Below are 57671 nucleotides of genomic sequence, written 5' to 3'. Positions count from 1 at the left end.
GGAAAAAAGAAATGGGAAACCTTTTAGGGAATCCCATTCTCCTTTATAATTATAAGGTGCCTCAGATTAGACGCCCATACATTCGCGATAGAAGTCGAGCATTTCAAAAATGGTATCTTTATCAGCGGTCTGGTTGATACAAATATCTCCGATCTCTTTCAGTAAAGTGAAATTGACCGTTCCTGAGGTGTTTTTCTTATCATGTTGCATAAATGCGTAAAGTTGTTCGTACTGTTTGCAGTCGAACGCGAATGAGCCATAATTCTCTTTAATGAATTGAATGGTCTGCCGCATTTTGTCTTTCGGGAAGCCTGCTTTAAGGTGCGACAGATAAAGTTCGCAAACGATTCCCCAAGCTACGGCATATCCGTGCAGTACGGGACGATTCTCAGCCAGTGCCAGACTTTCGAAGGCATGTCCTGCCGTATGTCCCAGATTCAGTGCCTTACGGATACCATGTTCAAAGGGGTCTTGCTCCACTATATCTTCTTTTACCTGTACCGAACGTCCTACCATATCTTTGAGGGCTGCATAATCGATGTTATCTGTATCAAAATCCAGCAATTCTACCCAGTGGGCGGTATTGCTGATTAATCCATGCTTTAACATTTCGGCGTAGCCGGAGAAGAAGTTGTGTGCATCGAGACTGCGTAAAAACTCGGTTTCAATCAATACACTGTCTGCCGGGGCAAATGCACCGATTTCGTTCTTCAGTCCGTTGAAGTTGATTCCTGTTTTACCGCCGACGGATGCGTCGACCATGGCCAACAGCGTAGTGGGAATATTAATATAAGCGATTCCACGTTTGAAGGTAGCAGCGGCAAAACCTCCTAAATCGGTTACCATCCCGCCACCAAGATTGATGAGCAATGAATGTCGTGTAGCCCCTTGCTGACTCAGTGCCATCCAGACGGATGCCAGAGTTTCCAGCGTCTTATGCACATCTTCGGCTCCGATATTGATTTCGACAGCATCTTTCAGAAATGATACTTCTTTCAATGAGGGCAGACAAAGACGCTGGGTATGTTCGTCTGTGAGGATGAATAACTTGTCATGCGGACATCTTTCAATGGCACGACCGAGGCTTGTTTCCAAGCTTTCGCAGAGAATGACTTCTTGTTTACTCATGATTCTTTTGCTTTTTCTTGGTGCAAATGTATATAAAATATCTTTTTTTCCTTACTTTTGTCTCATTAAAACGTTTAATTATGAAAGCATTGTTTCCTGTATTTTGTCGTCCTTTGGGATATGTGGTGTTGTTATTGGCTTTGTTTCTTCCTTTTATTTTGGTGATGCAAGGGTTGGTTACCGACCGTAACCTGCTGCTCTACAAGGAATGTACGAAGCTGTTGATGATGGCAGGATGCTTGTTGATAATCTTTGCTTTGAGCAAGAACGAAAGCCGCGAGACGGAGCAGATTCGTAATACGGCTGTTCGTAATGCTGTCTTTCTGACCTTCCTGTTTGTTTTTGGAGGTATGTTGTGGCGTGTCCTGCAAGGAGATGTGATTAATGTAGACACTTCCTCTTTTCTGACCTTTTTAATATTTAATGTGCTTTGTTTGGAGTTTGGTCTTAAAAAAGCGCTTGTTGGTCGATTCTTCAAAAGATAATTTTCTATTAAATTAAACCTTTTACGATTCTATTTGTCAAAAAGACATTGTTATTACTCTACTAATCGTAATTAAGGTAAATGAAAAGATTATCAGCTTGGTGGGTGCTTACATTATTATGCACCTTCTCTATTTTTGCACAGAATAAGGTGATTACTGTTTCGGGTCGTGTTATCGAGTCTGACTCTCAAGAGCCGGCAGCACAGGCTACTGTTCAATTGCTATCATTACCGGATAGCGCTTATGCAGCCGGTATAGCAAGTAGTAATAAAGGGTGGTTTACACTCCCTAAAGTGAAGGCGGGAAAGTATATATTGAAGGTCTCTTACATTGGTTTCCGCACGAAATTTGTTCCTGTACAATTATCCAATAACGTGACTGAAAAGAAAATGGGGAATATCTCCCTGGACCCCGATGCGGTAATGCTGGGTGAGGCTGTGATTACGGCGGAGGCTCCTCCTGTTACAGTAAAAGCCGATACAACGGAATATTCTGCAGCTGCTTACCCTGTACCGGAAGGATCGATGTTAGAAGATTTAGTAAAAAAAATACCGGGTGCTGAAGTTAGTGATGAGGGGAAGATTACTATAAATGGGAAAGAAATTAAAAAGATTATGGTTGATGGTAAAGAGTTTTTCTCGGATGACCCCAAAGTTTCCATGAAGAATTTGCCGGCTAACATGATTGAGAAGGTTAAAGCTTACGATAAGAAAAGTGATATGGCACGTATCACAGGAATTGATGACGGAGATGAAGAGCCCGTTTTAGACTTAACAGTCAAGAAAGGGATGAAGAAAGGATGGATTGGTAATTTGATTGCTGGTTATGGTAGTCAGGATCGATATGAAGGCGGAGTGATGATTAGCCGTTTTAAGGATGATGCCAGTCTTTCAATAATAGGTTCTGCTAATAATACTAATAATAAAGGTTTTTCTGAATTTGGTGATGCCGGACAAGGATTAGGTGGTGGCAATGCCGGTTCTGGTATTACAACAGCACAATCATTAGGTATTAACTTTGCTAAAGATACGAAGAAGCTGCAAGTCGGTGGAAATGTTCAATACGGGCATTCCAATAATGATGCCCGTCGCAAATCTTCTTCAGAAACATTCTTAGGTGAAACTTCGTCTTTTGCTCAAAGTGAGAACTTATCAAATCGTAATCGTCATGATTTCAGGGTTGATTTTCGCTTGGAATGGCGTCCTGATACATTAACTACAATAATTTTTCGTCCTAATGGTAGCTATTCACAAACAGAATCAAGTAATAGCTCTTGGTCAAAAACTGAAAATAACTCTCACAGCCCTGTTAATGAAAGGGAGGCTGCCTCTTCTTCTAAAAGTCATAATGCATCTTTTAATGGTAGTTTAATGGCTTTTCGGAGATTGAATAGTAAAGGACGAAATTTATCTTTAGGAGCACGTTTTGGTTATAGTGATAGCGAATCAGATTCTTATTCCGATTCAAGAACCGAGTTTTTCGAGAAAGACAGTATTTCTGATATTTCACGATATACGGACCGCAATAGCGACAGCCGCAACTGGAGTGTATCTGCTTCTTATACTGAACCTGTTTTTAAGAATCACTTTTTGCAGTTGCGTTATGAGTTTGCCCATCGGAAACAGTTGTCGCAATCATTGGTCTATGATAGTATAAATTATTATCCATATCCGGAGTATATAGAACGTGGATATGATAATGATTTGAGTACGCGTGTGGAAAATTTTTATGATACTCATACGGCAGATGTTTCTGTGCGTGGTATTCATCCTAAAATGATGTATAGTGTTGGAGTTGGATTGACACCTCAAACATCATTAAGTGAAACGACTATTGGGCCTAATTATAAAAAGAATTATCCGGAACAAAATGTATTGAATTGGGCTCCTTCGGTAATGTTTCGCTATATGTTTGATAAGCAGCATGTGTTAATGTTCCGTTACCGTGGGCGGAGTAGTACTCCTAATATCGAGGATTTACAGGAAGTTATTGATATTACTGATCCAATGAATCTGAGATATGGTAATCCAAATTTAAAACCATCATTTAACAACAATTTTACACTTGATTATAGAAAATTTGTACCAGAATCTATGCGTAGCTATACAGCCAATTTATTCTATACGAATACATTAAATTCTGTAGCTAATAGAATGTCATACGACCCTGAAACCGGTGCCCGGGTCTATAAGAAAGAGAATGTAAATGGTAATTGGCAGGCGAGAGGGTATTTTTCTTTCAATACTCCTTTGAAAAATAAGAAGTTTACAATTTCATCTAATACGAATGCAAGATATAGTGATGCAGTAAGTTATACGAGTGTTGGAAATAGTAAGAATGCAGATCAAGAGTTGAGTACAACACATAACTTAGGTTTAGGAGAACGATTTACTGGTAGTTATCGTAGTGAAGTATTTGATTTGTCTCTGAGTGGTTCTGTTAATTATAATTTGGTTCGAAATAGTAAGCAGGAAAATAGTAATCGTGAGACTTTTGATTATTATATTGGAGGTAATACTAATGTAAATCTTCCATGGCAAATCTCAATTTCTACAGATATAAACTGTCGATTTAAAGATGGATACACTGGTGGCTTGAATAATAATGAGGTGTTGTGGAATGCGCAGATCTCAAAGAATTTCTTAAAGAATAATTCAGGAACTATTCGTTTTAAAATTTATGATATCTTGAAACAGCAGAATAGTTTGTCCCGTTCTATAAGTGAAACAATGATGAGTGATACGGAATATAACACTTTGGGAAGCTATTTCATGGTACATTTTGTATATCGCTTTAATACATTGGGTGGAAAAGCACCGGGTAGACGTGGTCCTGGCGGTGGTCCTAGAGGTGGACATGGCTACGGCGGAGGTGGTGTTCGGCCTATGCGTTTCTAAGTTATGAATAACTTTAAATAAAAAAACGGGAAAGTCCTGATAGCAATGGATACAACTTGCTATCAGGACTTTTTTGTTTATCCGATAATTTGCTTTATATTTGTTGTTCAGTATCCATATAAAAAGGAGATTCCTATGATTGATTGGAACATAATAGTTAGCCAGATAGCTACGGTTGCTTTCGACATTGTTTATTTTGGAGCCATTATCAGTACGATTGTCGTTATCATTCTTGATAACCGGAATCCGGTGAAGACTATGGCATGGATACTCATATTACTGTTCCTTCCTATCGTAGGCCTTGTCTTCTATTTCTTTTTCGGACGGAGCCAACGTCGGGAACGTATTATCGGTCAAAAAAGTTATGACCGTCTGTTGAAGAAACCTATGGCGGAATATCTGGCTCAGGACTGTTCGGCTGTACCCGAAGAATATGCTCGTCTTATCCAACTTTTCCAGCATACCAATCAAGCTTTCCCATTCGAAGGAAACCGTATTGCCGTGTATACGGAAGGGTATACCAAACTACAGTCATTGTTGCGTGAACTCCAAAAGGCAAAGCAGCATATTCACATGGAGTACTACATCTTTGAAGATGATGCCATAGGGCGTCTGGTAAGGGATGTGTTAATTGAAAAGGCATCTCAGGGCGTTGAAGTAAGAGTGATTTATGATGATGTGGGATGCTGGCATGTACCTAACCGTTTTTTCGAAGAAATGCGTAATGCCGGTATTGAAGTCAGGAGTTTCTTGAAAGTACGTTTCCCTTTGTTTACAAGCAGGGTCAACTATCGTAACCACAGAAAAATAGTCGTAGTAGACGGGCGTATCGGTTTTGTCGGAGGAATGAACCTGGCAGAGCGTTATATGCGCGGCTTCTCATGGGGAATCTGGCGTGATACGCATATCCTGATAGAGGGAAAAGCTGTACATGGTCTGCAGACTGCTTTTCTGCTCGACTGGTATTTCGTTGACCGTACATTGATTACCGCTTCACGTTATTTCCCAAAGATAGAGTCTTGTGGAAACTCATTAGTACAAGTAGTCACCAGTGAACCTATCGGTCCCTGGAAAGAAATAATGCAGGGATTGACGATGGCGATCAATGGAGCCAAGAAATATTTCTATATGCAAACTCCTTACTTCCTGCCGACAGAGCAAGTGTTGGTTGCTATGCAAACAGCTGCATTGGCAGGGGTGGATATACGTTTGATGCTGCCCGAACGTGCTGACAATCGAATCACTCATCTGGGATCACATTCTTATCTGAGGGATGTGTTGCAGGCGGGTGTCAAAGTCTATTTTTATAAAAAGGGATTTCTACATTCCAAACTGATGGTTTCAGATGATATGCTATCGACAGTAGGGTCTACCAATGTCGATTTTCGCAGTTTTGAGCATAATTTTGAAGTAAATGCCTTTATGTATGATGTAGAAACGGCTCTGGAAATGAAAGAAATATTCCTTCAGGATCAGCGTGAAAGTACACAGATCTTTCTGAAAAACTGGGTAAGGCGTCCGTGGAGACAGAAGGCAGCAGAGTCTGTTGTTCGTTTGTTGGCTCCGCTGCTTTAGAAGAATGTGCTCTTATCTGAAAAGAGAGAAGTTCACACTTCCATATACTCTTCTTTCTATGAAGTGCGGATTTTCCTCAAAGTTGTTTTGCTTTCCATGTTCCAATACGAACAGGCCTCCCTCTTTGAGCAGATTGTTTTTGAATATCAGTTCCGGTATTGATTCCAGCTCCTTTAAAGCGTAAGGCGGATCGGCAAAAATAAAATCGAACTGCTCACGTCCGCTATTGATAAACTTAAATACATCACCACGAATAGGCAGACATTTGTCTGTTTGTACTTCTTTCATTATTTTGCAGATAAAAGAATGGTGAGCCGGGTCTTTTTCGACACTGATCACACGGTCACATCCCCGTGATACCAGTTCGATACTGATACTGCCGGTACCTGCAAACAGATCGAGTGCAGTGACTCCTTCTTCGAAATCGATATAGTTATTAAGTACATTGAACAGATTCTCTTTAGCAAAATCTGTTGTAGGACGTGCTTTGAATGTACGTGGTACATCAAATCTTCTTCGTTTATAAATACCGCTGATTACTCGCATGTTAATAAGGCTTGCATATCAATATTATTGGCAGGATTCATGATGAATACCTGCATGATGAATTTTTTCAATTCGTTCATCAATGTTTCTTTATCTGACAGTGTCCCGGTCAGATGCAGTTCATCCCGTTCCTGATTGAACTCGAGCAGTTTCCATACATACAATAAATAGTAAATACGGTCTTCAGTTTGCATGCATTCGAAGGAGTTGGCCAACAAGAGCTGTCCCCGTTCGAAACAGTAAATGTCAATAGCATCTTTGCGTACTGAAGCATACATTTTCTTACTATTTCCGAGTCTGCTTTTTATGGAAAAATACTCTATAAGTGGGGTAGACTGAGAATAGAAACGGGCTTCGGGATATTGTTCGTTCAGGAAAGCATAGGTGCTTTTGTCTATGCCGAAGATTACGACTACGTTATTCTTCTTCAGAATATTGTAAATCACTGTTTCGTTCTCCCGTTTCTGATGATTGTGATAAAATAAAAGCTCTGCCTGCTCTTCTTCAAACAGTTCCAGTGGTATCATGGTAAAACGCTTGTTTGCCATCATGATATTTACCCGTTTGTAAGAGTAGCTTAAAAAGTCCGATTCGTGGAAAACGTTTTTAAGATTGGCTGTCAGAGACAGAGAGGTGTCTACCTCTTTTTCGAACAGCGACTGTGAATTGTCGTGAATCGGATTGTAGATAGAAAAAGAAAATCCATCCGTACTAAGACGGATGGATAAAGTATATTGTTTTGATTTTGTAAAATCAATCATTATTCCCAGTTACCAGCACCGTTGTTAGGATTGTCAATAGAACCTACCATCAAACCGGAGTATCTGCCCAGTTTTTCGTTCAGGTCTTTCAGATTGATAATTTCTTGTTTGTCAAGTCCGCCCAAGTAAGTTTCATACGGAGCTTTTACTTCGAACAAGAACACAGGAGCACCTGATTTTGCAGTGTCATTTTTAACATTCATTTCAAAAATAGCACCATTTCCGTGAGGAATGTATTTCATTGAATCCGGATTGAAACCTTTTGGGTAAACGGTGTCCATTACGGCTACCCACATGGTGTCACGCTTAAAGTTTTCAAGTCCCCATTTCTTAACTTCATCATATCTGCCTGTCTTCTGAGCTTTGTTGATGATAGCCATTGCTTTCTTTTCAGTCAATCCGTCTTCCAGTTGTTTGTCTGTCAACTGTCCTACTTTCATGACGAAAGGTAATTTTTGATTTTTAACGAAATCGATCAGTGTGTCAAAATGTTCTGTGTACATTCCGTGATGCAACGAACGGTATTCCTGTTGTGCTTTACGGATGTCGATCAAACGGGCAATGACAGCCTGTTCTCTTTCCTTTTTTGCTTTTTCAAAATTGATAGGACCCATAATACTGCTATAGCAAATGTAGATTAATGCAGCAGCACAGAGTACTAATACAATATTAAATACTGTTTTCATGATAAATTATGTTTTTAGTTGTTATATTCGCATCGCAAAAATAGAATAAATAAATTTAAATACGATAGTTCCGGGAACTTTTTTCTCGTACAAAAATGATAAATAACTATTTAGAAAGGCAAATTAAGGAAAATTTTCCTTATCAACCAACTTTTGAGCAGGAAATAGCTGTAAAATCTCTTTCAAAGTTTCTGCTTTCTACACTAGCGGATGAAGTATTTATCCTCAGAGGCTATGCCGGTACCGGTAAAACTTCTTTGGTAGGGGCATTGGTGAAGACGATGGACCAGTTACAGCAAAAGGCTGTATTACTGGCTCCTACTGGTCGTGCTGCAAAAGTTTTCTCAACATATGCCGGTCACCCGGCTTTTACAATTCACAAAAAAATATACAGGCAGCAGTCGTTCTCTAATGAAACCAGTAATTTTTCGATAAATGACAATCTTGCTACAAATACCTTATTTATAGTGGATGAGGCTTCTATGATTTCCAATGAAGGATTGTCTGGCAGCATGTTTGGGACAGGAAGACTGTTGGATGACCTGATACAGTTTGTTTACTCTGGTCAGGGGTGTCGTCTTTTGCTGATGGGAGATACTGCACAGCTTCCTCCGGTAGGTGAAGAGTTGAGTCCGGCACTTTTTGCAGATGCTTTGAAAGGGTATGGACTGGAAGTGCGGGAAGTGGATTTGACACAGGTTGTTCGCCAGATACAGGAATCCGGTATTTTATGGAACGCAACGCAACTGCGTCAGTTGATAGCGGAGGATAATTGCTATTCTTTACCTAAAATAAAGGTTACAGGTTTTCCAGATATAAAAGTGGTGCCGGGTGCAGAATTGATTGATGCAATCACCAGTTGCTATGATCATGACGGTATGGATGAAACGATTGTTATCTGTCGTTCTAATAAACGCGCGAACCTATATAATAACGGAATACGTGCACAGATTCTTTGGCGAGAAGATGAACTGAATACGGGAGATATGCTCATGATAGCCAAAAACAACTATTATTGGACGGAGCAATACAAGGAAATGGACTTCATTGCCAACGGAGAAATAGCAGTGGTACGTCGTGTCCGCCGGACAAGGGAAATATATGGTTTTCGTTTTGCGGAAGTTACTCTCAGATTTCCGGATCAGAATGATTTTGAACTGGATGCTAATCTGTTGCTGGATACATTGCATTCGGATGCTCCCGCATTATCTAAAGAAGATAGTGACAGACTGTTTTATACCATACTTGAAGATTACGCAGATATATCTAATAAGCGGGACCGAATGAAAAAAATGAAAGCAGATCCGCATTATAATGCGTTACAAGTAAAATATGCCTATGCGGTAACTTGTCATAAGGCGCAAGGCGGACAGTGGCAGAATGTTTTTCTTGATCAGGGATATATGACGGATGAATATCTGACTCCGGATTACTTTCGTTGGTTGTATACGGCATTTACTCGTGCCACAAAAACATTATATCTGGTGAATTACCCGAAAGAACAAATTTTATAGACGATTTTTTTGTAAATGGTTGATTCCCAGCTTGAATGTGTGGGGTGTGCTTGTTGTGGAAAAATAAATATGAGATTATATTTATTTTTTTTCAAAAACCTCTAAGTGTTTTTCAAGGTATGGGTTGTTATATAAATGTGAATCGAAAATAATACATAAAATATCGATTCTAATTTTTATATAAAAACTAATGTTTAATCTTAAATTCAAATGTATGAGAATCAATGACTCGTGTAGAGGCTCGAAGATTTTTCGGGCATTGTTGATCTTGATGCTATTTGCCCTTCCGGCACAATCTGCAATAGCACAGTTAACAATTAGGATCTCCAATTCTTCTTTAGGAACTGTGATTAAGCAAATCCAGTCTCAATCTAAGTATCAGTTTTTTTATGATGACAATTTAGCTTCAATGCGTATAGAATCATTGAATGTTAAAGATGTTTCTCTGGTAGAAGTGCTGGATAAGGCTTTGAAGGGGAAAGACATCGTTTACAAAATTGATGACAATGTCGTTTATTTGTCGAAAGCAAACACATCACCTGCGACAAAATCGGCACAGCAACAACTGAAAGTAACAGGTAAGGTGGTGGATGCAAATAACGAACCGCTGATTGGTGTTTCTGTACTGGAAAAAGGAACAACTAATGGTACTATTACAGATTTTGATGGTAATTATACATTAGTCGTTACAGGTTCTAATGCTGTTTTGCAGTTTTCTTATGTCGGGTATCAAACTCAGGAAAAGGCTGTAGCAGGAAAGACTGCTATTAATATTACCTTAAAGGAAGATGCTCAGGTTTTGGAAGAAGTTGTGGTTACGGCTTTGGGTATTAAACGTTCGGAAAAAGCTCTGTCGTACAATGTACAACAGGTTAATGCCGATGCGGTAACTACCAATAAGGATCCTAACTTTATTAACTCATTGAGTGGTAAAGTAGCAGGTGTCAACATCAATGCTTCTTCGTCGGGAGTAGGTGGTGTGTCTAAGGTTGTAATGCGTGGTACAAAATCTATCATGCAGTCTTCCAATGCATTATATGTAGTAGATGGTGTTCCGATGTACTCCAATGCTAATAAAGTGAATGGAACGGAATTTTCTTCTAAAGGAAATACGGAGCCGATTGCCGACATCAACCCGGAAGATATTGAATCAATGTCAGTGTTGACTGGTGCGGCAGCTGCTGCGCTTTACGGTTCTGATGCAGCTAATGGTGCGATTATCATTACTACTAAGAAAGGAAAAGAAGGCCGTGTGAACATTACCGTGAACAGTAATGTTGAGTTTAATTCTCCTCTTGTGATGCCTCGTTTTCAGACTCGTTATGGTACAGGTATTGGTGGAGTAAAAGATGATAACTCCAGTCGTAGCTGGGGGCCTAAACTGACAGAAGCCAGATATTTCGGATATAGTCCTCGTGATGACTATTTTCAGACAGGTGTTATAGGTACGGAAAGTGTGTCTTTCTCTACCGGTTCGGAAAAGAACCAGACTTATGCTTCGGCTGCAGCTGTTAATTCAAAAGGTATTGTTCCTAATAACAAATACGACCGTTATAATTTCAACGTGCGTAATACTACTTCATTCCTCGATGATAAGATGACACTGGATGTAAATGCCAGCTACATTTTGCAGAAAGACCGCAACATGGTGAATCAGGGTACTTACAACAATCCGTTGGTAGGAGCTTACTTGTTCCCTCGCGGCAATGACTGGGAAGATATAAAGATGTACGAACGCTATGACGTTGCACGTAAAATTTATACTCAGTACTGGCCGACAGGCGATGGTAATATGACGATGCAAAATCCTTACTGGGTGAACTACCGTAACTTGCGCGAAAATAAGAAAGACCGTTATATGTTGGGTGCAAGCCTGAATTATCAGATTCTTGACTGGCTGAATGTTTCCGGACGCGTTCGACTGGATAATTCTAATAATGATTATACGGAAAAAGCGTATGCCAGTACAAATACTCAGTTGACAGAATTGTCTGATCGTGGTCTTTATGGTATTTCCAGAAGCTATGAAAAGCAGCTGTATGCAGACTTCCTGGTAAGTGTAAACAAGACTTTCGGTGAGAAATGGTCTTTGCAGGCTAATGTGGGTGGATCGTTTACTGATATGCGATATGATGAAATTGCTGTACGCGGACCTATTGCTGATGATTCAAAAACCTTTGCCGGTGAAAAAGCCGGATTGACAAACGGTTTCTATATTCAGAACCTGAGTACGACTAAAACAAGCAAAATGCAGTCGGGCTGGCGCGAACAGACTCAGTCTATCTATGCATCTGCTGAAGTTGGTTACCAAAGTACTTATTATTTGACTTTGACTGGTCGTAATGACTGGCCTTCACAGTTGGCAGGCCGTAACTCAGTCAATAAATCATTCTTTTATCCTTCAGTGGGTATGTCTGTCGTTCTGTCAGAATTGATGCCAAAATTGAATAAGGATTATTTGTCTTATTGGAAAATACGTGGTTCTTTTGCTTCTGTAGGTACAGCTTTTGAAAGATATATAGCTAATCCTCTTTTCGCATGGAATACCAGTATCGGTCAGTGGAGTAATTTGACTGACTTCCCGGTATACGATTTGAAACCGGAACGTACCAATTCTTTTGAAGTAGGTATGAATATGCGTTTCTTGAAGAACTTCGAACTGGATGTTACTTATTATAACGCAAAGACAATGAATCAGACATTCAATCCTGAGTTGCCGGTAGGTGAATATGCCCGTATCTACATTCAGACGGGTGCCGTTCGCAATCAAGGTCTTGAATTAGCGTTGAACTACAATAATACGTGGAAAGACTTTACATGGAATACAGGAGTTACTTATTCGATGAATAAGAACAAGATTCTGACTTTGGCCGATAATGCCATCAATCCTATCACTCATGAAAAATTCTCTATTTCTTCTTTGAATATGGGTGGTCTGGGTAGTACCCGTTTTATCCTGAAAGAAGGTGGAAGTATGGGTGACATTTATTCCTTGATGGATTTGAAGAGAGATGCCAATGGAGCTGTTTATATCGATGAGAATAACAGTGTTGTAACAGAAAGTCTGGAAGCTAATAATTACATCAAGTTAGGTAGTGTATTGCCGAAAGGAAACTTGGCATGGCGCAACAATTTCAGCTGGAAGAACATCAATGTGGCTTTCTTGGTTTCAGCTCGTCTGGGTGGAGTTGTATTCTCCCGTACACAAGCCGTTCTGGATAACTTCGGAGTATCGGAGGCATCTGCTGCAGCGCGTGACAAAGGCTATGTATCAGTAAACGGAAATGACCGTGTAAATCCGGAAGGCTGGTATTCTGTTGTAGCTGGTGGTACAGCGGTTCCTCAGTATTATATTTATTCGGCTACTAATATTCGTTTGCAAGAAGCCTCTATCGGTTATACTATTCCGAGAAAATGGTTGGGCAATGTGTGTGATATCAAAGTTTCATTGATCGGACGTAATCTTTGGATGATTTACAACAAAGCTCCTTTCGATCCTGAAAGTGTAGCGTCTACTGATAACTTCTATCAGGGAATTGACTACTTTATGATGCCTTCATTGCGTAATATTGGCTTTAATCTGAGCTTTAAATTCTAAATAAATCAAGATAGGTATGAAAAATATAATAAATAAAATAGTATTTGGATCTCTTACCCTTGCACTGTCTTCGTGTATCGGTAACTATGAGAATATCAATTCCAACCCATATGAAGCTCCTGATTTGTCAGCGGATGGATATGCTTTAGGATCGGCTATGAATAACCTGGCAGGTTGTGTGGTATCGCCGGACGTAAATACGGCCCAGTTTACAGACTGCTTGTTGGGTGGACCTTTAGGCGGATATTTTGCTGATTCTAATGCCGGTTTTACAGAAAGCATCTCAAACTTTAATCCGAAAGATGACTGGAGCCGTGTTTTTCTGAAAAGTGATAAGATTATTCCGACATTATACTCTAACCTGACACAAGTGAAGCTTGTATCACAGAATACAAACGACCCGGTGCCATACGCTATTGCACAAGTGATAAAGGTAGCAGCTATGCATCGCGTGACTGATGCTTTTGGTCCGATTCCTTATTCTCAGATAGGTGCGAATGGTGAGATTGCCACCCCTTATGATTCTCAGGAAGTGACTTATGATACATTTTTCGAAGAATTGAATGCGGCTATTGCTACGCTCAATGAGCATCCTAACGAACAGCTCGTTCCTACAGCTGACTATATATACAAGGGTGATGTCAAGAAATGGATCAAGTTTGCCAATTCATTGAAGCTGCGTCTGGCTATCCGTATAGCTTATGCCAACCCGGTGAAAGCTCAGCAGATGGCAGAAGAAGCTGTAAAACCGGCAAACGGAGGTGTCATCGAATCTAATGCAGACAATGCAACATGGAACTACTTCGAGACTTCACAAAATCCTATATATGTAGCTACCCGCTATAATCAGGTGCAGACTTCCGATCATGGTGGAGTTGCCTGTCTGACAGGTGGTGATACACATGCTGCAGCCGATATCATCTGCTATATGAACGGTTACAAGGATAACAGACGTGAAAAGTTCTTCACTAAATCCGAATGGGCAGGATACGACTATGTAGGAATGCGCCGAGGTATTGTGATTCCTGAGTTGAAGACAGTCGGACATAAATATTCCGGTGTGAATATAGCTCCTACATCTCCGCTGTACTGGATGAATGCAGCCGAAGTGGCTTTCTTACGTGCTGAAGGACAAGCTGTTTTCAATTTCAATATGGGTGGTACAGCTGAATCATTCTACAATCAAGGTATCCGTTTGTCTTTTGAACAGTGGGGTGCGGACGGTGCAGAAGATTATCTGAAGGATGATGTCAATAAACCGACTGCCTATACTGATCCGGCAGGAACGAACACCTATCAGAATGCTCTCTCTAATGTTACTATTAAATGGAATGATGGTGCCGGCAAAGAAGAAAAACAAGAACGCATTATCGTGCAGAAATGGATTGCTAACTGGCAATTGGGTAATGAAGCTTGGGCAGATTTCCGTCGTACCGGCTATCCGAAACTGATTCCGGTGAAGGAAAACAAGAGCGGTGGCGTAGTTGATTCAGAGAAGGGTGCACGTCGTATGCCTTATCCGTTGGATGAGTTTGTCAGCAATAAGGCAAATGTAGAATATGCTATTGCCAACTACTTGCACGGTGCCGACAATATGGCTACGGATGTATGGTGGGCTTCTAAAAAATAATATTAAACTTAAAGGAAAGTATATATGAAAAATAACCTGAAATATAGATTGTCTGCTCTGCTGTTTCTGGCATCAGCCCTGACAATGACTTCATGTAGTGATTGGACAGATGTGGAAAGTCTCCAGCTGAATACACCTACATTCGAAGAGCAGAATCCTCAATTGTATGCTGACTATCTGAAGGATTTGAACAGATATAAGTCTGAAGAACATAAGTTCACTTTTGTCTCTTTTGAGAACCCCCAAGGTTCACCCGGCAAACAGGCGGAACGCCTGACAGTTGTACCGGACAGCGTTGATTTTATTTGTCTGAACAATCCGGAAGTAAGCCCTGAAGTTCAGGCAGAAATGGTGAAGATACGTGAGAAAGGCACCCGTACAATTTACAGCATTGATTACTCCAGCATTGAAAATGCATGGAAGGAGAAAGTAAAAGCTGAACCGGAATTGACCGAAGAAGATGCTCTTCAGTATATTGGTGAACGTACCAATGAGATGCTGGCACTTTGTGATAAATATAATTTTGATGGTATTATTGCTGATTATACAGGACGTTCGTTGGTGAGTCTTCCGGAGGCAGCTTTGAAAGAATATAATGGCCGTCAGCAGAAGTTCTTTGGTGAAGTGATGAACTGGCAAAGCAGTCATGATGACAAGACTTTGGTGTTCTACGGAAACGTACAGTATTTGGTGCCGGAGAATATGAGTATGTTGAGCAAGTTTGACTTCATCATGTTGAAAACAGCTGCTTCAACCAATGCTGATGATCTTGCTTTGAAAGCATATTTGGCTATTCAGGCAGGCATAGATGCAGTAGGTGGTACAGAAGGTGGAGTAAGTCCTGTTCCTGTTGATCGCTTTATTGTTTGTGTGGAATTGCCGCAGGCTGATGATAAAGATAAAGTGAAAGGTTACTGGAGTACGGTGGATGAAAAAGGCAACAAGCTTGTAGCAGCTCCGGGAGCAGCTCGGTGGATGGTAGAAGAATCCCCTAATTACACTCGGAAAGGTATCTTTATTATGAATGTCCATAATGATTATTATAACAATACTTATGGATATGTGCGTGAAGTTATTCGTATTATGAATCCAAATAAATAAGAATAGAAATGAAACTCTATAAATATTGTTTTGCGTTTTTGGCTCTTACAACCGTCACAGTGAGTGGGTGTAAGAATGAAGATATCAATGAAGAGCATCATTATGACAATAAACTCTATGTCAGCTCGACTCCTGTTTGTGATGATTTGCTGATTAAGCCTAATATAACAGAGGCTACCCGTGAGATAAGCTATCGTATAGCATCACCGGCAGAACAGGATATTCAGATTAGTTTTGATGCCGCCCCTGCTATGACCGCAGCATACAATCTGATTTATAATGATAATGCGACTGCGCTGGATGCACGTTTTTACAGTATTCCTAATAAAACTGCTACTATTAAAGCGGGAGACGTCTCCAGTGATAATATCGTGATTGACTTTAAAAACACCAATGAATTGGATAAGTCAAAACGATATGTATTACCTGTTACCATTTTAGATGCATCCAATATTGAGGTGCTCGAAAGTGCCCGTACTGCTTATTTCATATTTAAGGGTGCTGCACTTATCAATGTGGTGGCAAATATTAAGGAAATCTATTTCCCGATAAACTGGAAGAGCAGTGTGAGCAGTCTTTCTACTGTGACTATTGAAGCTTTGGTTCGTAGTGAGGACTGGGTTGCAGGCCGTGATAATGCATTGAGTTCTGTTTTCGGTATTGAAGGTAAATTCCTTATACGTGTAGGTGATGCTGACCGACCACGTGACCAGGTTCAGGTAGTAGCTCCCGGAGGAAACTTCCCGGGCCCGAATACCGTTGCGGGTTTGCCTGTTAATGAGTGGGTACACATTGCTGTTGTTTATGATAATACGACAAAAGAGCGAATCTATTATAAGGATGGTGTTGCCGTTTATAAAGACGAAGCTGCTTCAGGCAATATCTCTCTAAGTAGTGGTTGCTATATTGGTCGTGCATGGGATGATACTCGTTGGTTGCCGGGAGATATTTCAGAAGTTCGTGTATGGTCAGTACAAAGAACTGCAGAGCAAATCGCTACCAATCCTTATGAAGTAGATCCTGCCAGTGAAGGGCTGGTTGCTTACTGGAAGTTTAATGAAGGTGCCGGAAATGTAATTACCGATCAGACTGGTCATGGTAATGATATTACAGGTTCGGGTGATCCTACTTGGGTACAAGTGGAGCTTCCTAAGATAAATTAATTGTTGGTTTAACCTTTTATTCAAGAATTCATTATGAATATAAAATATATAACTTCGGGTTTGTTAGCTGCCATGATTGTGAACTGTACTGCATTCTTGACCTCTTGTGCCGATGATCTTGAGGTTGGAAAGAATATTGATGAGTCGGCGTACAGTGGCATTTACGAAAATAATGCGTATCTGCGTGATGGAAAGTCAAATTTAGTATCTAAAGTTGTCGAACTTCACGGTGAGACTTATGCTACTACAGTAAAGATGGGCTTGAGCAAAACCCCTAATACGGCTACATCGGCAAAAGTGAAAATAGATGCTGCTTATTTGGAAACTTACAATAAAGCGCATAATACAGATTTTGAATTGTATCCGCAAGACTTGGTTACGTTTGCCAACGAAGGAGTGCTTACGGTGAATGCAAATGCTAAATCGGCTGAGGTAGATATGACTATCCGGGCAGGAGAAGGTTTGCAGGATGACAAGACTTATGCTATTCCCGTAGCCATCAGCGATCAGAGTAGTGATATTACTATTAAAGATGAAAGTGCGAAACACTGCATCTATCTGGTGAAAGACATGAGAAATGCCGGTGATACTTATAAAGGAGAAGATGCGGTAAAAGGCTACTTATTCTTCGAGGTAAATGATGTTAACCCATTGAATACTCTTTCTTTCCAGTTGGAAAATGGAAAACTTATATGGGATGTTATTGTCTTGTTTGCAGCTAATATCAATTATGATTCTGAAGCTGGACGTCCGCGTGTACAGTGTAATCCGAACGTACAATATTTATTGGATAATAATGAAACTTTTTTGCAGCCTCTTCGTAGACGTGGCGTAAAAGTGCTGTTAGGATTACTTGGTAATCATGATATAACAGGTTTAGCTCAACTTTCAGATCAAGGTGCTAAAGATTTCGCTCGTGAAATTGCTCAATATTGTAAAGCCTATAATTTGGATGGGGTTAATTACGATGATGAATATTCCAATTATCCGGATTTGAATAATCCTTCCCTTACTACTCCAAGTACGGCAGCTGCTGCTCGTTTATGTTATGAAAGTAAATTAGCGATGCCTGATAAGCTGGTAACAGTATTTGCGTATGGTCAAATGTACGGTGTGGCTACTGTCGATGGTGTAGATGCGAGTGAGTGGATTGATATTGTTGTGCCTAATTATGGAAGTAGTGCATATCCGATAGGGAATATGACTAAAAAACAATGTGCAGGTATAGCGATGGAATTTAATTTGGGAGGGGGTAGTAGTTTGACGCCATCAACTGCTCGGAGTCTGATGAACAATGGATATGGTTGGTACATGGGATTTGCTCCGAGTCCTGATAATTACTATAGTATTTTTAGGCGTTTGGATGGGGCCGAAACTCTGTATGGGTCGCCATTAAAAGACCCCACAGTCTTCTACAAGAAGAACGATCCGACTCCATACCAATATCCGGATGATCTTTAAATAAAGTAGAAATTGTATGGCTTCCATAGCGATTAGTAACATAGTCGCTATGGAGAAATAAAACAAATAAAAAACAAGAATATGAAAGCACATTATAAACTCTTTTTATCTCTAGCAATAGGATCATTCGTTACTTTTGCTGGCTGTCAGGATGATGAGGTAGTGGATTTGGTGAAATATCCGGTGAATCAGCCTGCTATAACGATTAATGATGCGGAAGGAGCGTCCAAAGCGACGTTGACTGCTGTTTACAAATCTGATGGTACTTTAGAACTGAACGGTCCTGTAACCAGAACCTATACATTCCATTTTGCTGCATCACCGGAAGATGCCACAGTTACTTTTGATGTTATAAATACTAATATACCAAAGGAAAATGTAGAAATCAGTGATACTAAGGTGGTTCTTCCTGCCGGTTCAACAGATGCATCTGTCACAGTGACCTTGAAGGACGAAGATTTTAGTTTTGCAGCATCCAATTATGATGCGGCAACATACGAGCTCGGTGTGAAAGCCAGTGTGGAAGGTTATAAAATAGGAACGGAGTCGATAGAATCTAAAATTGTGATAGAAAAGGAAGCATATATCGCTTCATGCTCTGTAGTTGGTGAGAACGGAAACACCGTTTCATTCGAGCGAGCTTTCTCTCAAGGGGCGATTGTCAATACTGATCCTATATCTTATGCTTTCAAAATGAAGTTGGATAAACCGGCAAGAAAAGATGTAAAGGTGAAGTTGGCTACTACAGGTTTGGACGAAAAGTTCATGAATAAAATTACTGTTACTCCTGCTGAAATTACTATACCTGCCGGTGAATTAGAGTCAGCAGAGATTACATGGTCTATTACTGACGATTTCTTGCTGACAACAACGGAAGCAGAGTTTCACACTCTTGTTGTAGCTGCATCGGTGGAAAGCGAGGACCCCGTTGTGAAAGTAAATAGCAAAGAGAATATCCTAACCTTTAATGTAGATAAAGTAGTTAGAAACTTCAAATATTTGTCTGCTATTGGTAGTAATTGGGTTGAATTGTCGAAAGATGGTTGGGGAGCAGAAATACCTTCCGGTGTCTCTGGTAGCGCTAGTTATTTGATTGATGGTAATGGAGGTAGTTACGGATCAGATGTATATAGTTCGAATCCATTCTGGTTTGTTATCGATATGAAGTCTCCACAGACTTTCTTAGCTTTAGGTATGGATTATTATTATACGTATGCTGCCAAGAAAGTACGTATTTCAACTTCTTTGGATAATGAAACATGGACTTCGCAGGGAGTACTGGAAGCTCCTCGTGCAGGTAATCATTATTTCGAATTCTTCTCGTCTATAACTGCTCGTTATGTCAAAGTTGAATTATTAGCAGGCTTTAGTTCATACATTGATGTCACTGAGGTATATATATACAACGCTCAGTAAAATTGAGTCATTAGTAAATTAGTTAATTTTAGAGCCGGACATTTCATTCTGAAAGCCCGGCTCTTTTTTCTTTTACCTATAATGTCTGCCTCTCTCTCTTCCTAAGGGGAGTCTTGTGCCAACGGCTTGGCACAGTCGTGCCACTACGTTGGCATTGTTGTGCCAACAGCTTGGCACGGTTGTGCCACCAAGGTGGCATTGTTGTGTCATCGTAGTGTGATGGTTGTGTCTCCTTATGATAACAGTTGTGCCGTTTCGGAGTACTGCCGGTCACCAGTCGTAATCCTCAACGTATACGTCAAAGTCCTGTGGATGAGTAACTCCGCAATTCTTGAGAATGGTCAATATTCTTTGTTGTTCGGAGGGGGTAAGGAGACGTTCACCTTTGCGGACCCGGTAGTAGGTTCTCCGGCCAAAAAAACTCATTAGATGTGATATGACAGCTTGCATTTGTTTGTATGGCAGGGCTTCTAATATTTTGATGAATCCTTTTGCATAACGCACTTTGGTGTTAGAACGATAGTAAGGGCAATCTCCTTGTAGAGCGGCGAGATGTTTGGGGCTGAGGATATCCCAATATTCAATCTTTTCCGGCACGCTTTGTTCTGTAAGTTGTCTTAAACATGTGTTTGCTTTCGAACATTTCCGGTTGAGGCACATAGCGTACTGATAAGGGACTTTTGTAAAGTCAATTTCTTCTTTCATGATTATAGTTGTTTGTCCTGCAAAAGTAGTGAATAGAAATCGAAAAATAGCCTGAAAGCAAATTACTTTACTTTCAGGCTATCGTTTTTATCATTATCCGGATAAAGTCGTTCAGAAGAAGAGAGAAAACCATCATCCGGAGGAAGAAAGACTTCGTATAGATGTGGATGATTACTCCTTAGAAAAAGAGTAGGGCATATCCTCTTCTTTCGTTCCCCTGTTCAAATTCGGTTGATTGCTCATTTTTACCTCAATGGTGCCTCCCTTGAACAAATCTCCGTGTCGTAAATAGTTCTTGGTGTGATCAGCCCCATTGAAGCTCATAGAGTCAATATAAAAATTCTCCTTGCTGTTATTAGGCGCATTAATAACCAGACTGTTGCCATTCTCGAAGTGAAGCGTAGCCTTTTTGAATAAAGGAGCTCCCATCACATATTCGTCTGTTCCCGGGCAAACGGGATAAAAACCTAGAGCAGAGAACACATACCAGGCAGAAGTCTGTCCGTTGTCTTCGTCTCCACAGTAGCCGTCGGGTCCGGGAGTATACATTCTGTCCATCACCTGACGGAGCCAGTATTGGGCTTTCCACGGTTGTCCAGCATAGTCGTACAGATAAATCATGTGCTGAATCGGTTGATTGCCATGCGCATAGTTACCCATGTTCATTACTGTCATTTCACGAATTTCGTGGATTACCTGTCCATAATAGCTGTCATCGAAGATAGGTGGTACGGCAAATACAGAGTCCATCATAGTGACAAACATTTCTTTTCCACCCATTAAGTCTATCAGCCCTTGAGGATCGTGGAAAACGGACCAGGTATAATGCCAGCTATTTCCTTCCGTGAAGGCATCTCCCCATTTCAGAGGCGAGAAAGGAGACTGGAACGTGCCGTCTTCGTTGCGTCCACGCATTAGCTTGGATTCTTTATCGAAGAGATTCTTGTAATTCATGGCACGTTTGGCAAACAGATTGATTTCTTTCTTCGGGCGTTTCAACTCCTTTGCCAACTGGTAGATGCACCAGTCGTCGTATGCATACTCCAGCGTACGGGCAGCGTTCTCGTTGATTTTTACATCGTAGGGTACATATCCCAGCTTATTATAGTATTCGTATCCCAAACGTCCGGTAGAAGAGACTTCCGGATGCACGTTCTCTGTTCCGTGAATCAGCCCTTCATATAGCGTCTTGATATCATCTACTTTCACTCCCTTCATATAAGCATCTACCAGAATAGAGGCAGAATTGTTCCCTACCATGCAACCTCTGTGTCCCGGACTTGCCCATTCGGGGAAGAAACCGCTTTCTTTATAAGTATTGATAAGTCCCTCCTGCATCTCCTTGTTGACCGACGGATACATCAGGTTCAACAGCGGGAAGAGGCAGCGGAATGTATCCCAAAAACCGGTATCGGTAAACATATATCCCGGGAGTACTTGTCCGTTGTACGGGCTGTAGTGGACAGGCTGACCGTTCGCGTCCAGTTCATAGAATTTGCGCGGGAAAAGCAGCGAGCGATACAGGCAAGAATAGAATGTGCGATACTGATCCAGATTGCCGCCTTCTACTTCTATTTTACCCAGCACCTGATTCCATGCATCTTTTCCTTTTTGGGCGAGTTGCTCCAGGTTGTCTTTGCCTAATTCGTTCATATTGGCGGCAGCCTGTTCAAAACTGATGAACGAAGAGGCGATGCGTGCATGCACCTGTTCTCCTTTTCGGGTTTTGAATCCGATGATGGCTCCGGCATGATTGGTAGTCTGTTCTGCCGCATTCTCTTGCAGATTTCCATTCTCTACTGTTGCTTTATAGGTAAACGGCTTGTCGAACTCAATGATAAAATAGTTCTTGAAGTTTTCGGGAACGCCGCCGCTGTTACGGGTCGTGTAGCCGATAATCTTGTTTTCTTCGGGAATAATCTTGATGTAAGAACCTTTGTCGAAAGCATCTACAACAACATAAGAGTGATCATTCTCCGGAAATGTGAAACGGAAAAGTACGGCACGTTCCGTAGGTGTCATTTCGGTGACTATATCGTGTTCTGCCAGATATACTTTGTAGTAATAAGGGGTTGCAACTTCTCCTTTGTGTGCAAACCAGCTTGCGCGTTTTTCTTCGTCAAACACCGGCTTGCCTACTATCGGCATAATGGAGAACTGGCCATAATCGTTGATCCACGGACTGGGTTGATGTGTCTGCTTGAAGCTGCGTATCTTATTGGCAGTATAGGTATATTGCCAGCCATCACCCATCTTTCCGGTCTGCGGAGTCCAGAAGTTCATTCCCCAGGGGCGGGCAATAGCCGGATAGGTATTACCTGTTGATAACTCAAAAGTAGACTGAGAGCCCATCAGCGGATTGACATACTGTGTCCAGTCTTTTGCTTTGGCTAAGAGTGTACAACTGAGTATACATGCTGCTAATAATAGTTTTTTCATGGTATTTGTTTTAATGATTGGCTGCTGATAACTACTTGCTGACTCCCCATTTTGTCGGTCGGTCAGTCATCTTGATTTCCATCACTCCACCTGCTGTAATATCCTGATGATTGAAGAAAGGTGTATCCAGCGGCTTGCCGTTCAACAGAACGCTTTCAATATATTTATGGGTCTTTGCATTGTTCTTTACTACAATGCTGAACGTCTTTTCTCCCGGCAGATTGATGACGGCCTTGTCGAAGGCCGGACGTCCGATAGAATATACCGGTTTGCCCGGGCATACCTGATAGAATCCCATAGAGTTGAGTATATACCATGCAGACATTTGCCCGCAATCCTCATTGCCGGAAAGTCCGTCTACGCTATTTGCATATTGGCTTTTGTACACGCTGTCTACCAGTTCCTGCGTTCTCCACGGGCGATTCACGTAGTTATATAAATGGATGACGTGATGACTCGGCTCATTGCCGTGCGCATATTGGCCGATGAGCCCGCTGATATCTGCCGAAGTCGTTTCGCCTTCGAGGCTTGACTCTACCGTGAACAGAGAGTCCAGCTTTCCAACAAAGGCATCTTCACCTCCCATCAGGTTGACAAGTCCGTCCACATCATGAGGAACAAACCATGTCCATTGCCAGGCAGTTCCTTCGCAATAGTCATCACTCCGGTGAGTGGAGGCACGCGGATTGAACGGAGTGCGCCATTCACCTTTTGAATCCAATCCACGCATGAAGCGAGTCGATTTGTCGAAATAGAATTCGTAAGCTTTGGCAAAGCGTTCATATTTGGCTTTATTCTCGAAATCATTCATTGCCTCGGCAAAGATGGAGATGCACCAGTCGTCGTAAGCATATTCCAGTGCTTTGGCTACGGACTCGTTTTCACGGTCGCAAGGAATGTAACCGATTGCATTCTTGTAATACTTCGCTTTGGGCATCAGATGAGGCAATACCAGATCGGGGCATTTGATGCCTGTGGTGTCATATTCGGCTGCCCTCAGACTGGCTTTGTATGCTTCGGGAGCATCAAAGTTGCGATAACCTTTCATATAGGCATCCACTATGACCGGGACTGCATGATATCCGATCATAGTTCCTGTGTAGTTGGAAGCTAAATCCCACATCGGATATATCCCGCCTTCCTGATGTTTCTTTATCAGTGAATTGATGAACTGATTATTCAGATTCGGGTCAATGATGGTCATCAACGGGTGCAGTGCGCGGAAAGTATCCCACAAAGAGAAGGTAGTATACAGAGGATTGATGGTATCACCCTGATGTACTTCAAGGTCCATGCCGAGATAACGTCCGTCTGCATCCATAAACAGATTCGGGCTGATGGCCGTATGATACAGAGCGGTGTAGAATATTGTTTTATCTTCTTTGTCGGAAGTGGTGATGTCTATTTTAGACAGATAATTGTTCCAGGCAGTACGGGCGTCTTTGCGTACCTTGTCGAAGTCCCATTCGGGTATTTCGGATTCTACATTCTTGCGCGCACCGGCAATATCGACAGCGGATACTCCGACTTTAACCAATACTTCTTCCCCTTTTTTCGTATTGAAGTGCAGCAATGCTTTGCATACAGGCAGACGTTTGCCGTTGTCCATTGTGACGGAGTCGGTGATGAGGGTATATGCAAAGGGCTTGGAGAACTTGGCGTAGAAATTAATGTACTGGTCGAAAGCCCAATAAGTTGTCTTCTTGTGTCCGCAAATCTCAGTGTCGCTGATCACTTCGATTTCCATCTCGTAGTTTGTTTGCCGTTGCAGGCTGTAATCCAGATCGATGATAAATCCGGATTCGGCACTTTCGGGAAAAGTGTAGCGGTGGATGGCGCCGCGTTGCGTAGCAGTGATCTCCGCCTTTACCTGATAGGTGTCAAGGAAAACGGAGTAATATCCGGGTTCCGCTGTCTCATTCTCGTGAGAAAAGCCGGAGGCGTAGGCAAGTTTCTGACTTTCCGGATCGGTCGTCAGATACTGCGGATTGCCGACAGTCGGCATCAGTAGTACGTCTCCGTAGTCACAGCAGCCGGTGCCGCTGACGTGAGTGTGCGAAAATCCGTTGATCGTGTTGTCGTCGTAATAATAACCGGAGCAAGCATCCCAGCCATCAATCCGGGTGTCCGGACTCGGCTGGATCATACCATGCGGAACTACGGCTCCCGGAAAAGTATGTCCGTGTCCGCCGGTGCCTATGAAGGGATTGACATAAGCACTATAATCTTTTACACTGGGGGATTCTGTGCAGGAGTTGAGCATTATAAATCCTCCGAAACATCCTATCAGAAGTGTTCTTAATTTCATGGTATTAATTAATTTAAGTTTGGCAGGACTCATTTCTTATCAGAAGAGATAAAGATATTGTTTCCTACGATTTTATATTCAATGGGTATAGAATTCTGCAAGGATTTCAACACCGATTCAATGGTTGCCTTCTTCTTCAATACACCGGAATAGGTTTTGTCCGACCGGATATCGGGAGATAGAATGATTTTCACGTCATAAAAACGCTCCAGTGCCTTGGTGATGGTAAAGATATTTGCTTTGTTGAATGGTATCAGATTGTCACGCCATACAGCATCCAGTTTTGCGTCGACTTGCTTCACAGTCAGCCGTCCGCTGTTTCTGTTCAGTTCGGCGCGTTGACCGGGTGCGAGAACGATTTGTCCTTCGTCCTTGTTGCCTTTCACTTCAATTTCTCCCTCGATCAATGTCGCTTCTGCTATCCGGCAACGTTTGTCGCACTTGAAGTTGAAAGTGGTTCCCAATACACGTACGCGCATGGCATCGCTTTCTACCGTGAATGGCTTATGGCGGTTCTTGGTTACTTCGAAATAGGCTTCTCCGTCCAGATATACATTACGTTCTTTTTCGGAGAACTCGCGCGGGTACTTCAAAGTGGCGGCATTGTTCAGCCAGACTTTGGTTCCGTCCGGTAAGACAACTTCTTTCACGATACCTTCATTGGCAACGGCCACGAGCATCTGATGTTCTGTCTGGTTGTAGAACCAGTATCCGGCTCCTCCGCCCATTAATAAAGCAACAACGATAATGGCTGCATATTTCATCCAACGATGCATATACAGCACTTTGTCTTTCTTCTTTTTCTCTTGCTCCAGTTTTCTATAAAGCCTTTTTTCCGCATTAGCCATTCTTTGTTCGTCGGCATAAGTATCGAACTTGCCCAAATGGAACACTTCTTCCATGCGGAACAACTGGCAGGCGTTCTCTTCTGATTCATTCATCCAGGCATTTACCTCGATCAACTCCTCCTGCGAGCACTTTCCTGTCAGATATTTGTCTATTATTTCTTCGCTCAGATTTCTCATTTTCTTTTCCTTCATATAAGTAATACAACTGAACCCCCAAAAACACTTAACTTTATTCCAATAAAAATAAGAGGAGAATGAACCAAAGATGTCCGAGACGATTCCGCAGGAACTTTAATGCTTTATACATATGTGCCTCTACCGTGCGAAGTGAAACTCCCAATATGTCGGCTATCTCCTTGTTTTTCATATCATGCAGATAGCTGAGTTTGAAAACTTCTTTGCACTTGTCCGGCAACTCATTGATCGCATCGTGAATCTCTTTCCTCAATTCCCGGTCTTCGATTTTGCGAATCACTTCGTTATTGTCCGGCTGATAAAACTCAGCACGCCTTTGATTAATCTCTTCCATGGCAGCGCAATAGCCATCTTCCACATTACGATGTTTCAATACGTTAAGGGCACGTGTATAGACAGCACGATAGAGGAAAGCCTGAATCTGCTCTCCTATCTCTATGCTGTCTTTTCGTTTCCAAAGCTCTACAAACACATCCTGTACCACATCCTCCGCCTCTTCTTCTCCTACCAGTCGGGTGGCGTAGAATATCAGGCTGGGGTAGTACCTGCGGAATAGAGCTTTGTAGGTTAAGTCAAAGTTTTCATTCATTCTTTCGGTAGATTAGTTTAGGAGCGAGTCTTACTCATTTCAAATTCGACAGTAGCTCCGTTCATAATCTGTTCATGAGTAAGGTAGGTCTTATCGTACGGCTGACCGTCTACTTTGATCGATTGAATGTAGATGTTCTCCTTGCTCACTTTGGGAGCAAGCACTGTAAATGTCTTTCCGTTTGCCAGATGCAGTTTCATTTCCGGGAATAGGGGAGTACCGATTTCGTACTTTCCGCTGACCGGATTGACAGGATAGAATCCCATTGCGCTGAACACATACCAGGCGGACATTTGTCCGCAATCTTCGTTTCCGCAAAGGCCGGCAGGCTCATTCTTGTAAAGTTCGTTCATCACTTTGGCGATGTATTCCTGTGTACGGTTCTGATGTCCTATGGCATTGAAAAGATAGATGACATGATGGCTGGGCTCATTGCCGTGAGCATACTGTCCGATCATTCCCGTGCTAAATATCGGAAGTTCGTCGTCCTCTGCCGGATGATAAGTAAACATACTGTCCAACTTCTCTGCAAAGCGGTTTTTACCTCCTACGAGCTCAATCAAGCCGTCTACGTCATGTTGTACGGACCAGAAATATTGCCAACCGTTACTTTCGCAGATATGCGGAGTGTATTCGTCGGCTTTGAAGTCTTTGATAAAGTTTCCTTTGTCATCACGAGGTTGCATGAACGAAGTCGCGGGGTTGTAAACGTTTTTGTAGTTCTGCGAGCGTTTGTAGAATTCGTCGGCTATCTCTTTTTTACCCATCTTATTGGCCATTTCAGCGATGCAGTAATCGTCAAATGCATATTCCAGAGTTTTGGACAGTGACCAGTTCTCTGCATTGTAATGATCGGTCACATTGTAAGGAATGTATCCCAGCTTTTTGTAAAGGCCGATTCCCCGGTAATTATCCAGATTGGCTGTTGCCACGCAAGCTGCCAATGCCTTATCTGCGTCAAAATCACCTATCCCTTTCAGGTAAGCGTCAACGATGACAGGGACAGCGTGGTAACCAATCATCATGTCTGTTTCGCTGCCGTAGAAGTTCCATACGGGCAGGCGTCCGTTCTGCTCAAAGAAGGCAATGAAGGATTTTACCATGTCATTGACACGTTCCGGTTCTGTATAAGTGAAAAGAGGATGGGCGGCACGATAAGTATCCCAAAGAGAGAAAGTACTGTAATTTACCCAACCATCGCTTTGGTGTACCTTTTTGTCGGGACCGTAATAGGCTCCGTCTACGTCGCTGTAGATGGTCGGTGCAATCATAGAGTGGTAGAGGGCGGTGTAGAAATTTACTTTGTCGTTTTCGTTATCACCTTTTACTGTAATCTTACCGAGTTGGCGGTTCCAGTTGGCTTTAGTCTCTGCCAGATATTTGTCGAAGTCATTTTCGGGTACTTCAGCTTGTAAGTTTTTGGCCGCCCCCTCCATACTGACACCGGAGATGGCTGTGTTGACCAGAATTTGTTCTCCTTCTTCTGTCTTGAAGTCAAAACGGGCGATGGTGGCTGTACCGATGCGTTTATTCTCCTTGATAATGGCGGTTGTATCCAGAGCGAACTTATCAAAAGGTTTGGAGAAACGGGTGCGGAAATAGATTCGCTGGTCGCGTGCCCAACCGTCGGAATAACGGTATCCCTGAATAGTGACGGAGTCGACTACTTCAATATGGGAATCGTTCGTGAAGTCCCAGTTCATCGCTTTCTTCAGATTCAGGAGAATGGCTGCTTCAGCCTTAGGGAAGGTGTAGCGTTGAATGCCGCAACGCTCGGTTGCAGTCAGTTCTACATTGATATTATAGTCTTTCAGGCGTACCTGATAATAGCCTGCATAGGCACTTTCGTCATCGTGTGAGAATTTGGAGTAGATGCCTAGCGGTGCTTCCGCCTCTTTATAGGGGAGTGTGACCGGCATGAAAGAAATATCATACAAGTCTCCGGCACCTGTTCCGGAAAGGTGTGTGTGACTGAATCCGGCGATTGTGCTGTCCGGATAGAAATATCCGGAGATGCGGTCCCATCCCGGAAGTCCGTTATCCGGGCTAAGCTGTACCATGCCAAAGGGGGCTTGTGCGCCGGGATACGTGTTTCCTGTAAAATCGGTGCCAATAAAAGGATTTACATACGATGTGTAATCAATTTCAGCTTGTGTCTGTTTGGTGTTGCAGGATGCAAAAATACAAACGATTAGAAGTAGGTAAATAGGTGTTTTCATCGGTCTACGGGTATTGGTGATTACTTATTTTATTATTTGAAGGATAAGAAAAATAATTAATCTGTTTACAAAGGTAAGAAATATTCGTGATAATTGGACTTATATCACAAATATTTTTGGTGGGGAATGGATGGGGTGTGGACGGCTTTGCAATTCCCCGGTTCCGAAGGGTGTCTTCATCGGTAGCGAGGGGTGTCCTCATCGGTAGCGAGGGGTGTCCTCATCGGTAGCGAGGGGTGTCCTCATCGGTGGCGGACGATATCTTCATCGGTGGCAAAAGTACAGGTAAAGGTGACGTGTCAGGAAAAAAGGATGGAGGGGCAGTCCGAACCCCCGGTTTGAGCTCCATACTGTACGGAAATGAATTAAATTATAAATTAAGGATTAGGCACGGATTACACGGATTTCACGGTTTTAGTGCTATGATTAATTACGTAAAACAACCGTGTTCATCCGTGTAATCCGTGCCTAAATATATTCTTTTCTGTACAGAAAGAAACAAACTGAAAGCAACCGGGGGCGGATCGATCCGGATGATTACTATAATCATATTACTAAGGCACGGATGACGCAGATAATACGGTTCTTTTGTATTTAAAACCGTGTCATCCGTGTCATCCGTGCCTCAATAAGTGCATAAAAGAGTATTGTCTTCCTTCTTTTATGCTTGATCTCTATTTGTCTACAGATTAAATCCCTGCAAGTTCCAGTACTTTTTCAATAGCGGCACTCAGGTTGTCTGCATTCTTGCCTCCGGCAGTAGCGAAATGAGGTTGACCGCCTCCACCGCCTTGAATCAGTTTGGCTGCTTCTTTCACCAGGTTACCAGCTTTCAACCCGCCGGCTACGAGATTGTCGCTAAGCATTACTGTCAGCATTGGTTTGTCGTGGTCTATGCTTCCGGCTACGAAGAATAAGTTTTCTGTGATTTCGCCACGAAGCTGGAAAGCGATGTTCTTTACCATTTCTGCCGGTAGCGGAGCGCAGAATTTGATGACATTGATGCCATGTATTTCCTGCATATTCTTCAGCAGTCTTGCTTTCAGGGCGACTTCTTTTTCTTTCATGAAGTCTTCTACCTGCTTCTTCAATCCTGCGTTTTCGTCGAGGTATTTGCGGATGGCAACACTCAGATCCGGTGCGTTGTTGAAGAGCGCTTTCAGGTCATTCAGTGTATCTTGAATAGTGTCCAGCATTTCTTCTACACGTGCTCCTGTGTAAGCTTCGATACGACGTACACCGGCAGCAACAGAACTTTCGGATACGATCTTGATCATACCGATATTTCCGGTTGCGGCTACGTGGATACCTCCACAGAACTCGATAGAAGAACCGAACTGAATCACACGTACCCTTTCTCCGTACTTTTCGCCGAAGAGAGCGATAGCTCCCAGTTCTTTGGCTTCTTCGATAGGAATATTGCGGTATTCTTTCAAAGGAATGTTAGCGCGGATCTTGGCATTAACCAGATGTTCTACCTTGCGGATTTCTTCGTCTGTCACTTTCTGGAAGTGAGAGAAGTCGAAACGCAGTGAGTCGGGTGTTACCAATGAACCTTTCTGTTCGATGTGCTCGCCCAGTACTTCACGCAAGGCTGAATCCAGTAAGTGAGTAGCCGAGTGATTGGCTGCGCAGGCAGCACGTCTGTCGGTGTCTACACAAGCCATCATCGGAGCTTCCGGATGTTCCGGCAATTTTTTGGTAATATGAATCGGAAGATTATTCTCTTTCTTGGTGTCGATTACTTCGATAGTCTCGAATTCGCTGACCAGCACACCGGTATCACCTATCTGACCACCACTTTCTGCATAGAACGGAGTGTAGTCCAGTACAATCTGATACAAAGTCTGGTTTTTCTGTTTGATCTGACGGTAACGAAGAATAGAAGCTTCGTACTCAGTGTAGTCATATCCGACAAATTCGGTTGTTCCTTCTCTCAGAGTTACCCAGTCACCCGTCTCAACGGCGGCGGCGTTACGGGCACGCTGTTTCTGCTGTTGCATTTCTTCATTGAACTCTTCGAGGTTGACAGTCATTCCGTTTTCACGAAGAATCAGTTCGGTCAAATCCAAGGGGAAACCGAAAGTATCATATAAGGTAAAGGCGTCTTTACCGCTGATTTCAGTTTTTCCGGCGGCTTTGGTATCTTCCATGGTCTTATCCAGCAGGCGGATACCTGTTTCGAGCGTACGAAGGAATGCTTCTTCTTCTTCTTTGATTACTTTTTCAATCAGACCTTTCTGTGCGATCAGTTCCGGATAAGCGTCTCCCATGTTGTCTATCAACACCGGAAGCAGCTTGTACATGAATGATTGCTTCTGTCCGAGGAAAGTATATCCGTAACGAACGGCACGACGGAGGATACGGCGGATGACATAACCGGCTTTGGCATTGGAAGGTAACTGACCGTCTGTGATAGAGAAGGCAATCGTACGGATGTGGTCAGCAATCACGCGCATGGCGATGTCCTGCTGTTTGTCTTTTCCGTATTCTGTGCCTGCTATCGCTGCAATAGCTTTCAGCATCGGTTGGAATACATCCGTATCATAGTTGGATGTTTTACCTTGCAGAGCCATACAGAGGCGTTCGAATCCCATACCTGTATCGATTACCTTTGCAGGAAGTGGTTCGAGGCTGCCGTCAGCTTTGCGGTTATATTGCATGAACACGAGGTTCCATATTTCAATCACTTGAGGATGATCGTGGTTGACTAGGTCGCGACCGGAGATTTTAGCGCGTTCTTCTGCCGGGCGAAGGTCGATGTGGATTTCCGAACAAGGTCCGCAAGGTCCTGTATCACCCATTTCCCAGAAGTTGTCATGTTTGTTGCCGTTGATAATATGATCTTTCGGCAGGAACTGTTCCCAGTAAGAAGCAGCTTCGTCGTCACGGCTCAAGCCTTCTTCAGGACTTCCTTCGAATACAGTGGCGTACAGATGTTCCGGATTCAGTTTCAATACTTCTACCAGATATTCCCATGCCCAGTTGATAGCTTCTTTTTTGAAGTAATCACCGAATGACCAGTTGCCAAGCATTTCGAACATCGTGTGGTGGTACGTGTCATGTCCCACTTCTTCCAGGTCATTATGTTTTCCGCTTACACGCAGACACTTCTGAGAGTCCGCGACTCTTGTGTATTTCGCCGGGTGGTTACCCAAAATGATATCTTTAAACTGGTTCATCCCTGCGTTGGTAAACATCAGGGTAGGGTCATCTTTTATCACCATCGGAGCCGAGGGAACGATGTGGTGTCCTTTCGACTCAAAGAAATTCTTGAAAGAATCTCTGATCTCTTTTGCAGTCAACATATTCTTCTATATATCTATTGTTGAGGTTAATATTCTCAAAAAACTGTGCAAAGATAGCTTGTTTTTATTACTTTTGCCGTATTAACAAGCGAAATATTTCCAAAAAGATGCGCAAAGTTTACTACATCTACAATCCAAGGACGCAGACTTATGATCGAATTTACCCTACCGTACGGCAACGTGCGCTTAGCATTCTGCGCCAGCTTTTTATCGGTATGGGACTTGGAGCAGGGTGCTTCATCATTTTACTTTTGGTGTTCGGATCGCCTTCGGAGAAGGAGTTGCGAATCGAAAACAGTCGTCTTTTGGCACAATATAACGTACTTTCCCGCCGTCTGGATGATGCGATGGGGGTGCTTCAGGATATTCAGCAGCGTGATGATAACCTGTATCGGGTGATTCTGCAGGCTGATCCTGTTTCACCGGCTATCCGTCAGGCTGGTTTTGGAGGCACAAACCGTTATGAAGAACTGATGGATCTGGCAAACTCCAAGCTGGTCGTAAATACGACTCAAAAGCTGGATGTATTATCGAAACAAATTTATATCCAGTCCAAGTCTTTTGACGATGTGATAGATATGTGCAAGAACCATGATGAAATGTTGAAGTGTATTCCCGCTATTCAGCCTATTTCCAATAAAGACCTTCGTAAGACTGCTTCCGGATACGGGACACGTATTGATCCGATATATGGCACCACAAAATTCCATTCGGGAATGGATTTCTCCGCTCATCCGGGGACAGATGTTTATGCGACCGGAGACGGGACGGTGGTGAAAGTGGGATGGGAAACAGGATATGGCAATACAATTGAGATCGACCATGGTTTCGGTTATCTGACTCGTTACGCTCACTTGCAAGGCTACAATACGAAAGTCGGGAAAAAAGTGGTGCGTGGTGAAGTGATCGGAAAGGTGGGAAGTACAGGAAAGAGTACGGGTCCTCATCTTCACTATGAGGTGCATGTGAAAGGAAAGGTTGTGAATCCTGTTAACTATTATTTCATGGATTTGAGTGCGGAAGATTATGAGAAGATGATCCAGTTAGCTGCCAACCATGGTAAGGTGTTCGATTAATCTCTTAAAACAACGGTTTCTATGCTAAATACAGACAAAGAGCTAAAATTATACTACTCCATAGCCGAAGTGGCTGAGATGTTTGGAGTCAATGCTTCCTTGCTTCGTTTTTGGGAGAAGGAGTTTCCTCAGATTTCTCCCAGAACCACAGGAAGGGGAATACGTCAGTATCGTAAAGAGGATGTGGAGACAATTGGCCTGATCTATCATTTGGTGAAGGAGAAAGGTATGACACTTCCCGGTGCCCGTCAGCGTTTGAAGGATAATAAGGAGGCTACGGTCCGCAATTACGAGATTGTGAATCGGTTGAAAGGTATTAAGGAAGAGCTTCTGGCTATCAAGAAAGAACTGGACGGACGAGATTAAGTCTCAGGGAAGAGTAGATATAAATGAAGAATGATGAATGAAGAATTACTTTGCAGCGTGATAGCGCAGCCAATTCTTCATTCATCATTCTTCATTTATAACCTAAGCGTTGGTGATGTTTGGGTGGATTTATTCTTCTACTCGGTTCACCTGTTTGATATTTTGAATCTTCTTCAGGTTATTGCAGATTGTTTTTACATCTTCCACATCATGTACCCACAACTGGATTTTTCCTTCGAATATCCCGTCGTTTGTTTCAATGGCAAGTTTACGGATATTTACGTTAAGTTGTCTGGAGATGACTTGAGTCACTTCGTTCAGAAGTCCCATACTGTCTATACCTCTTAAATAGATATATACGAGGAAAGAAAGTTCTTTGTGAGTATCCCATTCGGTCGCTAATATGCGGTTGCCATAGCTGCTTTTCAGCTTCGCGGCAACAGGACACTGGCGTTTATGAATGATAATCCGGTCGTTCTCATCAACGTACCCCAAAACATCATCACCGGGAATCGGGTGACAACATTCAGCCATGATGTATTTCTTTTGCAGACTTTCTTCTGTCAGTCTAAGAATCTCTTTCGGATTGATCTTTTCTTTTTCCTGAGGTTCTTTCTCTTCCGTTTTCTCCTTGTTGCTGTTCCCGAAGGAGAAAGTAAGGTATTTTTTCCAGTTGCTGGTTTGTTTTTCTCTTAGTTCGTTCTTGTCCGTTTCTCCCAGAATGATGGCTTTGCTGCCGATAGCAGCCAATAATTCTTCTTCGTTCTTGAAGTTGTGTAATTTACGCAATTTCTCGACGACAGCCTCTTCCGGACGTATTTCTTCTTTTTTCAGAAACTCACTGAGCAACTCTTCACCAATTTTTTGGTTCGCCTTACGTTCTTTACGAAGAATCGCTGCAATCTTGGCACGGGCACGGGCGGTCGTAGCGAATACTTCCCATTGTGGTTGTACACGTTGCGATTTGGAGGTTAGTATTTCAACCTGGTCGCCGCTTTGTAGTTTATGGCTTAGTGGTACCAGCTTATGATTGACTTTGGCACCGATACAATGACTGCCGATATCTGTGTGTAATGAAAAGGCAAAATCCAGCGCCGTAGAGTTCTGAGGCATTGTTTTCAATTCTCCTTTCGGAGTGAATACAAAGATTTCGGAAGCAAACAGATTCAGTTTGATTGTATCCAGAAAGTCGATTGCATCCGGTTGTGGATCGTCTAGTATCTCTTTAATAGTTTTCAGCCATTTCTCCAGTTCGCCTTCGTCTTCGCTGCCTCCTCCTTCTTTATATTTCCAGTGAGCGGCAAAACCTTGTTCTGCTACATCATTCATCCGTTCGCTACGAATCTGCACTTCAATCCATTGCCCGTTGTTTCCCATCAGGGTGACGTGCAATGCCTGATAACCATTTGCTTTAGGGTGACTTACCCAGTCACGCAGGCGGTCGGGATGAGGTTTGTATATCTTGGAAATGGAAACATAGATATCGAAGCAGTCATTGAGCTCTTCCTCTACGTTACGTGGTTCGAAGATAATTCGGACAGCGAGTAAGTCATAAATCTCCTCGAACGGGACGTGTTTGGTCTGCATTTTGTTCCAGATGGAGTAGATCGATTTTACACGTGCCAGAATCCGGTATTTCAGCCCCATCTTGTCCAGTTGAGTACGGATCGGAGCTGTGAAGTCGTTGAATACTTTATCGCGTTCGGCAGCGGTAGCATTCAGCTTTTCTTCTATTTCGGCATATTCTTCGGGATGTTCATATTTGAAACTGAGGTTTTCAAGTTCTGTTTTTATCTTGTACAAACCCAGCCGGTTGGCTAACGGAGCATAGATGTAGAGAGTTTCTCCTGCTATCTTATATTGTTTATTGGGCAACATGGAGCCCAATGTACGCATGTTGTGCAGGCGGTCAGCTATTTTAATCAGGATAACCCGGATATCGTTCGACATGGTGAGCAGTAACTTTTTAAAGTTTTCTGCCTGTGCCGAGGCGCGGTCTCCGAAGATTCCGCCGGAGATTTTGGTCAGTCCGTCTACAATCTGGGCTATTTTCGGTCCAAAAATATTTTCGATGTCTTCTACCGTATAGTCAGTGTCTTCTACTACGTCATGCAGCAACGCTGCACAGATCGAGGTAGACCCTAGACCGATTTCGTTGCATACTATCTGTGCAACGGCAATCGGGTGCATGATATAAGGTTCGCCGGAGCGGCGTTTGATTCCTTTGTGTGCCTGATTAGCAAAGTTGAAAGCTTTCGTGATGATTTCAACTCGTTTGCGATGTTTAGTATGGAGATAATCATTCAGAAGTTCCTGGAACGCCTGATTGATCATCTCTTCATCTGCTATTTCTTTGGGGGTTATATTATCCATATTCGTTATCCTTTCATTCGCTTATTTTTGCAAAAATAAGCAAATTTCCGAATGGAGCAAGCGGGAAGTCATTTATTTGTAGATTTTCAATTGTTTTCCTGCTGAAATTCTAGTGTTGGACATCCCGTTCCATTGCTGTATATCTCTGACACGTACGCCTAACTTTTCGGCAATTGATGAGAGAGTGTCTCCACTTTTTATCTTGTAGTAAGTCAATTTACCTTTGCCGGCGATAGCGCTTGTCTGTCGGCGGGTGGCCGGAGTTATTTCTTTTACGGCAACAGTTTTCCGGTTGCGGAATAACTCGTCGGCACGGTGTGCATAGATGGTATCCTGCTTATCAATAAATGCGCTGATAGCTCCTTGTGGTAAACGTAATGTACAAGGCTTGGTTGTTCCGGGAATAATTTGTTTCTTATATTGAGGATTCAGGCTTTTCACTTCATCCAGCGGAACATTACAAAGTTCGGCAATTTGCTCAAAATGCAGATTTTGGGTAACTTGCACTGTATCTGTACTTGCCGGAATATTGGTTTCCATTGGGCAGATGTTATGGTCACAATAATAAGTCATCACATAGTTGGCGGCAATGAAAGCAGGTACGTATCCGCGTGTTTCTTTAGGTAACAGATTATATATTTTCCAATAGTCCGTTTCTCCTCCGGCACGGCGGATTGCCTTGTTGATGGTACCCGGACCACAGTTATAGGCTGCGATAACCAGATTCCAGTCTCCATAAATATCGTACATCTCTTTCAGATAGCGGGCGGCAGCCCAAGTTGCTTTGATCGGGTCGCGGCGTTCATCTATCAGGCTGTTGGATTCCAGGCCATAAATCTTTCCCGTTCCAATCATAAATTGCCACAATCCTGAAGCACCGGCACGTGATACCGCTGAAGGATTCAGTGCGGATTCGATAATTGGCAAGTATTTTAGTTCCAGAGGAAGTCCGTAAGCATCCAGTGCTTCCTCAAAAATAGGCATGTAGAAATTGCAGGCACTCAGCATGAATGAAACCTGATTGCGCAGACGTCCTGCATACATATCGATAAATTTGCGTACAATGTCATTGTAAGGCATCTCCATGACAGCCGGAATGCGTGAAAGGCGGTCGATATAAACAGAATCACTGAATAAAGGATTCACTTCCGCTGTACTGCAATCTTTGCCTAAATCAATATAATTTTTAGCTTTCCAGTCGTTCAGCAGGCTGTCGAGCGGGTAAGTCATACTCTTTGGAAGATCAATGCTTTCTTTGCGTTCGGTTCCGTTTTCACGAATAACTACATCTACACTTTGAGCTTTTACCTGTGTGGTTGCCAACAGGAAAAGGAAAATAATCGAACAATAGTTTTCTAATTTCTTCATGCTTTAATAATAAATTCAATCTAAATTGTATTCTTTTAAAATCGTAGTACGCATTGCAATCCTACCGACTTGTTCTTGTAACTGTTGGAACGGAACTGGCTGTTGTTGTCAATGACCGTCGGTTCCAGTTTCATACTCAAGTCTGGTGATATATCGAAGTTGGATAATTCTGCATCGACATAAGCGTCAATGATAGAAATAAGGTATACTCCGATAAATGCAAATATACTAAGGTCCCGAAAACGACGGAATGAGTCCTTCCTTCGTTTCAGGGTGTTTTTCAGTTGCTCTTCATTGTACTGGGCGTTCGGAGGAAGCAAATCTTCGTAGCTTTTGGTATTCGGATTGCTGTCCATGATGTCCAGATAAGCCTGTGAATAGTCTTTATACATCTTTCCGTTCCAGCTGAGGGCGTATGCGCAACCCGCAAATCCTCCGTATATAATAGGCAGTTTCCAGTATTTACGGTTATAAATCTGTCCTCCACCGGGGAATACGACTGCGAGCCATGTTGCTTTGGTCGGATTAGGAACAAACAGCTTCTTGTTGAGGTCCTGTACAGGAGGGGGGACCGTATCGGTTTTCACCACAATAGGCGTCGGCTGTTCTATTTTCTTTAGTTCTTTTTTGTTAGCTGCGTCAAGGCTGTCAGCTATCTGTATTTTAGCGGCAGACAGACTGTCGGTTGCTTGCAGACGTTCCGGATGCAATATCTTGATTGAATCCTTTCTTAGCGAATCCGTCACCTGGGCAGGGTCGCGATGCCTTCGTGCACGTGCTTTCGGTGCTTCCCGACTCTGAATAGTACTGTCTTTTTGTACCGGAGTCACAGGCTCCTGTGCATACACATCAATCCCTGCCACCTGTAGAAAACAGAGAAGCAGGGTGATGATGAGTAACTGATATTTCTTACTTTTTCTTGTCATTTACTTTTTTAGCGTATCGAAGATTTCCATGATACGTTCCAGTTCCTCCTCGTTGCTGAAAGGAATGCTGATTTTTCCTTTCCCTTTTTCGGAGCAAGTCAGTTGTACCTTGGTGTTGAAGAATCCCGTGAGTTGTTGCTTCAGTAAGTTGAACTCTTCCGGTAGTTTGCTGCGTTTCGGAGTGATTTTCCGTGTGCCGCTTTTCACAGCTTCTCCTTCGCTCAGCGATTTGACAATCTCTTCTACTTTGCGAACAGAATATCCGTGTTCTTGTATCTCTTCGAATATTTTTACTTGAAGTTTAGGGTCGCCTAATGAAATCAATGCACGTGCATGTCCCATATCGATCTGTTTGTTTTGCAGAGCCATCTGTATAGGAGCCGGTAGCTTGAGCAGACGCAGGTAGTTGGCGATAGTTGTCCGGTTCTTGCCGATACGTTCGCTCAGGCGTTCCTGTGTCAGTTCGTACTGGTCCAGCAGATGTTGATAAGCCAATGCTATTTCCACCGCATTCAGGTCTTCACGCTGGATATTTTCAATCAGCGCCATTTCCATCATGTTCTCGTCGTCAGCAGTGCGGATGTAGGCGGGGATGGTTGTCAGTCCCGCTTTTTGTGAAGCACGGTAACGGCGTTCTCCTGCGATGATCTGATATTCATCGTCTGAGAGTTTGCGTAGAGTGATAGGCTGTATGATACCGATTTCCGCAATTGAATCAGCCAGTTCCTGTAAGGCCGTCTGATCGAATTCGCGGCGAGGCTGATTGGGGTTGACGGTAATCTTCGCCAACTCTATTTCATTAATGGAAGAAGAGCCTTCGGTTTTCACATCATCCATCGAGAGCAGGGCGTCAAGTCCGCGTCCTAATGCATTTCTTTTTTGTGTTGCCATATCTTCTTCGTTTATTTATTTCTGTTGATAATCTCTTTGGCAAGGGCGAGGTGGTTTTTGGCACCGGTAGAGTCCGCGTCATAAAGAATAGTCGGAATACCGTAGCTGGGAGCCTCGCTCAGTTTTACGTTTCGTTGGATCACGCTGTTGAATACTAGTTCCTGGAAGTGTTTTTTTACTTCGTCATAAATTTGGTTTGCCTGACGCAGACGTGAGTCGTACATGGTCAGCAGGAAACCTTCGATTTCCAACGCAGGGTTCAGTTTCGACTTGATGATCTTGATTGTATTCAGCAGTTTGCTGATGCCTTCGAGAGCAAAATATTCAGCTTGCACGGGGATGATCACGGAGTCGGCTGCTGTCAGGGCATTGATGGTGATCAGGCCGAGTGAAGGAGAACAGTCTATCAAGATATAGTCATACTCTTTCTTCAAGGGTGTGAGTACTTCTTTCAGTATCTTTTCGCGGTTTGGGAGGTTTAGCATTTCAATCTCTGCTCCTACAAGATTGATGTGCGAAGAGATCACTTTTAAAGAATCGATTTCTGTGTCAAGGATAGCGTCCTGTACATTGGCTCTGTCAATAATGCATTCATAGATAGTACATTCCGACTGCTTGATGTCCACTCCCAGACCGGAAGAGGCATTTGCTTGCGGGTCGGCATCTACTACGAGTACTTTCTTTTCGAGTGTAGCAAGTGATGCTGCGAGATTAATCGTAGTCGTGGTCTTTCCTACACCCCCTTTTTGATTGGCCAAAGCAATTATTTTTCCCATATACTCTAAATTTATTGGCAGCGAAATAAGTGATAATTCCTTAGAGCGCCTACGAAAAAAGAGAAACTTTGCATTTTCTGTTGATAAGTCACCTGTTTTGTTAATAACTGCCGGACGAAACAGTTCTGAAACCTGGCTGATTTTATCATCAAACTTCCTCTATTCGAGCGTGCAAATATACATATTTATATTGGATATCTCTTTCTTTTTTTACTCGCTTGCAGAAGATTAAGATTTGTAAACGGGTGTATATTCGCCAGATAGCGATGTAATTAATGGATATTCGAAGATATCCGGTTGGCGGTACGGTTACTTTTTGCTACTTTTGTGCGAACATAAAAAGGAAAGGATTGAATATATGGAAAGTAAGAAGCCGTTGATCCTCGTTTCAAATGACGATGGTGTTATGGCTAAAGGTATTAGTGAACTGGTGAAGTTTCTTCGTCCGTTGGGGGAAATTGTAGTAATGGCACCCGATTCTCCGCGCTCCGGTAGTGGCAGTGCACTGACAGTAACTCATCCGGTTCATTATCAGCTGGTCAAAAAAGAAGTGGGTCTGACTGTATATAAATGTACGGGGACACCAACCGATTGTATTAAACTGGCATTGGGGGCTGTACTCGACCGAAAACCGGACCTGGTAGTAGGCGGTATCAATCATGGAGATAATTCTGCTATTAACGTACATTATTCGGGAACGATGGGAGTCGTGATCGAAGGTTGTCTGAAAGGGATTCCTTCTATCGGCTTTTCTCTGTGTAATCATCAGCCTGATGCTGATTTTGAACCTGCGGGTCTTTATATACGCAAGATAGCTGCCATGATATTGGAAAAAGGCTTGCCTCCGTTGACTTGCCTCAATGTGAACTTCCCGGATACTCCTCATCTGAAAGGGGTGAAGGTTTGTGAACAGGCGAAAGGGTGTTGGGAGAACGAATGGGTGACTTGTCCCCGTCTGGACGACCATCATTATTTTTGGCTGACCGGTTCATTTACTGATCATGAACTTGAAAACGAGAATAATGACCATTGGGCACTGGAAAACGGATATGTGGCTATCACGCCAACGACAGTTGATATGACTGCCTACGGCTTTATCGATGAACTGAATGACTATTGTAAACAAATAGAATTCTGATATATACGGCATTTTGCTGATTTCGAAATTCAAAACTCCTAATTCAAAATTCCCATGAAGTATTATCTGATTGTCGGTGAAGCTTCCGGAGACTTACACGCGTCTCATCTGATGACTGCCTTGAAGGCGGAAGATCCTCAAGCTGATTTCCGTTTTTTCGGCGGAGATCTGATGGCTGCCGTCGGAGGGACGATGGTGAAGCATTATAAAGAACTGGCATATATGGGATTTATCCCCGTGCTGCTTCATTTGCGTACGATCTTTGCGAATATGAAACGTTGCAAGGAGGATATTGTTGGCTGGAATCCTGATGTCGTGATTCTGGTAGACTATCCCGGTTTCAATCTTAACATAGCTAAGTTTGTACATGCCAGGACTCAGATTCCTGTTTTCTACTATATTTCTCCGAAGATATGGGCATGGAAGGAGTATCGCATCAAGAATATCAAACGCGATGTGGATGAACTCTTCTCCATACTTCCCTTTGAAGTGGAGTTTTTTGAAGCGAAACATCAGTATCCTATACATTATGTAGGAAATCCTACGGTAGATGAAGTGACTGCTTATCAGAAAGCCCATCCCCAAAATATGGAAGCATTTATTGCGGATAATAAACTGGAAGATCGGCCTGTAATTGCATTATTGGCAGGAAGCAGGAAGCAGGAGATTAAAGATAATCTGCCGGATATGCTGAAGGCGGCTTCTGCATTTCCCGCTTATCAGCTGGTGCTGGCTGGTGCTCCCGGTATTGCTCCGGAGTACTACGAGCAATATGTAGGACAGGCTAAAGTAAAAATAATCTTTGACCAGACTTATCGCTTGTTGCAGCATGCGGAGGCGGCTTTGGTAACGTCGGGTACGGCAACCTTGGAGACAGCCTTGTTCCGTGTTCCTCAGGTGGTCTGCTATTATACTCCGGTTGGAAAGTTCGTTTCGTTTTTACGCCGCCATATTCTGAAAGTGAAATTTATCTCGCTGGTTAATCTGATTGCAGACCGTGAGGTAGTGAAGGAGCTAGTGGCAGATACAATGACTGTTGGAAATATGCAGGAGGAATTAAGTAAACTTCTTGAAAATAAGGAATATAAAAACCGGATGCTTGCAGGGTATGAGTATATGGCAGATCGGTTGGGACCCGCGGGTGCCCCACAGCATGCTGCTCATGAAATGCTGGAACTGTTGAAAAAATAACTTTCTTTTTCTGAATAAACGTAAAGCCGGTGCAGTAAATGCCCGGCTTTTTTATTTATATAGCAGAAGAATTAAAAAGAGAGGAACAGATATGAAAAAATTTAATTGGTTTTTAGTAATGTTATTGCTCGCATTGGTACCCGCACTGCAATCATGTGACGACGATGGGTATTCAATTGGAGACTTGGGATGGGATTGGGCCACGGTTCATGCAACCGGTGGCGGAGGTTATTATCTGGAAGGTGATCGCTGGGGAGTGATTGATCCGGTTGCCAGCTCTATTCCTTGGTACAAACCGGTAGACGGTGAACGTGTAGTTGCTTTTTTCAACCCTTTGGCTGATACGGATAATGGTGCTCAGGTAAAGATAGAAGGCATCCAGGAAGTGTTGACGAAAGAGGTGGAAGATATGACTGCTGAAAATGAAGAAGAATTCGGAAATGATCCTATCGTGATTTATCAGGGAGATATGTGGCTGGGAGGAAAGTTCCTGAATATAATCTTCCATCAGTATTTACCTCATACTGAGAAGCATCGCATTAGTCTTGTGCAGAATAAGATAGAACCGGAAACTCCGGAGACACCGGAAACATTGAATGTGGATGAAGACGGTTATATACATCTGGAATTGCGTTACAATACGTATGATGATGTAACTAAATACCGGGGATGGGGACGAGTTTCTTATAATCTGGAAGAGTTCTATCCGTCAGCAAAAGACGCGGAAACAGAATGGAAAGGATTCAAGGTGACAATCAATTCAGAGGAGAATGGAGAAGGAAGAGTGATCGTTCTCGATTTGGACCATCCGGTAGGCGTTCCGGAGAAAGCGAAGGACGTACATTCCACTTCTTTTATTAAATAGCCAAACTTTTATGAAAACTAAACCTTGACGAACACTGTGTGTGAAAAAAAAGGTCGGAATTGCATCAAAGCAGCTTCCGACCTTTTTGTTTATTTTGTCTCCATTAGAACCAAGTCAGTGCATACAGATAAAATACTGCTGCCGGTATGGCCATCAAAGCGCTGTCAAAGCGGTCAAGCATACCTCCGTGTCCCGGAAGAATCGTTCCCGAATCTTTAACGTGTAATTGGCGTTTCAGTAATGACTCTGTCAGGTCACCCCATGTTCCGAATATGACAACAACCAAAGCCAGACCTGCCCATTCCCACATCGACATAATCGTGAAATAATGTGCCAGAATAAAAGAAGCTCCGATAGCTACCACTCCGCCACCGATGGAACCTTCCCAGGATTTCTTAGGAGAGATACGTTCGAACAAGCGGTGTTTACCTATTAATGAACCGACGCAATATGCACCCGTGTCACTCAGCCAAAGGAATATGAAGATAGACAATGGCAGAATCGGATTATAGCTTACGCTGCTATATTCCGGATCATTATGGAATGCCAGTACATTGAGCAATGCAAACGGCAGCCCTATGTAGAGCTGGCTAAGCATGGAATATGCCCAGTTGAGCATCGGATTTGCTTTTTTCAGATACAACTCACTGATCATTAAATAGAGCAGCAACAGCAAATAAGGAATGAAAATCTTAGAGTCGGCTGCGTCAATGCAGAATCCCATTACTGCGAGGAATAAATAAGCTCCTCCCAGCATAATAATGGTCTTGTTTACATTAGCACCTTCTGCACGGCTGTTGATCAACTGTCCGAATTCGTAGATAGTCAATGCGCTGATCGCCATGAACAGAATGCCGAAACTGAAAGAATTGTAAAGTATACATCCTACCAGAATGGCTACGAAGAGTATACCCGTAATGGCCCGTTTTATAAAATTACTAATCACGATCTTCGTGTTTTAATTAGTTGGATTCGGTAGTTTGTCCTTTCTCATTGGATTTGGCTTCTATAGTCACTTTTCCTTCTACGGTCACTTTTTTTCCTTCCGCAGTGATTTTCGTTTCTGTAGTTGCTTCTTCCTGAGCAGTATTCTCAGCTTCCTCCTCCTTGATTTCCTGTTCTTCTGATTTCAGTTTTTCGGCTAATGCTCTCTCTGCTTTGGCAGCATCCTGGCTTTCTTTGGCAGCCATGATTTCTTCCGAGCGCGATGCCCAGGGACGCTTACCGAAAATACGTTCAACGTCTTCGGCAAAGATTACTTCCTTGTCGATCAGCAGTTGAGCTAATTCATTGTGTCCTTTCATGTGTTCAGACAGAATTTTCTTAGCACGTTCATATTGCTCGTTCACCATCCGCTTCACTTCCTCGTCGATTAGTTCGGCTGTCTTTTCGCTATAAGGACGGTTGAAAGAATATTCTTCATTATTATAATAGCACAGGTTGGGCAATTTGTCACTCATACCTAGATAAGCGATCATGCCGTATGCCTGTTTGGTCACTCTTTCGAGGTCGTTCATGGCTCCGGTGGAGATACGTCCGATGAACAGGTCTTCAGCTGCCCGTCCTCCTAGAGTAGCACACATTTCGTCAAGCATCTGCTCTTTGGTAGTGATCTGACGTTCTTCCGGCAGATACCAGGCAGCACCTAATGCACGTCCGCGAGGAACAATCGTAACCTTGATCAATGGGTTGGCATATTCCAGCAGCCAGGAGATAGAGGCGTGTCCTGCTTCGTGTAAAGCGATTGAACGTCTTTCTGCTTCTGTGGTGATTTTGGTCTTCTTTTCCAGACCACCGATGATACGGTCTACAGCATCCAGGAAATCCTGCTTGCCTACGAATTTCTTTCCGTGACGGGCTGCAATCAGGGCAGCTTCATTGCAGACATTCGCAATATCCGCACCGGAGAATCCCGGAGTCTGGCGTGCCAGCAGATCCACGTCTACTGTGTCGTCTATCTTGATCGGGCGCAGATGTACGCCGAATACTTCTTTACGTTCGTTAAGGTCGGGCAGGTCTACGTGTATTTGACGGTCGAAACGTCCGGCACGAAGCAATGCTTTATCCAGTACGTCTACCCGGTTGGTGGCGGCAAGGATAATCACACCACTGTTGGAGCCGAAACCGTCCATTTCAGTCAATAACTGATTCAGGGTGTTTTCGCGTTCGTCATTTCCACCCATTGCAGGGTTTTTGCCACGTGCACGGCCTACTGCGTCAATCTCATCGATAAACACAATACAAGGAGCCTTTTCTTTTGCCTGCTTGAACAGGTCACGTACGCGGGATGCACCCACACCGACAAACATTTCTACGAAGTCGGAACCAGCCAGAGAGAAGAATGGTACGTTTGCTTCACCGGCAACAGCCTTGGCCAGTAATGTCTTACCGGTTCCCGGAGGGCCTACAAGCAATGCACCCTTAGGAATCTTTCCTCCTAAGTCGGTATACTTTTGAGGCTCTTTCAGAAACTCTACAATTTCTTCCACCTCTTGTTTGGCTTCCGCCAGACCGGCTACGTCCTTGAAAGTAATCTTGATAGATCCTCCCTTTTCAAAAAGCTGGGCTTTCGATTTTCCCACATTGAATACGCCGCCGGCACCGCCGGCACCGCCGCCGCTCATGCGGCGCATGAAGAAGATCCACAGGGCGATAAGTAAAACCAGTGGAAGAATATTAATCAGGATTGCCGGGAAAATATCCGAATCGGCAGGATAATCCGCAATTCCGTCAAAATGACCGGCAGCTTTTTCATCCTGCAGGAATTTATCCAGTCTGTCCTTGGAAGGAGGGTTACTGGTGATAATCGGGGTTCTTCCCACTTTCATGGAGTCCGCACCGAATACAGCACCTACGGCATTCGGCTTTACGTAGGCTTCGAGTGTTTTCTCAGAACCCAGCACTTTGCTGATATACCCATTGGTGACATACTTCTGGAAGTCGCTGTAAGGAACGAGTTTGCTTCCGCTTCCTCTTGAATCGCTGCTCCACCAAAGGCCGAGAAGCATGAGGGCAATAATCATATATAGCCAGTTCAGATTGAACTTAGGCATATTCACCTTATTATTAGGCTTATTGTTGTTAGTATTATTGTTGTCCATAATTGTGGATTAGTCTAAATCGGGGATTTGAGTAAGTTTGGCGTCTGCCCAAAGATGTTCAAGATTATAGAAGGATCTTACTTCCGGCAAAAAAACATGTACAAGTACATCGGCATAATCCATCGCTACCCATTCTGCGTTTCGGAGTCCGTCTATGCCGAAAGGTTTGCTGTCGGCACCTTTACGTGTAAACTCTTTGATAGAGTCTACGATAGCGCTCACCTGACTGGGAGAGTTCCCCTGGCATATAACGAAATATTTGCAGATGGTATCTTCTATACCGGTTAAATCAGCAATAATGATATTTTTACCTTTTTTCTCTTGAATTCCCTCTTTAATTTTTTCAATTAATATTTTCGTATCGTTCATTCCTGTAATTGAAATTAATAATTCATGTTCTCTTTTGGTTTATAACAAAAAAGGATTCCCCTTTGTTTCTGATTATAAACGTGATATTTTTGACAAATATACGGTGATTTATTGGATACAAGAAAGTTATGACTTAATTTTTGTGTTTTTTAGGGGAGATGCTTTTATTCGGAGGGACAAAATGAGCTTTTTTGCAAAAAAAATAGCAGAATTGTTTGCAATTCCCAATTTATTTGTATCTTTGCACCCGCAAACGAAAATCATTGGGCTATGGTGTAATGGTAACACTACAGATTCTGGTCCTGTCATTCCTGGTTCGAATCCAGGTAGCCCAACAGAATCAACAACAATGATCAGTTAGAAACCTGCTAAAATGAAAGTTTTAGCAGGTTTTTTGTTGTTCTCTCTGAAGATGGACGTAAAAAAAGAGTTTTCCAAAATCAATGGAAAACTCTTTTTTACGTTTGCACCGTTCAGGTGATGTTTGTTTGCATCTATGATGAGATACCTATTGTGTCTGTGTTATGACGTAGGGGGTTACCATCCCGGATTTTGAACAAGTTTACTTGATTTTTGAATCTCATTTAGCGGGATAGGATAGAGGTACATACGTCTTTCGAAGATGCGGGTTTCGAATGGGGTACGCTCCATGAACCCTTCCAGGTTATCAGCATTCATGTTCATTCCATGTACCGGCCCACCTTGTTTGTATCCTTCTTCGTCGGCACACATCCAGCGGCGTACGTCAAAGTAGCGTTGTCCTTCGGCAAACAGCTCAATGCGGCGTTCCTTGCGGATAGCTTCTTCCTGCAATGTCTGGTTTCCCTTTATTTCCGGTTTGATATCTTTCAGCAGAGGAATACCTGCCCGATAACGGACGCTGTCAATGTGTGCGATGATACGTTCGTCCGCAGGATTTACATGGTTCAATGCTTCGGCATACAGCAAATAGAAATCGGCCAGACGGAACAGCATGCCTGCTCTGAACTTTGACTTGGCATTGCTGCCTTGATTTAAAAGGTCACGGTTCATTCCCTTATAAAGCAGATAGCCGGAATAGCTCATATCCGCTTTGGAGTTGTCGTCTCCGCTACCTTTGTAGAAATAAATCTGTTTGGTTGTTTTCTGCCATGTTTTGCCGGAATAGGTGATATCCTGATAGAAGCGTGGTTCACGATTCTTGTACATGTTGGGGATACCGTCTTCACCAATGCCTTCTTCGGTATAAAGATCGGATTCGTGAATGCTTTTGCCATCACTCATCAGGAAGTCGTCTATGGCTTCTTGTAAAACACCTACACAGCCAAATCCGCTATAAATCGCACGTGGGGTACACCTGCGTTCTCTTCCTTCTCCGCCAACATCTCCCCATGAATTCTTGCTGGTTTGCCAGATAGCTTCCGGGTTGTTCAGACTCACCTGGAAGAGTTGGTACAAAGATTCTTCCGGATTCAGTTCGCCGTCTTTATCTTTTTCTTTATACAAATAATAGTGAGTTTTTGCATAATCGATAAAGCGTTGTAAGGCGTTTAAGGCAGTCTGCCATTTTCCGTCGTCTTTTGCCGGGAACAGTTGTTTGTCCTGATTATCTCTCAGGGCGACTGCTTCGGAATAGCCTCCGTTCAGCAAGGGACTTGCGGCGTAAACGTGAAGTTTAGCCAAAATGGCCAATGCTGCTCCTTTGGTAGGTGCTGCGCTTCGGTTCTCGTTAGGAGTGCCGTCGTCATTCACTTCTTTCTCCGGCAGTTCATTGTAGCATTCATTTAATTCGGAATCGATGAACGCTACTACTTCATCCACTGAGTTCCGGTAGTAGTCCAGATCACTTGCCGACGGGTCTGATATTTCCGTCATAATGGGAATGGGTCCGTACAATTCGAATAGCAGATAGTGGTAGTAGGCACGTAGGAAACGGGCCTCATTTTTCAATCGTGCCAGTTCGGCTTCGTCAATGTAATCCGTTACATCACCTTGCTGGGGGATGGTATGCGAGTATGCTAGGAATTCGTTTGCTTGACGGATTTGTTTGTACAGGCTCCATCGGGATAAATCAGCCGAACCGGCATGATAACCTACTACGGGAATTGTCTTAACGTTGTTTTGCGCGCTTTTCAATTCGTCGGAAACAGCAGGCCAGGGATTGTCGAGCCCGGTCAGGGCTGCGTAAGAACTGGTAATGATGATGTTTGACACATCCGGAATTCCGGAGTATATGTAACGGTGGAAGCGTCGGGCATAACCGGTGTTGTTGAATACTTCTTCCATGCTCAGTTCTGCCGCCAGGTCATCCGATACGTCCAGATAGTCGCTGCAACCTGAAAAGAAGATCGTGCTTAGTCCTGCGGCCAGTATGATTGATAATTTCTTCAATGTCTTCATATATATAATGTGTTATATAGATTATTAGAAAGTAAAGTCGAGACCGAATGTGAAAGTACGGCTTAGAGGATATGAGAAACCGCCGTTGGTGTTTCCAAGTTCCGGGTCCCACATCTTGATATCGTCCCATACACAGAGGTTGTTTCCTTGCAGATAAACGCGCAAGGCCTGTATGCCGATCTTCTTCAGTGTCTTCTCCTTGAAATTGTATCCGATTTCGACGTTTTTCAGGCGCAGGAAGCTGGCATCACGCAACCACCATGTGCTGGCAACTGTGTTATTGTCGAAATTGTTAGAATGCATGCGGGGGAACATTACATTTTGGCTTGGGTTCTGTTCTGTCCATCTGTTAGCCACTTCGGAGCGTACGGCAGATTCTTCTACTCCCCATTGGAAAGGGAAGAATGCTCCGTTGGAACTGGCTCCTAATACAGTTGATGTATTTCCGGAACCCTGGAAGAAGATACCTGCATAGAATCCTCTCCATTCGGCGTTGAGTCCGAAGCCGTAGACAATTTCCGGTACCGAAGGATTTCCTACATCCTCCATCTGGTCGTTGCTGTCGATTTTGCCGTCTCCGTTCAGGTCTTTGTATTTGATATCACCCGGGCGGACTCCGCTCGACAAACCGGATACGACTCCCGGCTTCAGTTCGTACTGGCGGTTCAGACCTTCCCCTGTGATGTTAAAGTCGTCAGCCGTATAAAGTCCGTCGGCGATGTACAGTTTCCATGAGTTGAGGCGTGTGCCTTTCTTTTCAAGCCACGGATAGACTTGCGGTACTTGGTCGTATTCGCGAATTTCGTTGCGCGCAAATGTGAAGTTGCCGCGTGCGCTCAGATTTACTTCCCCTACCTTATAATTAAGATTCAGACTTGCGTCCACACCCTGGTTTTTAACAATACCGAAGTTTTGCCACGGCATCTGCTGGAATCCTGTTACGTTAGAAACTGTATTACGTTGCAGCAGAATCGCCTTGCGTTGGTTGTTGAAATAGTCTACTTGCAGGTCGATGCGGTTGTCGAACAAGCCTAAATCGATACCGAAGTTTCGTTTGTCTTCGATTTCCCACGAGAGGAAGGGTGATTCGAACTGGGCTTCGGTGATTCCGTTGCCTACTCCACCCATTGCGCCACTGTTGCTGAATCCGAGATTGTAGCCGCTGTTATCCTGCTTCATGGTTCCACGATATAAGAACCGGTTACCGCCTGTATCGTCATTGCCGGTACGACCGACAGAGAATCTTAATTTCAGTTTGTTTACTACCTTTTTTAATACGTCTGGGTAATAGTGCTCGTTGCTGATGTACCATGCCAGACCCATTGCAGGGAAAAAACCGAAACGATAGCCTTTTGCGAAGGTTTCGGAACCGGTGTAACCGAAGTTTCCTTCTATGAAATAGCGTCCGTCATATCCATAAGTCACACGGCCTACCAACCCTTGTTTTCTATAGGGCAGGGCATTGTTGTGGTATTGTGTTTCTTTCTGCATATACAGGAACATAGCGCCTACGTCATGTTTTTCGGCAAAAGTACGGTTGTAGTTGATAGCCGTTTCGAAATAAATTCGTTTGCTTGAACTGTTGCTCAGATTTTCCGATAATACATCGCTGCCCTCTACTACAGTCTTATATAGCAGACTTCCATTTTCATCGCGCCCCGTTGCCAGATATTGTGTCGGTGTTTTGGTACGTTTGGCGATGTACGACATGTCTGCGTCAAAGCTGATCAGTCCTTTCCATGTTAAGCCTTTGGTCAGGAAGTCCAGTTTCTGGTCTATCTCCACTTTCGACTGGATAGAAGTTCTCCACTCTTTGGCATATCCCGAATTAACAAGCAGGTTGTACGGGTTGGAGCGGTTGCCGGATGGGCGGGGATGTCCGGCGATGGTACCGTCGGAATACACAGCCGGCATGATATAAGACGGAGTACGGCACATGGTAGTAAAAATAGTGCTGGTTCCTGTGCCCGGATAGTTGGTCTGCAGGTATTGTCCGCTGAGGTCTACTTTTACAGTTGTCGTTTTAGTTGCGTCAAAGTCGATGTTGCTGCGCAAATTGTAGCGTTTCAGTCCGATGTTGTTGTCATAATCATTACCGAAATCCTTGAATATACCATTTTCCTGATAGAAGGCGCCGGATACGAAATAACGGGCGCGTTCAGTTCCTCCTCTTACATTCAGGGTATACCGCATATTATAAGTATGGTTTCTCAGCATCGTACCCAGCCAGTCGGTATCCGGATATAGATCACGGTCGGCTCCGGGACCATATTTGGCAATCTCCTCGTCTGTACGGATGCTGGCGGTCCCCTCGTTGTTCAATGCTTCGTTGTACAGGTTCAAAGTCTCTACGGAGTTCATGAATGTCGGCAGGCGTGTCGGTTCCAGAATCGTACCTTCGGCACGGAACGAGATTTTGGGTTTCTGCGAATTTCCTCGTTTGGAAGTGATCAGGATGACTCCGTTTGCACCTTCGGCTCCGTATACGGCTGTGGCGGCAGCATCTTTCAGCAAAGTAAAAGATTCGATTTCATCTGCTTCGATATCCTGCATTTGCCGGGGAACACCATCGACCAATACAAGCGGATTCGTACCTCCTTTGAAAGAACTCTGTCCGCGAATCCAAAAGTCGGCGTTGTCGTATCCCGGTTCACCGGAACGCTGTACTGCGATCAGTCCCGGCACCTGTCCTGCCAAATTATTAGTCATATTACGGCTGGAAGAAACCGACAGTTCTTTGGGTCCGATAGCGTTGATAGAACTGACTACACTGTTCTTCTTTTGTTTGCCGTAACCGATGACAACCACATCTTCCAGCATTTCCGTACTTGGAAGCATCTTGATTGCCAGTACCTTTTCTCCCTTATAAGTGATTTTTTGTTGTTCGTAGCCCACATAAGAGAAAATAAGTATATTGCCTTTTGTGGCTTTGATGGTGAAGTTACCGTCTACATCGGTGATGGCGCCGACCGTGGTTCCTTCGATTTTTATCTGCACCCCGATCATCGGCTGTCCGTTTTCATCGACTACAAGCCCTGTCGGACTTTGTCCTTGTGCATAAATTGTGTTTATTCCTGCCAATAAGGCAAACAGGATGAAACACGTTACTTTTAATATCTTATTCATAAATGTTTCTTTTAAGTAAGAATTAGAAAATAATTAAGGTTACTTGTCCGTGCCGTATACATATAGTTCTGCCAGGTGTCCTACGGATGAACCGCTGCCCAGACTTGGAATGTAGATCCGGAGCCAGCGTGCGTCGCATGCTTTTACAGGGACCATTTGCTCTGTTTTTATACTGCCGTCAAAAAAGTATTTTCCAATTAGGTTCCATGTTTCGCCGTCATTTCCTGCATAAATTTCAAGATTCATTGAGGTCAGTGCGTTTTGTCTGGCAATGAGTCCTAATTGGCTGACACTGTTCTCTTTACCCATGTCGAGTATGATTTCATACGGTGGTGCTACTTCGCCTCCCTGCCATTGGCTATGCCAGAAAGTGTTAACTTCTCCGTCAATCAACGACACCGTCTGACCGTTGTGAGGGTAAGCAGCTGAGGTTTCTCCTGTCTTTTCCTCCGTGTTGGCGGTAACTGTCCAGTGATCTCTGTTGATGGGACTACCTTGTTTGATTACAAAATAGTTGGCTACCGTTTGCTTGTCTATGTTGATGCTGGCATCTCCTTGTCCGCTGAGTCCGCTGAGTGAAACCGGAAGAAGATAATTTCCGGGGGGAAGTGTTTCACCCAGCAGGCTGATGACGGAGCCTCCCGTTGCTTTCCCCTTGGCGATGGTGACGTCAGGAAGAGTGTAAAAGTCGGAGGGCAATGGTATATAATAGGTCGAATTTGCTGAATTGTAATGATCTACATAGTCCGCTCCTTTGGCGGCAAATGTGGTAGTCAGGTCCCATTCATTCTCAAAACTTATTTCTGTGTTCAGATTCATAGGTGAAGTAGTTGCTCCTCCTTCTACGACGAAGTCTCCTCCGGTAGATGCGAGTCTGACAATGGCTTCTTTAACTATGAATCCATAGAGCACTGCTGTCCGGTCCGAATTCATGGGAGTTCCTGTAGAAGATACCTGTAATGGAAGCACATATTTAAGCTCATCGAAACCGCAAAGGTTGTAGATTTTGTGAGGATCGTAGACCAGGCTGCCTCCTGTTACGCGCCTGTCTCCGCCGGAGGTTACGTCATAAGTTGCGTTTTCAATCGTATAGCATTCGGAAGGTAGCAGTTGATAGGCAGTTCCGTCTGCATTGTTCAGAGAATCTAACAAAGATTGTTCTACCGAAAAAGTGACTGTTCCTCCGGCATCCTCCAATCCTGCCTTGGCAATGGATAAATCGATCTTGTTGAGGGGGCCTAAATCATAAACTTCAATGGTGGTGAATCCACTTTGTGATGCTGAGAACATTCCTTTGGAGCGTTCGTTATCAACATCTTCTACACAGCTGGTAATGCATAAGAATGCCAGCAGACATGGTGTTAATTCAAAGCATTTTTTCATAAATTAATATTAGTTTTATTAAAGGTAAAAAGGGTAAAAACGAATAGAAGTACCTGTGGGTACTCTTGGAATTGAAATACTTATCTCTTTCTCATAGGCATTGAAATTTGAAGTTAAAACATTTTTTTTTGTGTGCTGAACTGTGCTGATTTAAAGTCAAAAAAATAATAAATCCTTTGTCTTAGTTCTGGTAGAACTTAAATATGATGAAATATAGGGAAATGAAAAGCTTATTATGTTGATAAATAGAATGTATAGCTTTTGTTTTTGAAGCTTTCTTTTGTTATATGTACACTCTGTTTCTACCCATTATTTGATGTCGTGGGAATAAATAAGAAACTTGATTATAATTTAATTTTGAAATAATATCGATGAATTGCATGGCTTTTTCGAACTAATTACTATATTTGCAACCGAATTGTTGGTTTTTAATTTAAAAAATAGTGAGTCTATTGGTCGAACTGGATACATTCATGTGAAAGTGGACGGATAAATTGACTGTTTAATGTGCTAAGTTCTACCAGAACTTAGTTGAAGTATTTCATATCTGAATCTTGATTGTATTCAGTTCTTATCTATGGCTTTGAATATCAGGTTATTTGGTGGACTATTGTCTGGATTATCCCTTTCTCTATACGAAGATGAATTTCAATTCTATTACTATTGGGAGATATATACATTAGAAAATTAAGTAGATTCTATTGTCATCTGTCAGCTTTTAGCATTTAAACCGCTATAAAATAGCCGTTTATCTCATGACAATAAGACCTGATAATAAGGCTGACAATAGAAAAATAGGGTTTTATTGTCAGCCTCTTTTTTCAATTCTGATAGGATGCATCAATGATTTCTCTTATTCTCGTAAACCTTGAGGGGGGATAAATGACAGGATGGATGTTTTGCTTGCTCATCTGTGGAAAGCTGTTGTTTCGTGTTTATGGAATTGTTGTTTCCTCGCTTGGAACTGTTGTTTCTTCTATTGGAAATGGTTGTGCCAAAGGCTTGGCACAGTTGTGCCACCGTGTTGGCACGGTTGTGTCACTACGTTGGCACAACTGTTTTACTGGTATGGCACAACTACCTTGATTAGTTGTCATGAGCAAAGTGAGTGCTCCAAAACGCAAAGAGAAGGAGAGAATATTTAAATCGCAGGATTTATCTTTGGGCAATGGGCTGACAATAAAATGCCTGTTTTCTATTGTCAGCCTTATTATCAGGTCTTATTGTCATGAGATAAACGGCTATTTTATAGCAGTTTAAACACTAAAAGCTGACAGATGACAATAGAATGCCCGAAAAACTCTTATGTAGAAGTGACTCGGTCCTGTTGATTTCTCTATATGGAATAGGGGATCAATCCAAAGCTCCGGTTGTTTTCAGTTTGTTTCTTTCCGTACGGAAATGAATTAAATTATAAATTAAGGATTAGGCACGGATTACACGGATTTCACGGTTTTAGTGCTATGATTAATTACGTAAAACAACCGTGTTCATCCGTGTAATCCGTGCCTAAATATATTCTTTTCTGTACAGTATAGAGCTCAAACCTGTTTTTTTGACTGACCCCGGAATAGGAATGGCTTTCTATATAAGAGAAGCGGGGAAAATAAAAGAGCCAACTAAACCGGGATGACTTAGTTGGCTTTATATAAGTGAATTATGAATAACTTCTTATTTTAAGAGAAGATTATTCTTCTGCTTTCAATGACTCGTCGATTACTTTAATTTTCTGTAATACCAATTCGAGATCAGCTTTCAGCTTATCTACCTTGCGGTTCAGTTCTGTCAGCAAGCTGCTACCTTTTTTGGAAGAAGAAGTAAGGAATCCCAGATTATTCTCATAAGTCTGAAGTTCATTCTTCATATTCTCATAAATACGTACCAGTTTTTCTCTTTCTCTATACAGAGATTGTGAGCCGCCTCCTTGAATATTGCTGATATTCGAGCGGAAATTACTCAACTTCTTGTTTGACGCACTGATGTTGAATCGGTCGAACAGTTGGTCGATCAAGCCATGATATTGCTTGTACAATTTATCTTTTTCCTTGAACGGGACATGACCGATGGAATTCCATTCTTTCATCAAGTCGCGTACCAAAGTACCGGCTTCATCCGTATCCATATTTTCGTCGATGGAAGCTAATTTCTCAATCAATGCTTTTTTCTTCTCCATGTTCTCTACTTCTACAGAGCGTTGTGAAGAAGTGGCCTTATTCTTCTGATCGAAGAAATAATCGCAGGCGGTGATGAAGCGTTTCCATACGGCATCCGAATATTTCTTGGCTACCGGACCGATGGTTTTCCATTCTTTCTGCAACTTAGTCAGCGCATCGGCGGTTGCTTTCCAGTCGGTGCTGTCTTTCAGAGCTTCTGCCTTTTCGCAAAGTGCTTTCTTCTTTTCCAGATTTTCGTTCATTCCTTCTTTGAGCGCTTTGAAGAATTCTCCTTTCTTTTTGAAGAAATCATCGCAGGCGTGGCGGAAACGTTCGAATATCTTCACGTTCATCTTTTGAGGAGCGAATCCGATGGTCTTCCATTTGTTTTGCAGAGCAATCACTTCCTGTGTCTTGTTTTCCCAGGCTGAGAATGTTTTCAGTTCATCGTACTCGATTGCTTCTACAATTTCGCAAATGACAGTCTTTTGATCCAGATTGTGCTGTTCCGATTCTTTCAGAGCTTCGAAATGTTGCTGGTGACGGCGGTTGACAGCCGTAGAAGCAGCTTTGAAGCGGTTCCAGATTTCGTCACGCAATTCTTTAGCTACCGGACCCGTATCACGGAATTCCTGATGTAACTTCTGAAGCTGGTGGAAAGCGGAAACTACATCTTCTTCGTCGGCAAGCTTTTCGGCAGCTTCACAAAGATGAGTCTTTATTTCCAGATTCTTCTTGAAATCGTATTCACGGAATTCGTTGTTCAGTTTCAGCAGATCGTAGAATTTCTCTACGTACAGTTGGTAATTCTTCCAAAGTTCATTCACCTTGCCCTGAGGAACCAGTTTGGTCTCGTTCCATTGCTGTTGCAGCTTTTTGAACTCTGTATAAGATTTATTGGCATCATCACCCGATTCTACCAATTCTTTAAGTTCTTCGATAATGGAAAGCTTGACTTGCAGATTTTCTTCTTTCTGACGTTCCTGTTCGGCAACCAGCCGGCTTCTTTTCTCTTTGATAGATCCCATCAGGCGTTTGAATTCCTCTTCTGTGGGGTCATCCTTCGGAGTGAAGTCTTCAGCAACGCCTCCATTGTCGATAAACTGCTTCTTGGCAGCCTCCACTTCGGCGTTGTGCAACTTGTAGAATGATTGTTTTAGGTTGTCAATTTCCTGCTTGTTCGCATTTTCCGAGTCTTGCGCAAGCTCTTTCAATCGGTTCAGTACGTCTTCCTTTGTGGCAGGTTTAGGTGCTGCTTCAGTCTGAACTTCGGCAGTAACTTCTTCAGTAACTTTTTCGGTACCTTCTTCAGCCGGAGTCTCTGTAATGGCTTCAGAAACCTCAACTGTTTTCTTTTCTTCTTCTAACTCCCCTTGGTTCAAGGGAAGATTAGTGTCATGAGCGTCCATCATTGTATATTAGTTTTGGGTCACAAAATAATGAAATAAAACGATTACTTCATACTCTTTTGCTTATTTTTTTTTGATTATCGTGTTTTTAGGATAATAAAACCGTAATTCCCATGTACAACATCATGCCGATTATGTCATTTGTGATGGCTATAAACGGACCTGTCGCGATGGCAGGGTCTATCTTTAGTTTCTCCAGCGTCATCGGA

General features: G+C 43.0%; 39 protein-coding genes and 1 tRNA gene (1 of these 40 running past the window's edge). 16 read left to right on the top strand and 24 right to left on the bottom strand.

Annotated elements, in window-relative coordinates; genetic code table 11:
* Nucleotides 1–66 precede the first annotated feature (66 nt).
* Complete coding sequence (gene aroB, locus BLW31_RS01030; protein WP_010536595.1) at nucleotides 67–1128, bottom strand: 3-dehydroquinate synthase; 1062 nt, start codon at nucleotides 1126–1128, stop codon at nucleotides 67–69.
* A gap of 80 nt (nucleotides 1129–1208) precedes the next feature.
* Here aroB and BLW31_RS01025 point away from each other — a divergent pair, with 80 nt between their 5' ends.
* From BLW31_RS01025 to cls, 3 genes are all read left to right on the top strand, one after another.
* A complete protein-coding gene (locus tag BLW31_RS01025) occupies nucleotides 1209–1613 on the top strand; it encodes a hypothetical protein (RefSeq protein WP_010536596.1) in 405 nt (134 codons plus the stop codon).
* Nucleotides 1614–1693: 80 nt separating this feature from the next.
* Entirely contained in the window at nucleotides 1694–4510 is a 2817-nt protein-coding gene (locus BLW31_RS01020) for a TonB-dependent receptor (RefSeq protein ID WP_010536597.1), read from the top strand.
* 135 nt (nucleotides 4511–4645) lie between these two features.
* Complete coding sequence (gene cls, locus BLW31_RS01015) at nucleotides 4646–6085, top strand: cardiolipin synthase (RefSeq protein ID WP_010536598.1); 1440 nt, start codon at nucleotides 4646–4648, stop codon at nucleotides 6083–6085.
* Between the two features lie 12 nt (nucleotides 6086–6097).
* Here cls and BLW31_RS01010 read toward each other — a convergent pair whose 3' ends face one another.
* The 3 genes from BLW31_RS01010 to BLW31_RS01000 are packed head-to-tail and all read right to left on the bottom strand — an operon-like array spanning nucleotide 6098 to nucleotide 8078.
* Nucleotides 6098–6631 carry an RsmD family RNA methyltransferase gene (locus BLW31_RS01010; RefSeq protein WP_010536599.1) on the bottom strand — a complete coding sequence of 178 codons (534 nt, stop codon included), beginning with the start codon at nucleotides 6629–6631 and terminating at the stop codon, nucleotides 6098–6100.
* The gene (locus BLW31_RS01005) at nucleotides 6622–7392 is read right to left on the bottom strand and encodes a DUF3822 family protein (RefSeq protein WP_010536600.1); all 771 of its coding nucleotides are present in this window, start codon (nucleotides 7390–7392) and stop codon (nucleotides 6622–6624) included. Before BLW31_RS01005 ends, BLW31_RS01010 begins: the two co-directional genes overlap by 10 nt.
* Entirely contained in the window at nucleotides 7392–8078 is a 687-nt protein-coding gene (locus tag BLW31_RS01000; protein ID WP_010536601.1) for a hypothetical protein, read from the bottom strand. The genes BLW31_RS01005 and BLW31_RS01000 overlap by 1 nt, the downstream gene beginning before the upstream one ends.
* 95 nt (nucleotides 8079–8173) lie before the next feature.
* On the opposite strand from BLW31_RS01000, the gene BLW31_RS00995 reads away from it, so the two are divergent.
* The 7 genes from BLW31_RS00995 (at nucleotide 8174) to BLW31_RS00965 (ending at nucleotide 19961) form a co-directional block, all read left to right on the top strand.
* Nucleotides 8174–9592: an ATP-dependent DNA helicase gene (locus BLW31_RS00995; RefSeq protein WP_010536602.1), complete on the top strand. Its 1419-nt coding sequence runs from the start codon at nucleotides 8174–8176 to the stop codon at nucleotides 9590–9592.
* Nucleotides 9593–9806: 214 nt separating this feature from the next.
* A complete protein-coding gene (locus BLW31_RS00990) occupies nucleotides 9807–13190 on the top strand; it encodes a SusC/RagA family TonB-linked outer membrane protein (protein WP_029425288.1) in 3384 nt (1127 codons plus the stop codon).
* 16 nt (nucleotides 13191–13206) lie between these two features.
* A complete protein-coding gene (locus BLW31_RS00985; protein ID WP_010536604.1) occupies nucleotides 13207–14820 on the top strand; it encodes a RagB/SusD family nutrient uptake outer membrane protein in 1614 nt (537 codons plus the stop codon).
* 24 nt (nucleotides 14821–14844) lie between these two features.
* Entirely contained in the window at nucleotides 14845–15921 is a 1077-nt protein-coding gene (locus tag BLW31_RS00980; protein WP_010536605.1) for a glycoside hydrolase family 18, read from the top strand.
* 8 nt (nucleotides 15922–15929) lie between these two features.
* Nucleotides 15930–17084, top strand: coding sequence for a DUF1735 and LamG domain-containing protein (locus BLW31_RS00975; protein ID WP_010536606.1), 1155 nt, complete (start codon nucleotides 15930–15932; stop codon nucleotides 17082–17084).
* 33 nt (nucleotides 17085–17117) lie between these two features.
* On the top strand, nucleotides 17118–18545 hold the full coding sequence (locus tag BLW31_RS00970) for a BT_3987 domain-containing protein (protein WP_010536607.1): 1428 nt from the start codon (nucleotides 17118–17120) through the stop codon (nucleotides 18543–18545).
* 81 nt (nucleotides 18546–18626) lie between these two features.
* Nucleotides 18627–19961, top strand: coding sequence for a DUF4989 domain-containing protein (locus BLW31_RS00965; RefSeq protein WP_010536608.1), 1335 nt, complete (start codon nucleotides 18627–18629; stop codon nucleotides 19959–19961).
* A gap of 270 nt (nucleotides 19962–20231) precedes the next feature.
* Here the strand turns inward: BLW31_RS00965 and BLW31_RS00960 are convergent, their stop codons facing one another.
* The 7 genes from BLW31_RS00960 to alaS all read right to left on the bottom strand — a co-directional run bounded on the left by BLW31_RS00960 (nucleotide 20232) and on the right by alaS (nucleotide 32572).
* On the bottom strand, nucleotides 20232–20666 hold the full coding sequence (locus BLW31_RS00960; protein ID WP_010536609.1) for a DUF6078 family protein: 435 nt from the start codon (nucleotides 20664–20666) through the stop codon (nucleotides 20232–20234).
* A gap of 171 nt (nucleotides 20667–20837) precedes the next feature.
* Nucleotides 20838–23105, bottom strand: coding sequence for a GH92 family glycosyl hydrolase (locus BLW31_RS00955; RefSeq protein ID WP_010536610.1), 2268 nt, complete (start codon nucleotides 23103–23105; stop codon nucleotides 20838–20840).
* Nucleotides 23106–23136: 31 nt separating this feature from the next.
* Complete coding sequence (locus BLW31_RS00950; protein ID WP_029425289.1) at nucleotides 23137–25413, bottom strand: GH92 family glycosyl hydrolase; 2277 nt, start codon at nucleotides 25411–25413, stop codon at nucleotides 23137–23139.
* Between the two features lie 29 nt (nucleotides 25414–25442).
* Nucleotides 25443–26453, bottom strand: a complete 1011-nt coding sequence (locus BLW31_RS00945) for a FecR family protein (RefSeq protein ID WP_029425290.1) — start codon at nucleotides 26451–26453, stop codon at nucleotides 25443–25445.
* A 37-nt stretch (nucleotides 26454–26490) separates the two neighbouring features.
* Entirely contained in the window at nucleotides 26491–27045 is a 555-nt protein-coding gene (locus BLW31_RS00940; protein ID WP_010536613.1) for an RNA polymerase sigma-70 factor, read from the bottom strand.
* A 17-nt stretch (nucleotides 27046–27062) separates the two neighbouring features.
* Nucleotides 27063–29264, bottom strand: coding sequence for a GH92 family glycosyl hydrolase (locus BLW31_RS00935; RefSeq protein ID WP_010536614.1), 2202 nt, complete (start codon nucleotides 29262–29264; stop codon nucleotides 27063–27065).
* Nucleotides 29265–29953: 689 nt separating this feature from the next.
* Entirely contained in the window at nucleotides 29954–32572 is a 2619-nt protein-coding gene (gene alaS, locus BLW31_RS00930) for an alanine--tRNA ligase (protein WP_010536615.1), read from the bottom strand.
* A gap of 107 nt (nucleotides 32573–32679) precedes the next feature.
* On the opposite strand from alaS, the gene BLW31_RS00925 reads away from it, so the two are divergent.
* Nucleotides 32680–33648, top strand: a complete 969-nt coding sequence (locus BLW31_RS00925; RefSeq protein WP_010536616.1) for a M23 family metallopeptidase — start codon at nucleotides 32680–32682, stop codon at nucleotides 33646–33648.
* Between the two features lie 21 nt (nucleotides 33649–33669).
* Nucleotides 33670–34014 carry a MerR family transcriptional regulator gene (locus BLW31_RS00920; protein ID WP_010536617.1) on the top strand — a complete coding sequence of 115 codons (345 nt, stop codon included), beginning with the start codon at nucleotides 33670–33672 and terminating at the stop codon, nucleotides 34012–34014.
* 129 nt (nucleotides 34015–34143) lie between these two features.
* Here BLW31_RS00920 and BLW31_RS00915 read toward each other — a convergent pair whose 3' ends face one another.
* From BLW31_RS00915 to BLW31_RS00895, 5 genes are all read right to left on the bottom strand, one after another.
* Nucleotides 34144–36387, bottom strand: coding sequence for a RelA/SpoT family protein (locus BLW31_RS00915; protein ID WP_010536618.1), 2244 nt, complete (start codon nucleotides 36385–36387; stop codon nucleotides 34144–34146).
* Between the two features lie 72 nt (nucleotides 36388–36459).
* Nucleotides 36460–37755, bottom strand: a complete 1296-nt coding sequence (locus tag BLW31_RS00910; protein ID WP_010536619.1) for a lytic transglycosylase domain-containing protein — start codon at nucleotides 37753–37755, stop codon at nucleotides 36460–36462.
* A 35-nt stretch (nucleotides 37756–37790) separates the two neighbouring features.
* Entirely contained in the window at nucleotides 37791–38681 is an 891-nt protein-coding gene (locus BLW31_RS00905) for a DUF5683 domain-containing protein (RefSeq protein ID WP_010536620.1), read from the bottom strand.
* The gene (locus BLW31_RS00900) at nucleotides 38682–39572 is read right to left on the bottom strand and encodes a ParB/RepB/Spo0J family partition protein (RefSeq protein WP_010536621.1); all 891 of its coding nucleotides are present in this window, start codon (nucleotides 39570–39572) and stop codon (nucleotides 38682–38684) included.
* An 11-nt stretch (nucleotides 39573–39583) separates the two neighbouring features.
* Nucleotides 39584–40348, bottom strand: a complete 765-nt coding sequence (locus BLW31_RS00895; protein ID WP_010536622.1) for a ParA family protein — start codon at nucleotides 40346–40348, stop codon at nucleotides 39584–39586.
* A 358-nt stretch (nucleotides 40349–40706) separates the two neighbouring features.
* Here BLW31_RS00895 and surE point away from each other — a divergent pair, with 358 nt between their 5' ends.
* The 3 genes from surE to BLW31_RS00880 all read left to right on the top strand — a co-directional run bounded on the left by surE (nucleotide 40707) and on the right by BLW31_RS00880 (nucleotide 43542).
* Nucleotides 40707–41486: a 5'/3'-nucleotidase SurE gene (gene surE, locus BLW31_RS00890; RefSeq protein WP_010536623.1), complete on the top strand. Its 780-nt coding sequence runs from the start codon at nucleotides 40707–40709 to the stop codon at nucleotides 41484–41486.
* A 54-nt stretch (nucleotides 41487–41540) separates the two neighbouring features.
* On the top strand, nucleotides 41541–42677 hold the full coding sequence (lpxB, locus tag BLW31_RS00885; protein WP_010536624.1) for a lipid-A-disaccharide synthase: 1137 nt from the start codon (nucleotides 41541–41543) through the stop codon (nucleotides 42675–42677).
* Nucleotides 42678–42768: 91 nt separating this feature from the next.
* Nucleotides 42769–43542: a NigD1/NigD2 family lipoprotein gene (locus BLW31_RS00880; RefSeq protein WP_022302294.1), complete on the top strand. Its 774-nt coding sequence runs from the start codon at nucleotides 42769–42771 to the stop codon at nucleotides 43540–43542.
* 103 nt (nucleotides 43543–43645) lie between these two features.
* Here the strand turns inward: BLW31_RS00880 and BLW31_RS00875 are convergent, their stop codons facing one another.
* The 3 genes from BLW31_RS00875 to rsfS are packed head-to-tail and all read right to left on the bottom strand — an operon-like array spanning nucleotide 43646 to nucleotide 47012.
* Complete coding sequence (locus tag BLW31_RS00875) at nucleotides 43646–44488, bottom strand: phosphatidate cytidylyltransferase (protein WP_010536626.1); 843 nt, start codon at nucleotides 44486–44488, stop codon at nucleotides 43646–43648.
* Nucleotides 44489–44504: 16 nt separating this feature from the next.
* Nucleotides 44505–46643, bottom strand: coding sequence for an ATP-dependent zinc metalloprotease FtsH (ftsH, locus tag BLW31_RS00870; RefSeq protein ID WP_010536627.1), 2139 nt, complete (start codon nucleotides 46641–46643; stop codon nucleotides 44505–44507).
* Between the two features lie 9 nt (nucleotides 46644–46652).
* Nucleotides 46653–47012 carry a ribosome silencing factor gene (rsfS, locus tag BLW31_RS00865; protein ID WP_010536628.1) on the bottom strand — a complete coding sequence of 120 codons (360 nt, stop codon included), beginning with the start codon at nucleotides 47010–47012 and terminating at the stop codon, nucleotides 46653–46655.
* Between the two features lie 264 nt (nucleotides 47013–47276).
* Between rsfS and BLW31_RS00860 the strand changes: the two genes are divergently transcribed.
* Nucleotides 47277–47347, top strand: a tRNA-Gln gene (locus BLW31_RS00860).
* A gap of 202 nt (nucleotides 47348–47549) precedes the next feature.
* On the opposite strand, the gene BLW31_RS00855 is transcribed toward BLW31_RS00860, so the two are convergent.
* The 5 genes from BLW31_RS00855 to mgtE form a co-directional block, all read right to left on the bottom strand.
* Nucleotides 47550–49391 (bottom strand): RagB/SusD family nutrient uptake outer membrane protein, encoded by a 1842-nt coding sequence (locus BLW31_RS00855; RefSeq protein WP_010536629.1) that lies wholly within the window; start codon nucleotides 49389–49391, stop codon nucleotides 47550–47552.
* A 24-nt stretch (nucleotides 49392–49415) separates the two neighbouring features.
* Nucleotides 49416–52517 carry a SusC/RagA family TonB-linked outer membrane protein gene (locus BLW31_RS00850; RefSeq protein ID WP_010536630.1) on the bottom strand — a complete coding sequence of 1034 codons (3102 nt, stop codon included), beginning with the start codon at nucleotides 52515–52517 and terminating at the stop codon, nucleotides 49416–49418.
* A gap of 39 nt (nucleotides 52518–52556) precedes the next feature.
* The gene (locus BLW31_RS00845) at nucleotides 52557–53900 is read right to left on the bottom strand and encodes a BT_3987 domain-containing protein (protein ID WP_010536631.1); all 1344 of its coding nucleotides are present in this window, start codon (nucleotides 53898–53900) and stop codon (nucleotides 52557–52559) included.
* A 1687-nt stretch (nucleotides 53901–55587) separates the two neighbouring features.
* Nucleotides 55588–57465, bottom strand: a complete 1878-nt coding sequence (locus BLW31_RS00840; RefSeq protein WP_010536632.1) for a DUF349 domain-containing protein — start codon at nucleotides 57463–57465, stop codon at nucleotides 55588–55590.
* Nucleotides 57466–57550: 85 nt separating this feature from the next.
* A protein-coding gene (gene mgtE / locus BLW31_RS00835; protein WP_010536633.1) for a magnesium transporter crosses the window boundary here: on the bottom strand, nucleotides 57551–57671 show its 3' end. The gene runs 1220 nt beyond the window's last position; 121 of the gene's 1341 nt are visible here — the last part of the coding sequence; its start codon lies off the right edge, out of view; its stop codon occupies nucleotides 57551–57553.

This window comes from Bacteroides faecis MAJ27, assembly GCF_900106755.1.
In the GTDB taxonomy this organism is placed as follows: Bacteria; Bacteroidota; Bacteroidia; order Bacteroidales; family Bacteroidaceae; genus Bacteroides; species Bacteroides faecis.
The sequence above is the reverse complement of the archived record's forward strand: the minus strand, read 5'-3'. Positions and strand labels throughout refer to the sequence as shown.

Coding starts and splice junctions, on each gene's coding strand:
- aroB (WP_010536595.1), bottom strand. CDS start 1,128: ATGAGTAAACAAGAAGTCATTCTCTGCGAAAGCTTGGAAACAAGCCTC.
- BLW31_RS01025 (WP_010536596.1), top strand. CDS start 1,209: ATGAAAGCATTGTTTCCTGTATTTTGTCGTCCTTTGGGATATGTGGTG.
- BLW31_RS01020 (WP_010536597.1), top strand. CDS start 1,694: ATGAAAAGATTATCAGCTTGGTGGGTGCTTACATTATTATGCACCTTC.
- cls (WP_010536598.1), top strand. CDS start 4,646: ATGATTGATTGGAACATAATAGTTAGCCAGATAGCTACGGTTGCTTTC.
- BLW31_RS01010 (WP_010536599.1), bottom strand. CDS start 6,631: ATGCGAGTAATCAGCGGTATTTATAAACGAAGAAGATTTGATGTACCA.
- BLW31_RS01005 (WP_010536600.1), bottom strand. CDS start 7,392: ATGATTGATTTTACAAAATCAAAACAATATACTTTATCCATCCGTCTT.
- BLW31_RS01000 (WP_010536601.1), bottom strand. CDS start 8,078: ATGAAAACAGTATTTAATATTGTATTAGTACTCTGTGCTGCTGCATTA.
- BLW31_RS00995 (WP_010536602.1), top strand. CDS start 8,174: ATGATAAATAACTATTTAGAAAGGCAAATTAAGGAAAATTTTCCTTAT.
- BLW31_RS00990 (WP_029425288.1), top strand. CDS start 9,807: ATGAGAATCAATGACTCGTGTAGAGGCTCGAAGATTTTTCGGGCATTG.
- BLW31_RS00985 (WP_010536604.1), top strand. CDS start 13,207: ATGAAAAATATAATAAATAAAATAGTATTTGGATCTCTTACCCTTGCA.
- BLW31_RS00980 (WP_010536605.1), top strand. CDS start 14,845: ATGAAAAATAACCTGAAATATAGATTGTCTGCTCTGCTGTTTCTGGCA.
- BLW31_RS00975 (WP_010536606.1), top strand. CDS start 15,930: ATGAAACTCTATAAATATTGTTTTGCGTTTTTGGCTCTTACAACCGTC.
- BLW31_RS00970 (WP_010536607.1), top strand. CDS start 17,118: ATGAATATAAAATATATAACTTCGGGTTTGTTAGCTGCCATGATTGTG.
- BLW31_RS00965 (WP_010536608.1), top strand. CDS start 18,627: ATGAAAGCACATTATAAACTCTTTTTATCTCTAGCAATAGGATCATTC.
- BLW31_RS00960 (WP_010536609.1), bottom strand. CDS start 20,666: ATGAAAGAAGAAATTGACTTTACAAAAGTCCCTTATCAGTACGCTATG.
- BLW31_RS00955 (WP_010536610.1), bottom strand. CDS start 23,105: ATGAAAAAACTATTATTAGCAGCATGTATACTCAGTTGTACACTCTTA.
- BLW31_RS00950 (WP_029425289.1), bottom strand. CDS start 25,413: ATGAAATTAAGAACACTTCTGATAGGATGTTTCGGAGGATTTATAATG.
- BLW31_RS00945 (WP_029425290.1), bottom strand. CDS start 26,453: ATGAAGGAAAAGAAAATGAGAAATCTGAGCGAAGAAATAATAGACAAA.
- BLW31_RS00940 (WP_010536613.1), bottom strand. CDS start 27,045: ATGAATGAAAACTTTGACTTAACCTACAAAGCTCTATTCCGCAGGTAC.
- BLW31_RS00935 (WP_010536614.1), bottom strand. CDS start 29,264: ATGAAAACACCTATTTACCTACTTCTAATCGTTTGTATTTTTGCATCC.
- alaS (WP_010536615.1), bottom strand. CDS start 32,572: ATGTTGACTGCAAAAGAGATCAGAGATTCTTTCAAGAATTTCTTTGAG.
- BLW31_RS00925 (WP_010536616.1), top strand. CDS start 32,680: ATGCGCAAAGTTTACTACATCTACAATCCAAGGACGCAGACTTATGAT.
- BLW31_RS00920 (WP_010536617.1), top strand. CDS start 33,670: ATGCTAAATACAGACAAAGAGCTAAAATTATACTACTCCATAGCCGAA.
- BLW31_RS00915 (WP_010536618.1), bottom strand. CDS start 36,387: ATGGATAATATAACCCCCAAAGAAATAGCAGATGAAGAGATGATCAAT.
- BLW31_RS00910 (WP_010536619.1), bottom strand. CDS start 37,755: ATGAAGAAATTAGAAAACTATTGTTCGATTATTTTCCTTTTCCTGTTG.
- BLW31_RS00905 (WP_010536620.1), bottom strand. CDS start 38,681: ATGACAAGAAAAAGTAAGAAATATCAGTTACTCATCATCACCCTGCTT.
- BLW31_RS00900 (WP_010536621.1), bottom strand. CDS start 39,572: ATGGCAACACAAAAAAGAAATGCATTAGGACGCGGACTTGACGCCCTG.
- BLW31_RS00895 (WP_010536622.1), bottom strand. CDS start 40,348: ATGGGAAAAATAATTGCTTTGGCCAATCAAAAAGGGGGTGTAGGAAAG.
- surE (WP_010536623.1), top strand. CDS start 40,707: ATGGAAAGTAAGAAGCCGTTGATCCTCGTTTCAAATGACGATGGTGTT.
- lpxB (WP_010536624.1), top strand. CDS start 41,541: ATGAAGTATTATCTGATTGTCGGTGAAGCTTCCGGAGACTTACACGCG.
- BLW31_RS00880 (WP_022302294.1), top strand. CDS start 42,769: ATGAAAAAATTTAATTGGTTTTTAGTAATGTTATTGCTCGCATTGGTA.
- ftsH (WP_010536627.1), bottom strand. CDS start 46,643: ATGGACAACAATAATACTAACAACAATAAGCCTAATAATAAGGTGAAT.
- rsfS (WP_010536628.1), bottom strand. CDS start 47,012: ATGAACGATACGAAAATATTAATTGAAAAAATTAAAGAGGGAATTCAA.
- BLW31_RS00855 (WP_010536629.1), bottom strand. CDS start 49,391: ATGAAGACATTGAAGAAATTATCAATCATACTGGCCGCAGGACTAAGC.
- BLW31_RS00850 (WP_010536630.1), bottom strand. CDS start 52,517: ATGAATAAGATATTAAAAGTAACGTGTTTCATCCTGTTTGCCTTATTG.
- BLW31_RS00845 (WP_010536631.1), bottom strand. CDS start 53,900: ATGAAAAAATGCTTTGAATTAACACCATGTCTGCTGGCATTCTTATGC.
- BLW31_RS00840 (WP_010536632.1), bottom strand. CDS start 57,465: ATGATGGACGCTCATGACACTAATCTTCCCTTGAACCAAGGGGAGTTA.